This window comes from Pseudomonas sp. Irchel s3f10 (assembly GCF_900187515.1).
Taxonomy (GTDB): domain Bacteria; phylum Pseudomonadota; class Gammaproteobacteria; order Pseudomonadales; family Pseudomonadaceae; genus Aquipseudomonas; species Aquipseudomonas tensinigenes.
In genome coordinates this window covers 1-57,671 of the sequence record NZ_FYDZ01000017.1, presented here as the reverse complement: position 1 = coordinate 57,671, position 57,671 = coordinate 1, and the positions used below count along the sequence as shown (strand labels likewise).

Genomic DNA, 57,671 nt, shown 5'->3' with positions numbered 1-57,671 from the left:
AACGAAACTCGCGCCTCATCGCCAAGGGCTGAGCCTTTCAGCGCCTCGCAAGCCGTCGCAGCCGGTATGGACTTCGCCGAACTTCAGCTCGGCGCCAACGGGCTGTTCTGGAATGAATATCGTCCGGAAGATGCCGCGTGCCGGATCTGGCATTGGCGCGATGGCGTGGCGAAATGTCTGACACCGGATGGTTTCAGTGTGCGCAGTCGGGTGTACGAATATGGCGGTGGCGCGTTTTGTCTGACGCCGGATGGGGTGGTTTTCGTCGCTGAGGCGGATCAGCAGTTGTACCGCCAGAAGCTCGGTGGCGAGCCGGAAGCATTGACCTCGGGCGAGTGCCGTTATGGCGATCTGCATTTTGCTTTCGGCCGAGTGCTGGCGGTCGAAGAACAGCAAGATCAGCATCGGCTCGTCGCCATCGATCTGGCTGACGGAACGCGGCATTTATTGGCTGAAGGCGCGGATTTTTATGCGGCGCCAATCCTTAGTGTGGATGGCCAGCGGTTGGCCTGGATCGAGTGGTGTCGCCCGCATCAGCCGTGGACGTCGACCCGGTTGATGGTGGCTGAGCGTTCGACTGACGGTGCATTTGGTTCGCCGCAATGCGTGGCTGGCGCCGAGTTTGAAGAGTCCATCCAACAACCGCGATTCGATGCCGACAATCGCCTTTATTGCCTGACCGATCGTGGTGGATTCTGGCAGCCGTGGGCTGAGACTTCCGACGGTTTGGAGCCATTACCTGCTGCGCAAGCCGATCACGCGCCAGCACCGTGGCAACTGGGCGGCTGCACTTGGTTGCCTGTTGAAAATTCGGTTTTAGCCAGTTGGAGTGAAGGCGGTTTCGGCCGTCTGACATTAGGTGATGACGACTTCACCGGTGACTACAGCCGCTTCCGGCATTTGGCTTTGGATGCGCAATTTATCTACTGCATCGCCGCCTCGCCGATCAGCCCTTCGGCGGTCATCGCTATTGATCGAACGAGTCGCGAAGTGAAAGTGCTGGCCGGTGGTGTTGCGCCCCTGCCCGCCGAACGCATCAGCCGTCCGCAAACCCTGCGCTACCCAAGCGGTTCGGGCGAAGCACACGGATTCTTTTATCCAGCCATGAGCGGCGAGACAAAACCGCCGCTGGTGGTGTTCATTCACGGCGGCCCGACATCAGCCTGCTACCCGATGCTTGATCCGCGAATCCAGTACTGGACGCAACGCGGCTTCTCCGTCGCCGATCTCAACTATCGCGGCAGCAGCGGTTATGGCCGGGAATATCGACAGGCCTTGTACCTGAGCTGGGGTGAAGTGGACGTCGAGGATGCTTGTGCGGTGGTCGCGTATCTCGCCGAACAAGGCTTGATCGACGGTGAACGCGCATTCATTCGAGGTGGTAGCGCAGGCGGCTACACCACATTATGTGCGCTGGCGTTCAAACAGGTTTTCCGCGCCGGAGCGAGTTTGTACGGCGTTAGCGACCCGGTTGCGTTGGCTCGGGCAACGCACAAATTTGAAGGTGATTATCTGGACTGGCTGATCGGCGATCCCGAGCAAGACGCCGAACGCTACGCCGCACGCACACCGTTGCTGCACGCAAACAAAATACGCGTACCGGTGATCTTCTTTCAGGGAGAACTGGACGCCGTGGTTGTCCCGCAACAAACCCGCGACATGGTCACGGCGCTGGAGCAGAACGGCATCGCGGTCGAAGCGCATTACTACCCCGACGAACGCCACGGCTTCCGTCGCGCCGCCAATCAGGCGCATGCGCTGGAGCAGGAGTGGAAGTTTTATCGCCGCGTGATGGGGTTGGCGGACTGATCAGGGCGCCCCGTTGAAATCGCGCAGCCCCATTCGCGAGCAGGCTCGCTCCCACATTGGATCTGTGTCGTTCACAAATCCCCTGTGGGAGCGAGCCTGCTCGCGAAAGCTATCTACTTGGCGCCGCAGTATTCAGCGCTTGGCGATGATGTAAACCGCATGCACGATCCCCGGAATATACCCGCACAACGTCAGCAGAATGTTCAGCCAGAACGCCCCGCCAAACCCGACCTGCAGAAACACGCCCAGTGGTGGCAACAGAATAGCGATGATGATGCGAATGAAATCCATGGGGCAGCTCCTGTATGGGGGTTGGCTCACTTGAGCCATACAAGCTAATCGACCCGCGCCGCTCGTCAGGGTTCAGTGCTAATCACGGTGTCGGTATCAAACTGATAGCTCAGCAAAGAATTTGCAGTCCGTGCTTCTGCACGATGCTCAGTAACTTCAGCGCCATTCCGCTGGGGTGTTTGTCTCCCGACTCCCATTGTTTGACTGTCGACGCGCTCGTGTTCAAGTAGCGAGCGAATACCGGCTGGCTAACGTTATTGCGTTCGCGCAGAGCCTTGATCTGTTCCGCCGGGATCGCTTCAGGAACCGTTGCCAGACACGACTCATCAAACTCCCGCATTGTTGCCTTGCTGATTGCGCCGACAGCCAGTAGAGCGCTGGCTGATTCGTGTATCGATCCAAAAACTTCACTTTTGAATTTCTTACTCATGAAATATCTCCACAAACTCCTTCATTGCCAACAAATCCCGGATCTGCTCCTCGGTCAGCTGAGCATAGGCTTTGGCTAACTTTCGTAAATCCTTCAATTCAGATGTCGCAGGGACCTCCTAAAAAACCATTCGCACGACGAACTCTCAAGCTCTAAACACCATCTGCAAAACCCGGCCACAAAAAAACGCCCCACGCCAAAAGAATCAGGCGTGGGGCGTGCGTTATACCGCGAGACGGTTCTGGAAATCGGGTAGGAAACTTCAGTTCAGACGGCAATCCCTTTGCGGCATTGCAGTTGTGCGGTGCGCACTCGCGAAAAGGCGCGGCCCAGGCGCAGGAGCATTTCGTCGATGTTGGTTTTGCTCACGGTGAGCGCCGGGGTGAAGCGCAGGCAGTTGGCTTGCGGGGCATTGAGCAGGAGGCCTTCGTGCAGGGCTGCATGGACCACAGCATCGGCGGAATCGTCCGACAGGGTCAGACCATAGAACAGGCCTTGGCCGCGCAATTCGCCGTGGTCGTAGCGGTGTGCCAATCGGGCCAGACCTTCACGCAGGTGCTGACCGTTATCTTTGATCTGCTGGAGGAAGCTGCGGTCGTGCACGCTGTCGAGCACGACCAGACCGGCCGCCGTCATCAATGCATTGCCGTGATGCGTGCCGCCGAGTTCGCCGGCCTCGAAACAGCAGGCCTTGCCCCGCGCCAGCAGCGCCGCCAATGGCACACCGCCGCCAAGCCCTTTGCCGAGCACAACGATATCGGCGCGCACGCCGTAGGATTGTTCGGCGAGCAAGGTGCCGCAGCGACCGATGCCGGTCTGTACTTCGTCGAGAATCAGCAGAATGCCCAATTCGCGGCACAGTCGTTCGACACCTTTGAGGTAATGCTCGGTCGCCGGCACAACTCCTGAGTCGCTCTGGATCGGCTCCAGCATGATCGCCACGGTCTGCGCATCAACCGCCGCGTGCATTGCCGGCAAGTCGTTGAACGGCACCCGATCAAAACCCGGCAGCAGTGGCGCAAAACGGTTGTGCAGGTTGCAGCTGTCCGAGGCGGAAATTGTCGCCAGACTGCGACCGTGACAACCCTGCTTCGCGACAATGATCCGCGAGGCGCCGCCGCGATGCAGTTGGCCCCATTTGCGCGCCAGTTTGATCGCTGCTTCACAGGCTTCGCTGCCGCTGTTGAGCAGGTAGGCCTGATCGCTGGAGGTAGCGGCGCACAGACGCTCGGCAAGGCTGAGCATGCCGCGATTATGCAGATTGAAACCGGGATTGATCAGCGCCTGCGCCTGACTGCTGATGGCTTTGACCAATGCCGAAGGGCTGTGGCCAAGGCTGTTGGCGCCACCGGCCTGGGAAAAATCGAGGTACGCGCGGTCGTTACTGTCCCACAGCCACGACCCCTGCCCCCGGACGAACACCTGCTGCGGTCGTTCGATGCTGGGCATCAGCCTTTCAGCGCTAGGATTTTCGCTGCTTTCAGCAGGATTGGCCTCGAAGGCGAGGTCATCAAGACTCGGCGTCTGACGCCGCAAACTGAACAGATTCATTGAAAAACACCTCGTTTCAGGTGTTTTGAACTGCCTATGCAAACACTGTCGAAGCGAACGCTATTCATCGCGCTTTCTGGCCCTGTAAGCCTTGTGAATGCGGTTAGACTAGGCTCACCGAGGCTTGCGGGCCATTTCGATTTACCAGCATTTTCGATAAGCATTACTTATGGATTTCAAACAACTGCGTTATTTCGTCGCGGTCTACGAAGAAGGCCATGTTGGCCGGGCGGCGGAGCGCCTTTCGATCTCGCAACCGGCACTGTCGCAGCAGATCCGTCAGCTCGAACAGAACCTCGACGTCACCTTGTTCGAACGCAGCAGCAAACGCCTGCTGCCAACTCTCGCCGCGCACACGCTGTACAACCATGCCCTGCCGCTGCTGGATGGTTTGCAACGGGCGCGCGAGGCGTTGGGAAATTTCAAAGGTCAGGCCTTGCGCACGCTGGCGATCGGCGTGCTGCAAACGGTTCACACCAGTCTGGTGCCGCAAATGCTTGAGCGGGTGCGCAAGGCGCAGCCGCACTTGGTGGTGCAGATTTATGAATTGACTGGGCTTGAAATCGAAAGGCGTCTGCTCAACGGTTCATTGGACATCGGCATCAGTTATCTGCCGCCGCGACAACCGGGCCTGCATGGCGTGATGCTGTATGAAGATGAACTGACGCTGGTTATCCCGGCCGATCACCCCTTGCGTGAATTCAAGAAAGTCTCAATGCGCCAGGCTGCCGAGTTGCCGATGCTGCTGTTGGGCGAAGAATTTCAGATCCGCCAGATCTGGCAGGCGCAACTGACCGCGCTGGGACGTCGCCCGCAGGTGCAAGCTGAGCTGAACAATATGGTGGGGATTCTCGACAGTCTGCCGCACACCAAACTGGCGACGGTGCTGCCGGGGCGTTCGCAAAAGGAGTACGACGATCAGGATCTGCTGTGGAAACCGCTGAGCGAACCACGGGTGCCGCTGAAGGTAGGTCTGGTGTGTCGCGATGTGCAACGCCAGCAGGCCTCTTTGGCGTTACTGCGGACCTTGCTCGAAGAAGTGATGGCGCGTGAAGAATTGAAACCGGCGCTGGATCCCTTGGCCTGAGCACTTTTCTGCAGGCAAAAGAAAACCCCGCCGAAGCGGGGCTTTGCAGACTGTTTCCCTGACATCCATTTCACTCCGCCACCCTGGCAGAATCCTACGTGTCCGTGTTGTTGCTTTGCGCTTCCTGCGCGACGTCCATGAAATGTAGATTAGCCGTGGATCCAATCCACGCATATGGGAGAACAGCAGCACGTCATGTAAGCAAATGCTTACATGACGCTATCGCATCAGAATTGCGCTGCATCCAGCAGGAACAGCGACTCGCTACCGGCCTTCACCGACGCACTCAACGAGTGAATACGCGGCAGCAAACGGGCGAAGTAGAAGCGCGCGGTGCCGAGCTTGCTGGCATAGAAATCGTCCTGCGCTTCTTTACCCAACGAGGCTTTGGCCATCAACGCCCACATGTAGGCGTAGGAAACGTATCCAAACGCTTGCAGATATTCGACTGAGGCCGCGCCGATTTCGTTCGGGTTGTTTTTCGCCCGATCCAGCAGCCACGAGGTCAGCTCGTCGAGGGTGTTGACGGCATCGTTCAGCGGTTTGGTGAATTCGCCCAGATCGGCACTCGCGGTGGCGGTGAAGTGGCGGATCTCGTCGGCGAACAGTTTGTAGAACGCGCCACCGCTGCCGACGATCTTGCGACCGACCAGGTCCAGTGCCTGAATGCCGTTGGTGCCTTCGTAGATCTGGGTGATGCGCACGTCGCGCACCAGTTGCTCCTGACCCCACTCGCGGATATAGCCGTGGCCGCCGAAAATCTGCTGGCCGTGCACGGTGGTTTCCAGACCCAGATCGGTGAGGAACGCCTTGGCCACCGGCGTCAACAGTGCAACCAGATCTTCCGCACGTTTGCGGGTGGTGGCGTCTTCGCTGAACTTGGCGGTGTCGAGTTGCATCGCCACGTAGGTGGAGAACGCACGGCCACCTTCGTTCGAGGCTTTCATGGTCAGCAGCATGCGCCGCACGTCCGGGTGGACGATGATCGGGTCTGCGACTTTGTCTTTGTTCTGCGCGCCGGTTGGCGAACGGCTTTGCAGACGGTCACGCGCATATTCAACGGCGTTCTGGTAAGAGCGCTCGCCGGTGGCCAGGCCCTGGATGCCGACGCCCAGACGTTCGTAGTTCATCATGGTGAACATCGCGGCGAGGCCTTTGTTCGGCTCGCCAACCAGATAACCCACGGCTTCATCGAAGTTCATCACGCAAGTCGCGGAGGCCTGGATACCCATTTTGTGTTCGATCGAACCGCAGTTCGCCGGGTTGCGCGCGCCCAGGCTGCCGTCGGCATTGACCATGAACTTCGGCACGAGGAACAGCGAAATGCCTTTCGGACCCGCTGGCGCGTCCGGCAGTTTCGCCAGCACCAGGTGAATGATGTTTTCGGTAAGGTCGTGTTCGCCACCGGTGATGAAGATCTTGGTGCCGCTGACCTTGTAGGAACCGTCGGCCTGAGGCTCGGCCTTGGTGCGAATAATCCCCAGATCGGTACCGGCGTGTGGCTCGGTCAGGCACATCGAACCGGCCCAGACGCCGGCGTACATGTTCGGCAGGTACGCAGCTTTCAGCTCTTCGCTGGCGTGGGCGTTGATCGACAGGCAGGCGCCGGCGGTCAGCATCGGGTACAGACCGAAGGACAGGCTGGCGGAGTTGACCATTTCTTCGACTTGCGCCGACACGGCTTTGGGCATGCCCATGCCGCCGTATTGCGGATCGCCACCGACGCCAACCCAGCCGCCTTCGGCATAAGTCTGATAAGCCTGTGGGAAACCGGCAGGGGTGGTGACGGCGCCGTCGGCCCAATGGCAACCTTCTTCGTCAGCGGCACGGCTCAGTGGCGCGATGCTTTTGCTGGTGACCTTGCCGGCCTCTTCGAGAATGGCTTCAACGGTTTCGGCGTCGACGGTCTCGGCCAGCGCTGGCAGTTCAGCCCAGAGTTTGGCGACTTCGAACACTTCATTGAGGACGAAGCGCATATCGCGCAGCGGCGCTTTGTAGTCAGCCATGGCAAACCTCGCAAGATCTAAACAGGTGATTCGTGGAATGGTGCTTTCGTTGAGCCGGAGTGTACCTCAACAACTTTTGCGACACATAGGGTCAACCGGTGACTGTTTTGTTATTTTTAGTCATCAAAAAAGATCACAGCCTTCGCCAGCACCTACAGGTAAAACACGATCCTATGTAGGGGCTGCCGAAGGCTGCGATCTTTTGATCTTGCTTAAAGCGCAAACATTTCCGCCGGCAACTTCATCAAACAATCACTCCCCGCCTCGATCGCCGCCCGATGCGCTGCCGTACGCGGCAACAAACGCTTGAAGTAAAACTCGCACGTCGCCAACTTCCCGCGCAGGTAATCCGCCTCACCCTCGCCCGCCTCCAGTTGCGCCTGCGCCACCAATGCCATACGCAACCACAGATAACCGAGAATGATGTAACCGCTGTACATCAGGTAATCCACCGACGCCGCGCCCACCTCATCCGGGTTCTTCATCGCCGCCATCCCAACCTTCATGGTCAGGTCGCCCCACTGCTGGTTCAGCTCATAGAGTTGCGCAACGAAACTGCCCAGTTGCGGGTGCTCGGCGTTGGCCGCGCAGAACTTATGGACTATTTTGGTGAAGCCGCGCAGCAACTTGCCCTGACTGCCCAGCACCTTGCGCCCCAGCAGATCCAGCGCCTGAATGCCGTTGGTGCCTTCGTAGATCGGCGCAATCCGACAGTCGCGAACCAACTGCTCCATGCCCCACTCGCGAATAAAACCGTGGCCACCAAACACCTGCATGCCGTGGTTGGTCACTTCCAGCCCGGTGTCGGTCATGAACGCCTTGCAGATCGGCGTGAGGAACGCCAGCAAGTCCTCAGCCTCCTGACGCGCCTCGGCATCGCTGCTCAGATGCGCGACATCAAGCAACTGCGCGGTGAAATAGGTCAGCGCACGATTGCCCTCGTTGAAGGCCTTCATGGTCAGCAACATGCGCCGCACATCCGGGTGAACGATGATCGGATCGGCGGCTTTGTCCGGGGCTTTGGCACCGGTCAGCGAACGCATCTGCAAGCGATCGTTGGCGTATTTGATCGCGCCCTGAAAGCTTGCTTCGCCCAGACACAAACCCTGCATCCCGGTGCCGAGGCGTGCATGGTTCATCATGGTGAACATGCAGTTCAGGCCTTTGTTCGCCTCGCCGATCAGATAGCCCTTGGCGCCGTCGAAGTTCAACACGCACGTGGCCGAAGCCTTGATGCCCATTTTGTGTTCGATCGAACCGCAGGACACGCCATTGCGCTCGCCTGCCTCCCCCGTCGCATCCGGCAAGAATTTCGGCACGATAAACAGCGAAATCCCTTTGGTTCCGGCCGGCGCGTCCGGCAGTTTGGCCAACACCAGATGGATGATGTTGTCGCTCATGTCATGCTCGCCGGCAGAGATGAAAATCTTGCTGCCGGTGACCGCATAACTGCCGTCAGCCTGAGGCACGGCGCGGGTCTTGATGATGCCCAGGTCGGTGCCGCAATGGGCTTCGGTCAGGCACATGGTGCCGGTCCACTGGCCGGCGGTGAGTTTGCTCAGGTAGGTGTCTTTCTGCTCGGCGCTGCCGTGGGCGTGAATCGCCGCCATCGCGCCGTGTGTCAGCCCCGGGTACATGCCCCAGGACGTGTTGCTGGAGCCGACCATTTCGCTGATCACCAGCCCCAGCGAACTTGGTAGGCCTTGGCCGCCGTAGGTCGGGTCTGCGGCCAGACCGTGCCAGCCGCCCTCGACGTATTGTGCGAAGGCTTGCTTGAAGCCTGTAGGCGTTGTCACCACACCATTGTCGAAATGGCAGCCCTCTTCGTCACCGCTGCGATTGAGCGGTGCCAGAATGTTCTCGCAGAACTTCGCGCCCTCTTCGAGGATCGCGTTGATCATGTCCGGGCTGGCGTCGTGGGCGCCGAGAGCGGCGTAATTGGCGTGGAAGTCGAAGACGTGGTCGATCAGAAAGCGCATGTCGCGCAGGGGAGCTTTGTACTCAGGCATGGTGGCTTCTCCGTCAGCAGATTGCCTCAACCTACTGCCGGCCACCACGCCCCACAATCACTGTGCAGACGCTGAATGCGCCGTCATCACTCAACCCGCAGCGGTGTCCATGCGCACTGCGCCACGGCGGTTTTGTCCGTACGCCATCACGCAGTTACGCCCCGCGCCTTTAGCGGCGTAGAGCGCCTCGTCGGCGGACTTCAGCACTTGTTCCGGGTTGCGCTGCTCCACTCGCTCGGCGACGCCGATGCTCACTGTCACCGACACACTGGACGCTCCCGAACCGGCGCGGCGCTGGCGACCTTGCTGATCATCCTGCGGACGGTTTTCCTGATTGCGCAGTTGAATGCTGTAGGACGCAATCGACTCGCGGATCACCTCAAGGTGCGGCATGCACTCTTCAAGGGTTTTGCCTGCGAACACCAGAGCAAATTCCTCACCACCGTAGCGATACGCCCTACCGCCACCGCTGATTTTCGACAGCTTGCTGGCGACCAGACGCAGTACCTGGTCACCGACATCGTGACCGTGGGTGTCGTTGAATTTCTTGAAGTGATCGACGTCGCTCATCGCCAGCACATAATTGCGGCCCAAGCGCTGCATGCGTTCGTTGAGCGCGCGACGTCCCGGCAGACCGGTCAGTTCGTCGCGGAAGGCCATTTGATAAGCCTCGTGCGCAACGGCGGCGGCAATCATCAACATCACCTGACTGCACATGATGTTCAAGGTAAACGGCAGGATGAAGGTTTTCGGCAGCATCCAGAACACGCCGAGCAGGCCAACCAATTGTGCCGCATGCAGTGGACGCGGATTGCGCCAGTACTGCCAGGCCAAGAGCAGGAACGCCGAGATAAATACCGGATAGGAAAGCTGGATCAGACTCATCCATGCGCCATGCAGCGCCGGCCAGCGGATTTCCGACAGCCAGATCAGCAATGCCTGCGGATAACTTTGCTCAAGGCCCAACGCCACACTGCCAAAAGCCAGCAACACGGCGAAGCGCGCAACCATGTCCTGAAACAGATGCGTGCGCTCCTGCCACGCCGCAAACAGCCCAAACAACAACGGCAGCAGCAAACAGACGAGGTGGAACACCACCGCAGCGTCTTCGCGCACCTTGCCGTTATCGCGGTAATAGTCAGTTTGGGTATCAAGCAAGAAGTAGGCGATGTACACCGTGAGCATCAGAAACAGTTCACGCTGACGGCGGTAAACCGCGCAATACGCGCCACCCAACAGCAGCACCAAGGTCGGCAACACATTGAACAGCGAAGTGAAGAACACGCTGAGGTCTTTGACGTACGCAGCCGCCAACCCCGCAAGTAACAACAGCAGTGAAGGTAGGAAATGGCTGAAACGTACAGCGGAAGAACGCGGCAAGGGTAAAGCTCCGACCCGTCATATCAAAGAGATGGCATTGTGCCTGCAAAGTACAGCCAAGCCCACACAATGTGATCCAGATCACACACTGTCTCTTTAACGGCCGGTAGCCCGACTATCTGAACTGTTCACCAACAAAAAAACCGCTACCCCCTAACGGGAGCAGCGGTTTTCAGGAGACTGCGTTAAGGCTTAGTAACCCAGTGCGAAGTCTTCTTCTTTCATGTCCATCAGGTTGTTGGCGCCCGACAGCATAGTGGCCACGTGGGTACGGGTACGCGGCAGGATGCGCTGGAAGTAGAAACGCGCGGTTTGCAGCTTGGCGGTGTAGAACGCAGCGTCGCCGCTGCCTTCTGCCAGCTTTTCAGCAGCCAGACGCGCCATGTCGGCCCAGAAGTAAGCCAGGCAGGCATAACCGGAGTACATCAGGTAGTCCACGGAGGCCGCGCCGACTTCTTCGCGATCTTTCATGGCGGCCATACCGACCTTCATGGTCAGCTCGCCCCATTCCTTGTTGATTGCCGCCAGCGGTGCGACGAATTCTGCAACGGCTTCGTTGCCTTCGTTGTTCTGGCAGAACTTGTGGACGATCTTGGTGAAGCCTTTCAGAGCTTCGCCTTGCGTCATCAGCACTTTACGGCCCAGCAGGTCGAGTGCCTGGATGCCAGTGGTGCCTTCGTACAGCATCGAAATGCGGCTGTCGCGAACGTTCTGCTCCATGCCCCACTCGGCGATGAAGCCGTGGCCGCCATAGATCTGCACGCCGTGGTTAGCGGATTCGAAACCGACTTCGGTCATGAACGCTTTGGCGATCGGGGTCATGAAGGCCAGCAGTGCGTCGGCTTTCTTCTTCTCTTCTTCATCGACGCCGTATTTGACGATGTCGACCTGTTTGGCGGTGAAGTACACCATCGCACGGTTGCCTTCGGAGAACGCCTTCATGGTCAACAGCATGCGGCGTACGTCTGGGTGCACGATGATCGGGTCAGCGGCTTTTTCCGGCGCTTTCGGGCCAGTCAGCGAGCGCATTTGCAGACGATCGCGAGCATATTTCAGGCCGCCCTGGAAACCGATTTCGGCGTGGGCCAGGCCCTGCAGTGCGGTACCCAGACGTGCGGTGTTCATAAAGGTGAACATGCAGTTCAGGCCTTTGTTCGCCGGGCCGATCAGGTAACCGGTGGCGCCGTCGAAGTTCATCACGCAGGTGGCGTTGCCGTGGATGCCCATCTTGTGTTCCAGCGAACCGCAGCTCACTGCGTTGCGCTCACCGACAGTGCCATCGGCATTCGGCATGAACTTTGGAACGATGAACAGCGAGATGCCTTTGGTGCCAGCCGGTGCGTCCGGCAGGCGGGCCAGTACGATGTGGACGATGTTGTCGGCCATGTCGTGTTCGCCGGCCGAGATGAAGATCTTGGTGCCGGAGACTTTGTAAGAACCATCAGCCTGAGGTTCGGCCTTGGTGCGCAACATGCCCAGGTCGGTGCCGCAGTGCGGCTCGGTCAGGCACATGGTGCCGGTCCATTCGCCGGAGACCAGTTTGGTCAGATAGGCTTCTTGCTGCTCCGGGGTGCCGTGCTCGGAGATGGTGTTCATCGCGCCGTGCGACAGGCCTGGGTACATGCCCCACGACCAGTTGGCTTCGCCAACCATTTCGCTCACTGCCAGACCCAGCGACTCCGGCAGGCCTTGGCCGCCGTGCTCAACGTCGTGCGCCAGGCTTGGCCAGCCGCCTTCAACGAATTGCTTGTAGGCCTCTTTGAAGCCCGTCGGGGTTTTCACGCCGGACTCGCTCCAGGTGCAACCTTCGAGGTCGCCCACGCGGTTCAGCGGTGCCAGTACCTGCTCACAAAACTTGGCGCCTTCTTCGAGAATGGCGTCAACCATGTCCGGAGTTGCGTCTGCGCAAGCCGGAAGGCTCTGATAGTGCGCTTCGTAGCCGAGCAGTTCGTCACGAACGAAGCGAATATCACGCAAGGGGGCCTTGTAGTCAGGCATAGCGATAAACCTCTGCTGATGTAACCGGGAATGAACGACCGTGTTGATTTGTTGTGACGGTCAAACAGTTGTTTGAAACATACGTTTACGCCGAAATCTTGTCAAGCGTCGATCTTTTGCCGTTCGTCATCGCACCTTTCAAACGCCCGGGACAGCAAACCGCCATGCGCTCGAACGAGCCAAGGGTGCTGAAAAAAAGATTAGTTGAGAGAGAAGGACTTACAACGAAAAACGCCGCGACAAGGCGCGGCGTTCAGGGATGCGATGGCTAAAAAATCAGGCGAACGTATCGATGATGGTACCGAGCACTTCGTCGGAAGCCTTGGCGACTTTCACGCCCAGCTCTGCCTGGATCTTGCCCTGAGACATCTCGACCATATTGCTGGCCAGATCCGATTGCTGGGCGCGATCGACACCGCGCAGACGATCAATCTGCACTTCAGATGACTGGCTGGTCACCGAGCGCTCGATTGTGTTGTTGGCAATCTGGCTGGCAGCCTGATCGACGCGGTTCTGCCCGCTCTGAATCGAGCTCAGACCTGCATAAAAAGCTGTGTTACCGGAGATTTCCATAACAATTCTCATCCCTGGGAAGGATCAATGGCTGCCATTGAAGCAGAGGCGCCAGAAAAACACCCGTCAAAAACACTAATGGCACAGTGCCTGCCCATAGAGAAAAGCTTAGTCGAGCAGATCCAGTTGCAAATGATCCGCCACCGCCTCTGCACTCAGGGCCTTGAGTTTCGGCACGCGCCCCAGGCACGGCGCCGGAATCCGCTCGGCCAACGTCGCGAGGTTTTCTTCCAGCCGTGAAGTCTTCGGATCGATGATATTCGCCACCCACCCGGCCAGTTGCAGCCCATCACGGGCAATCGCCTCCGCCGTCAGCAAGGCATGACTGATGCACCCCAGCCGCACGCCCACCACCAGAATCACCGGCAACTTCAGCGCAATCGCCAGATCCGACAGATTATCCTGATCGGCCAAAGGCACCCGCCAGCCACCCGCGCCTTCGATCAGAGTGAAATCGGCATTCATCGCCAGAATCTCACGCATCGGCGCCAGCAGCGATTGCACGGTCAAGGCCACACCCGCTTCACGCGCCGCCAGATGCGGAGCAATCGCCGGCTCGAACGCCACCGGATTGACCTGTTGATAAGTCAGCGGCAGCGAACATTCGGCCAATAGCGCCAATGCATCGGAGTTGCGTAAACCCTTGGGCGTCACCTCGCACCCGGACGCCACCGGTTTGCCCGCCGCCGTACTCAGCCCCGCAGAACGCGCCGCGTGCAGCAATCCGGCGGCGACCGTGGTCTTGCCGACATCAGTGTCCGTACCGGTGATGAAATAGGCTGCGCTCATACGGGTTTCTCCAACACGGCGTAGACCACCTGATAAGTCGCCGGCAACCCCGACGCCTGACGGAACTGCTCGTACGCGTCGACCAAACCGAGAATCCGCGCCCGCCCGGTCAAACCGCTCGGCCGCCCCGGGTTCAAATTGTGCGCGCCCAAGGCTTTCAACTCATGGGTCAAACTGCGCACATCCGGGTAATGCAGCACGTGAGGCTGATTCTCCAGGCTCAACGTGCGCAAGCCACTGGCCGCACACAATTGCTCATAACGGGAGAACTCGCGGAAGCGGTTGACGTGCACCAGCCCATCGACCTGCCGCCAGCTGTCGCGCAACTCAAACAGCGTCCCTGCACAAAGACTAGCAAACGCGAAGATCCCACCCGGTTTCAGCACGCGAAAAGCTTCGCTGAGCACTGCATCGAAGTCCGCGCACCACTGCACGGCGAGGCTGGAGAAGATCAGGTCGCAGGTCGAATCCTGCAGCGGCAGGCGCTCGGCATCACCAGCAATAAAATACTCAGCGCCACCCAATGGCCGCGCGTGATTGAGCATGCCCTCGGCGATATCCAGCGCCAGACCGTGGCCCTCGGCAAGCCGCGAAGCCAGCGCGCGAGTGAAATAACCCGTGCCACACCCCAGATCCAGCCAACGCGCCGGCACAAACTCCTGCGGCAAACGCTCAATCAACTGTGTACCGACATCACGTTGCAACTCGGCGACGCTGTCGTAACTGGTCGCCGCACGAGAAAAAGAGGCTGCGACCTGACGCTTGTCAGGCAAGCCGCCAGGCAGCACAAGAGACAATTCAGTCATCACTGCACTCATGTAAAAAAGCCTGGATAGCGCCCGCCAGTCCGTGGGGGTCTTCCAGAAGAAAGGCATGGCTGGCCTGTTCGATCAGACCGATTTCGATATCCGGTAACAGGGCGAACAACGCCCCCGCCGCTTCCGCCGGGACCAAGCCGTCCTGTCCGGCGAACAAATGAAACTGCGGACCGCGAAATGCTTGCAGTGCTTCGCGTGTGTCCAGTTGCGCGAGCAATTCCAGGCCCGCCATCAGCGCCGCCGGCGCGATGTTCGGCGCGCCGCCCAGCATCAACCTCGACAAGCCGCGCGGGTCTTGCGCACCTTGAGCACAGAGCAGCGAGAAGCGTTTGAGAGTTGTGCGCGGATCAGCCTGGCAACCGGCGAGAAACGCATCGAAAGTCTCGCCGGGCATCGCGTTCGGCCACTGCTCATGGGCAACGAAAGAAGGATTGCTCGCCAGCGTCAACAAACCGCAGCAACGCTCGCCACGCCGTGCCGCCAGCTCGGACGCGAGCATGCCGCCCAGCGACCAGCCACCCAGCCACACGTCCTGAGGAATGCTTTCATCAAGATCGTCGAGCCAGTCCTGCAGCTCGCTGGAATCCAGTTCCGGCAGCCGCTCGATTTCCACGTTGAGATGTTCGTCGAGCCCTTGCAATGCGGCGGCCAGAGGCTCCATCGGCGACACGCCGAGGCCCCAACCGGGCAGCAGAATCAGGCGATCACGCATGGCTTGGCTCCGACGACAGTTGGGCAAAGCAATCGGCCAGTCCCTCTAACAATAGCTGCACCTGCGCTTCGCTGTGGGCGGCGGTCAGGGTCACGCGCAAGCGGGCGCTGCCGGCGGGCACGGTCGGTGGGCGGATCGCAGTGACCATCAGCCCACGCTCGCGCAACATCTGCGACAACCGCACCGCGCGCCCGGCATCACCGATCATGATCGGCTGAATCGGCGTAAAGCTGTCCATCAGTTCCAGACCGATCTGCTCGGCACCCTGGCGGAACTGGCGGATCAGCGTTTGCAGATGTTCACGACGCCAGTGTTCAGTGCGCAGCAGCTCCAGACTTTTCAGCGTCGCGCAGGCCAGCGCCGGTGGCTGGCTGGTGGTGTAGATGTACGGACGGGCGAACTGGATCAGGCTTTCGATCAACTCTTCGCTGCCAGCGACAAATGCCCCCGCCGTGCCGAACGCTTTGCCGAGGGTGCCGACCAGTACCGGCACATCCTCCTGACTCAATCCGAAGTGCTCGACGATGCCGCCGCCGTTCGCACCCAACGGCCCGAAACCGTGAGCGTCATCGACCATCAACCACGCGCCTTTGGCCTTGGCTTCACGGGCCAGCGCCGGCAGATCCGCGAGGTCGCCGTCCATGCTGAACACACCGTCGGTGACTACCAGAGTGTTGCCGGTGGCTTTCTCCAGACGTTTGGCCAGGCTCACCGCATCGTTGTGCAAATAACGGTTGAAGCGCGCGCCAGATAACAATCCGGCATCCAGTAACGATGCATGATTGAGGCGATCTTCCAGCACCGTATCGCCCTGCCCGACCAGCGCCGTAACGGCGCCAAGATTGGCCATGTAGCCGGTGGTGAACAGCAGCGCACGCGGGCGGCCAGTGAGGTCAGCCAGTGCCTCTTCCAGAGCGTGGTGCGGGCCGCTGTGGCCGATCACCAGATGCGAGGCGCCACCACCGACGCCCCAGCGTTCAGCACCGGTGCGCCAGGCTTCGATCACTTGCGGGTGATTGGCCAGGCCGAGGTAATCGTTGTTACAGAAGGCAAGCAACGGTTTGCCGTCGACCACCACTTGCGGCCCTTGCGGGGACTCGAGCAGCGGTCGCTGGCGATAGAGGTTTTCGGCACGACGGGCAGCAAGGCGTGCGGCGAGATCGAAAGACATGCAGGCCTCACATCTGAAAAATGACTGTGTAGGAGCTGCCGAAGGCTGCGATCTTTTGATGTTGTTTTTTAAAGACAAGATCAAAAGATCGCAGCCTTCGGCAGCTCCTACATGGAATCCGTATGGCGATCAGACGGCGGCGTTATAGAACTGCTCGCTGCTCTTCTGCTCCACCAGCGCCTGCTCGATCGCGGCCTGGTGAACCTCGTCGGCATGCTCCTCTCGAGCCTCTGGCTGGATGCCCAGACGCGCGAACAGCTGCATGTCCTTGTCCGCCTGCGGGTTGGCGGTGGTCAGCAGTTTGTCGCCGTAGAAAATCGAGTTGGCACCGGCGAAGAATGCGAGGGCCTGCATCTGCTCGTTCATCGCTTCGCGGCCGGCGGACAGGCGCACGTGGGATTGCGGCATGAGGATGCGCGCCACGGCGAGCATGCGGATGAAGTCGAACGGGTCGATGTCTTCGGCGTTTTCCAGTGGCGTGCCGGCAACTTTCACCAGCATGTTGATCGGCACCGACTCCGGATGCTCCGGCAGGTTGGCCAACTGGATCAGCAGGTTGGCGCGGTCATCCAGCGACTCGCCCATGCCGAGGATGCCGCCGGAGCAGATCTTCATCCCCGACTCACGCACGTAAGCCAGGGTCTGCAGACGCTCGCTGTAAGTACGGGTGGTGATGATGCTGCCGTAGAACTCCGGCGACGTGTCGAGGTTGTGGTTGTAGTAATCGAGCCCGGCCTTGGCCAGCGCTTCGGTCTGATCCTGATCGAGACGCCCCAGGGTCATGCAGGTTTCCAGGCCCATGGCTTTCACGCCTTCGACCATTTTCAGCACGTACGGCATGTCTTTCGCCGACGGATGCTTCCACGCCGCGCCCATGCAGAAACGTGTCGAACCGATGGCCTTGGCGCGGGCAGCCTCTTCGAGAACCTTCTGCACTTCCATCAGTTTTTCTTTTTCAAGGCCGGTGTTGTAGTGACCGGACTGCGGGCAGTACTTGCAGTCTTCCGGACAGGCGCCGGTCTTGATCGACAGCAGGGTCGAGACCTGAACGCGGTTGGCGTTGAAATGTGCGCGGTGCACCGTTTGCGCCTGGAACAGCAAGTCGTTGAAGGGCTGTACGAAGAGTGCTCTGACTTCGGCCAGAGACCAGTCGTGACGCAGGGTGGCAGTGGTGCTCGCGCTCATGGGTAGTTCCTTGGTTATGCTTGGCTGGCGGCTGCGGGAACGGAATACCCACAGGCGCTACACGGATGTTCGGCATATTTAAGGAAGAGTCATGCGCTGTCAACCACGATACGAAGGACCGGTTTACATCTGTTTAAATACTGTACAAATCTGCTTGCTTTGCGATGAACCGGCAGACGCAGAAATGCCAATCTGCGTGGCTTGCGAAACCGATCTGCCGTGGCTTGGCGAGCAATGCAGCACCTGCGCTTTGCCTTTGGCCGCGGCGGGTCTGACCTGCGGCGAGTGCCTGCTAGAGCCGCCGGCGTTCGAACAGGTGGTGGTGCCGTGGCAGTATGGCTTCCCCGTAGACAGTTTGATTACGCGCTTTAAACACAACGCAAAATGGCCGTTTGGCCACCTGCTCGCCGACGTTCTCGGGCAATACCTGCAACATCGCTTCGATGAGGGTTTGCCAAGACCCGATGCGTTGTTGCCGGTGCCGCTGGCGGGTAAACGTCTGCGCCAACGGGGGTTCAATCAGGCGGTTATGTTGGCGCGGTGGTTGAGTCAGTCGCTGGATCTGCCGTGCGAAGAACAGGTTCTGCGCCGAATCAAGGAGACCGGTGCCCAGCAGGATCTTGATGCCAAGGCGCGTAAACATAATCTGCGCAATGCCTTCGAGATCATGCCGGATGCGCAGGTACAAGGCCGGCATTTGGCGTTGGTTGATGATGTGCTGACCACTGGCGCGACCGCACAGGCACTGGCCCGGTTGCTGATGAACGCTGGCGCCGCGCGGGTCGATGTCTATTGTCTCGCCCGCACGCCAAAACCCGGAGCCTGAATATTGCGCAATCCCCTGTGGGAGCGAGCCTGCTCGCGAAGGGGGCAGCACATTCAACATTTATGCTGGCTGAAACTCCGCTTTCGCGAGCAGGCTCGCTCCCACAGGAGGACTTGCGTCAGGCTTGACTCTCGCGTCGCTAGCGACCAACTTCCACGTCCCACCGCCACAAAAAAGCATCCATCCATGTCCATGCCCTCCCTGTTGTCCCAGCACATCGTCCGCCGTCCGCAGCGCATCGCTTTGCTGCAACACATCGCCGAACAGGGCTCGATCACCCGCGCCGCGAAAAGCGCAGGCCTGAGCTACAAAGCGGCGTGGGACGCCATCGATGAGCTGAACAACCTGGCGCAGAAACCATTGGTCGAGCGCGCCGTGGGTGGCAAGGGCGGCGGCGGCGCGAAACTCTCCAGCGAAGGCGAGCGCGTTTTACGCCTGTACCAAAAACTCCAGGCCTTGCAAGCGCAGGTGCTGGAAGCGGCGGAAGATGCCAGCGACCTCGATCTGCTCGGTCGCCTGATGCTCAGAACCAGTGCGCGCAATCAGTTGCACGGCAAAGTCGTGGCGATCGAAGCGCAGGGCCGCAATGACCTGATCCGTCTCGAACTGGCCGAAGGGCTGTGCCTCGACGCGCAGATCACCCACGACAGCACCGTGCATCTGGAGCTGCAAAGCGGTACCGAAGTGGTGGCGCTGATCAAGGCTGGCTGGCTGGAATTGCTCGGCACCGAGCAATCTGCAACTTCTGGTCACAATCTTCTCAAAGGCACCATCGAAGCGATTCTCGACGCCGAGGACGGCCCCAGCGAAGTGCGGATCACCCTGCCCAACGGCCATACCCTCTGCGCCCTGGCTGAACCGCTCGATTTGCGCACTCGCGGGCTGACGGTGGAACAACCGGTGCACGTGCAGTTTTCCCCGTCCAATGTGCTGATCGGCACACCGCTGTAATCAGGCGCTGCAACGAAAGCGTCATCGACGCTCATTAAGGTAGCTGCCAAAACCAAGCAGGGAGCCTGATGTGAGCCTATTAGAAGAAAACCAATCCACTGACCTGGAAAAAATGGTCGGCCTCAGCCGTCGCGGTTTCATCGGCGCCGGCGCACTGTGCGGCGCGGCAATGTTCCTCGGCGGCAGTCTGTTGAGCCGCAGCGCGCTGGCCACCGGTGTCAGCGCCGGTAACAGCCGCCTGCTCGGTTTCGAGAGCATTCCCGCTGCGACCACCGATGTCATCACGCTGCCCAAGGGCTACAAGTCTTCGGTGCTGATCAGTTGGGGGCAGCCCCTGCAAAAGAACGGCCCGGCCTTCGACCCGAGCGGCAACGGCACCGCCGCCGCACAGGAAGTGCAGTTCGGCGACAACAACGACGGCATGAGCCTGTTCGCCTTCCCCGACGACCGCAACCGCGCGTTGATGGCGATCAACAACGAGTACACCAACTACCGCTACCTCTACCCGCACGGCGGCATGCCGCAATCGGCCGAAGACGTGCGCAAGGCACTGGCCTGCGAAGGCGTGTCGGTGATTGAAGTGCAGCGCAAGAACGGTCAATGGCAGTTCGTTCAGGGTTCGCGCTACAACCGGCGCATTCACGGCAACTCGCCGCTGCGCATCAGCGGCCCGGCGGCCGGTCATGACCTGATGAAGACCGCTGCCGACAAGCACGGTAAAAAAGTCCTCGGCACGTTCCAGAACTGCGCCAATGGTAAAACGCCGTGGGGCACTTACCTGACCTGCGAAGAAAACTTCACCGACTGCTTCGGCAGCAGCAACGCCCAGCAGCAGTTCGACCCGGCGCAAAAACGCTACGGCGTCTCGGTCGCCAGCCGCGAAATCAACTGGCACCCGTACGACCCGCGCTTCGACATGGCGAAAAACCCCAACGAACTCAACCGTCACGGCTGGGTGGTCGAGATCGATCCGTTCGATCCGCAATCGACCCCGGTCAAACGCACCGCGCTGGGCCGCTTCAAACATGAAAACGCCGCATTGGCCGAGACCGACGACGGTCGCGCCGTGGTGTACATGGGCGACGACGAGCGTGGCGAGTTCATCTACAAATTCGTCAGCCGCGACCGCATCAACCACCGCAACGCCAAGGCTAACCGCGACATCCTCGACCACGGCACCCTGTACGTGGCCAAGTTCGATGCCGGCGACAGCAACCCCGATCATCCGAAAGGCCAGGGCCAGTGGATCGAACTGACCCACGGCAAAAACGGTATCGATGCCAGCAGCGGTTTCGCCGATCAGGCCGAAGTGCTGATCCACGCGCGCCTTGCCGCCAGTGTCGTCGGCGCTACACGCATGGACCGTCCGGAATGGATCGTCGTCAGTCCGAAGGACGGTCAGGTTTATTGCACCCTGACCAACAACGCCAAGCGCGGCGAAGACGGCCAGCCGGTGGGCGGACCGAACCCGCGCGAGAAAAACGTTTACGGGCAGATCCTGCGCTGGCGCACCGACCGCGACGATCACGCTTCGAAGACATTTGCCTGGGATCTGTTTGTGGTCGCCGGCAACCCGGGTGTGCATGCCGGGACACCGAAGGGTGGCTCGAAGAACATCACCCCGCAGAACATGTTCAACAGCCCGGACGGTTTGGGCTTCGACAAGGCTGGGCGCTTGTGGATCCTCACCGACGGTGATTCGAGCAACGCCGGGGACTTTGCCGGAATGGGCAATAACCAAATGCTCTGCGCCGATCCGAAGACCGGTGAGATTCGCCGGTTCATGGTCGGGCCGATTGGTTGTGAAGTGACCGGGATCAGTTTCTCGCCGGATCAGAAAACCCTGTTTGTCGGGATTCAGCATCCGGGTGAGAACGGCGGTTCGACCTTCCCTGAGCATTTGCCGAATGGCAAGCCGCGGTCGTCGGTGATGGCGATTACCCGTGAGGACGGTGGAGTCGTCGGCGCCTGACAGACCCTCATCGCGAGCAGGCTCACTCCTACATTTGGAATGCGTGCGTTCCCCTGTAGGAGTGAGCCTGCTCGCGATGGCTTCAGCGAAGACACCAACCAACTCCCCCGCTGCCATCTGCGCTACCATGCTGGGCCGGACGCGGCAGCCTGCTGCGCGCAGGAGTCAGCATGGCCCACCCGTTTGAAACCCTCACCCCCGACCTCGTCCTTGATGCCGTTGAAAGCATCGGCTTCCTCAGTGATGCGCGCATTCTGGCGCTCAACAGCTACGAAAACCGCGTCTATCAGGTTGGCATCGAAGACTCCGAGCCGCTGATCGCCAAGTTCTACCGCCCGCAACGCTGGACCAACGAAGCCATCCTCGAAGAGCACCAATTCACCTTCGAGCTGGCCAACGTCGACATCCCGGTGGTGGCGCCGCTGATCCACAACGGCGAAACTCTGCACGAGCATGCCGGTTTCCGCTTCACGTTGTTCCCGCGTCGTGGCGGCCGTGCGCCGGAGCCGGGCAATCTCGATCAGCTGTATCGCCTCGGCCAGTTGCTCGGGCGCATTCACGCGGTCGGCGCGACCAAGCCGTTTGAACACCGCGAAGCTCTCGCTGTGCAGAACTTCGGCCACGCCTCGCTGAACACCTTGCTCGAAGGCAATTTCATTCCGAAAAGCCTGCTGCCGGCCTACGAGTCCGTCGCCCGCGACCTGCTCAAACGCGTGGAAGATGCTTACGCCAACACACCGCACCAGAACATCCGCATGCACGGCGACTGCCACCCCGGCAACATGATGTGCCGCGACGAAATGTTCCACATCGTCGACCTCGACGACTGCCGCATGGGTCCGGCGGTGCAGGACATCTGGATGATGCTCGCCGGGGATCGTCAGGAATGCCTCGGGCAGTTGTCGGAATTGATGGATGGCTACAACGAGTTCCACGATTTCGACCCGCGCGAACTGGCACTGATCGAACCGCTGCGCGCCTTGCGCCTGATGCACTACAGCGCCTGGCTCGCGCGGCGCTGGGATGACCCGGCGTTCCCGCACAGCTTTCCGTGGTTCGGCACCGAGCGGTATTGGGGCGATCAGGTGTTGGCGCTGCGTGAGCAACTGTCCGCGCTTAACGAAGAACCGCTGAAACTCTTCTGACCCGCCTCCATCCTCTGTAGGAGTGAGCCTGCTCGCGATAGCGTTTGATCAGTCAACGAAAATGTTGAATGTCAGAGCGCTATCGCGAGCAGGCTCACTCCTACATTTGTTCGGTGTTCACAATTTCCCGACCTATCCGCTAAGGCATTCGTAGACAAACCTCCTTACAATCCCTCCTTTGTTAGCTGCCTAAGCAAGGATTCTGCATGCAAGCCGCCAACCCGCGTCGCGGGTACATTCTGGGCCTGAGTGCCTACATCATCTGGGGCCTGTTCCCGATCTACTTCAAAGCCATCGCCGAAGTGCCGGCGGTCGAGATCATCATCCACCGGGTGTTGTGGTCGGCGTTGTTTGGCGCGCTGTTGCTGATGGTGTGGAAACACCCGGGCTGGTTGCGCGAATTGCTCGACAACCCCAAACGCTTGGCGATTCTGGCCCTGAGCGGCACGTTGATCGCGGCCAACTGGCTGACCTACGTGTGGTCGGTGAATAACGGACGCATGCTGGAAGCGAGCCTCGGTTACTACATCAACCCGTTGGTCAACGTGCTGTTGGGCATGTTGATTCTCGGCGAACGCTTGCGGCGGATGCAGTGGATTGCGGTCGGTCTGGCGGCGGTCGGTGTGGCGCAACAGGTGTGGCAGGTCGGCAGTCTGCCGTGGGTATCGCTGGTGCTCGCGCTGACCTTCGGCTTCTACGGCTTGATTCGCAAACAGGCGCCGGTCAAGGCGTTGCCGGGGCTGGTGGTGGAAACCTGGATGCTGGTGCCGATCGCGATTGCCTGGCTGCTCTTCAATCAGACCGCGACCAGCGCTCAACCGGAGTTCTGGACCACGTCCCAAGCCTGGTGGCTAGTAGCGGCCGGGCCGGTGACGTTGATCCCACTGGTGTGCTTCAACGCCGCCACGCGTCACTTGCCGTACACCACGATCGGCTTCCTGCAATATCTGGCGCCGACCTTGGTGCTGTTGCAAGCGGTGCTGTTGTTCGGTGAGCACTTGTCGTCGAGCACGTTAGTCGCGTTTATCTTCATCTGGGCCGGTCTGGCCGTTTACAGCGTCGATGCGGTGATCAGTTTGCGTCGGCGCAACTGATCAAAAAACGCACAAACCCTCACAGGCCACGGTTCTCGTGGCCTGCATCGTTCCTTCCCAAGGTTATCCACAGCGTGATCCCCGCCGTTTGTGTGCAAGTCACTGAATGTTGGCGGTTTTTTGATCAGTTCCGCGCAAGCCCCGGCCGGCTTGACGCTGCGCCCGGTCTCTACAGGTTATCCACAGGCAGGTGCACGTTTAAACTGGATAACCTGATCGCCCCTTAAACGTCTGTGCGTAACACCAGTTCGACCATCAGATCGTCGGCCAGGGTTTCCAGACGCGACTGCAAGACATCAAGCGACAGGGTCAGCGGTACCGCGAGAATCGCCTCGGCGTGAAACAGCGGCTCACTGCTCATCGGCGCTGGACGCACCTCAGTCACCAGTCGCTCAAGGTTGACGCCCTGCTCGCTCAACAGCCGGGTGATGTCGCGCACAATCCCCGGCCGATCATTGCCCACCAACTCCATGGCGATCGGTTTCCAGGTGCAGGACTGCTCGATACCACTCTCGGCAATCAACACGCGGATGCCGTGCGCTGACAGCGCTTGTAGGGAATCGACTAATTCGTCGTAAGCCTCCGCCGGCACGCCCACCCGAAGAATCCCGGCGAACTGCCCGGCCATCCGCGACATGCGACTTTCCAGCCAGTTACCGCCGTGCTCGGCGATGCATTGGGCGATGCGCTCGACCTGTCCGGGCTTGTCCGGGGCGAAAACAGTGAGTACGAGATGGTCCATGGCGCAGCCCTCTTGTCATGACTTTTGTTATAGAAGGGGAAGTATAGGCAAGGGTCGATTTTGCGTTGAGGCGACCGACGCTTTCGCGAGCAGGCTCGCTCCCACATAAACCGCTGCCATAGCAGCCAAATAGCATTTATGTGTACAACTTTTTATATTTAGCTGGAACAATCCAATGGTTTTTTGAGAACATCCCGTTCCGCGATGTGACCGCAATGCGACATGAGGTCGCAGAACGACGTAATTAGTCTGATTTTCACAAGCGCAACTCATCATGTAGTATGCCGCAGCGCGCACTACATAACGCCGGATCGATGTCTGCCCAAGGCCTGTTCGCAACCCTGAAAGCCCCGTCAGCAAGGCCCCAAGCCTTTGATTGGTCCCAGCCCAGCCGCCCGCAATGGCATGTACTGGTCGGCAGGTTTGTGGTTTAAATGGCCAGAGGCTTCATTGTCAAAATTGAAGAGCTGAAAAGCGAAATAGCTGAGCAGAGTGAGGCAAGCAATGACTGAACACGTTCAAGTCGGTGGCCTGCAGGTCGCCAAAGTCCTGTTCGACTTCGTGAACAACGAAGCCATTCCCGGTACCGGCCTCACCGCCGAAAAATTCTGGGAAGGTGCCGACAAGGTCATTCATGACCTGGCGCCGAAGAACAAAGCCCTACTCGCCAAACGCGATGACTTCCAGGCTCGTATCGATGCCTGGCACCAGGAACGCAACGGTCAGGCGCACGACGCCGTGGCCTATAAAGCCTTCCTGCAAGAAATCGGTTATCTGCTGCCAGAAGCGGCTGATTTCCAGGCAACGACGCAAAACGTCGATGATGAAATCGCCCGTACCGCCGGCCCGCAACTCGTTGTGCCGGTGATGAACGCCCGCTTCGCTCTCAATGCCTCGAACGCCCGCTGGGGTTCGCTGTATGACGCCCTCTACGGCACCGACGCGATCAGCGAAGAAGGTGGCGCGGAAAAAGGCAAAGGCTACAACAAGGTGCGTGGCGACAAAGTCATCGCCTTTGCCCGTGCCTTCCTCGACGAAGCCGCTCCGTTGGCCGCTGGCTCCCACGTCGATTCGACCGGCTACAAAATCGCGAACGGCAAACTGCTGGTCACCCTCAAGGGCGGCAGCAACACTGGCCTGCGCGACGATGCACAACTGATCGGTTTCCAGGGCGACGCCAACGCGCCAATCGCCATCTTGCTGAAACACAACGGTCTGCATTTCGAAATCCAGGTCGATGCCACCACCCCGGTCGGGCAGACCGATGCTGCTGGCGTCAAAGACATCCTGATGGAAGCGGCACTGACCACCATCATGGACTGCGAAGACTCCGTGGCCGCTGTCGATGCCGACGACAAAGTGGTGATCTACCGCAACTGGCTCGGCCTGATGAAGGGCGACCTGGCGGAATCCGTGTCCAAGGGTGGCCAGACCTTCACCCGCACCATGAACCCGGATCGCACCTACACCGCGCCGAATGGCGGTGAAGTGACCCTGCACGGTCGTTCGCTGTTGTTCGTGCGTAACGTTGGCCACCTGATGACCATCGACGCGATCCTCGACAGTCAAGGCAACGAAGTGCCGGAAGGCATCCTCGACGGTCTGGTCACTTGCCTCGCGGCGATGCACAACCTCAATGGCAACACCTCGCGCCGCAACACTCGAACCGGTTCCGTGTACATCGTTAAACCGAAGATGCACGGCCCGGAAGAAGCGGCGTTCACCAACGAGCTGTTCGGTCGCATCGAAGACGTGTTGGGCCTGAAACGCAACACCCTGAAAGTCGGGATCATGGACGAGGAGCGCCGCACAACGGTCAACCTCAAGGCCTGCATCAAGGCGGCCAGTGAGCGCGTGGTGTTCATCAACACCGGTTTCCTCGACCGCACCGGCGACGAAATCCACACTTCCATGGAAGCCGGCCCGGTTGTGCGCAAGGCTGACATGAAGGCTGAGAGGTGGATCGGCGCGTACGAAAACTGGAATGTCGATATCGGTCTGAGCACCGGCCTGCAAGGTCGTGCGCAAATCGGTAAAGGCATGTGGGCGATGCCCGATCTGATGGCGGCGATGCTTGAGCAGAAAATCGCGCACCCGCTGGCCGGCGCCAACACCGCTTGGGTTCCGTCGCCGACTGCAGCTGCACTGCACGCGCTGCATTATCACAAGGTCGACGTGTTCGCCCGCCAGGCCGAATTGGCCAAACGTGCGCGTGCTTCGGTCGACGACATCCTGACCATCCCGCTGGCGGTCAACCCGAACTGGACGCCAGAGCAAATCAAGAACGAACTGGACAACAATTCCCAGGGCATTCTCGGTTACGTGGTGCGTTGGATCGACCAGGGTGTTGGCTGCTCGAAAGTGCCAGACATCAATGACGTCGGCCTGATGGAAGACCGTGCCACGCTGCGTATTTCCAGCCAGCACATCGCCAACTGGCTGCGCCACGGTGTGGTCACCGAAGCGCAAGTGATGGAAAGCCTCAAGCGCATGGCGCCGGTGGTGGATCGTCAGAACGCCAACGACCCGCTGTACCGTCCGCTGGCCCCGAACTTCGACAGCAACATCGCCTTCCAGGCGGCGGTCGAACTGGTGATCGAAGGCACCAAACAGCCGAACGGCTACACCGAGCCGGTATTGCACCGTCGTCGTCGCGAGTTCAAGAAGGCCAACGGCCTGTAACTTGCGCTGAATGCCGGACATGAAAAAGCCCTGATCGAGTGATCAGGGCTTTTTTGTTAGTGCGGTGTGCGCTGGTATTTGTGGAGGGCTTGAGATCGATCCCCCTCACCCCAGCCCTCTCCCCCAAGGGGTAGAGGGGGAAAGGGAGCAGATCTGTATGCTTTTCAAAATCTGAGCTCGGCTCAGGAATTGCCGAGGGTAGAGGGGAAAGGGGGCCGATCTTTGTGTTTTTCAAAACTGGAGTTCGACTGAGGAATTTCAGGTCGGTGTACCTTGCACATTCACCGCGGTCAGTCCCCTCTCCCTCTGGGAGAGGGTTAGGGTGAGGGGCTCTTAAGGTTCTATCCCCAATTCATGTTTCACCAGACCGAGCAACTTGCCCGTATCAATCGGCTTGAGCAGAAAATCCACCACGCTCAAATGCATCGCCGCAATCGCGTCTTTCACATCGGCATCGCCGGACACAATGATGATCGGCATCGCCGCCCGCACCGACTCACGCACTTGCCGAATCAGCTCAAGCCCACCGACATGGCCCATACGCAGATCGGTGATGACCAGGCCGATCGAAGGTTTGTCTTCAAGCATCTTCAGCGCCGTTTCGCCACTGGCCGCGGTCATGCAACGAATGCCGTCCAACGCGAGAATCTCCGACAACAGCTCCCGGGCGTCCTTGTCGTCATCGACGATCAGTACGCGCTGCGGCGGCAAGTCGGGTTCGAGCATTACAGCGCTGAGCGCTTCACGCTCGGCGTCGCTCAAAATATCGTGGTCGGACATGGCATTCTCTACGTTTTCAAATCAATCACCTGGCACAGTCGTCAGACATCGCTAAGCAGAGCTTCAATGTGCACTTCGTCGGATTTTTTTCCAAGGGGGCAAGCAAGGGAATTTCCGACTGTTTGCGTAGGGCATCTCCGAAACTGCGCCAATGGTGGCAAAACCTAGACTTACGTCCAATGGGCACCCTGTCCGTACGGGCCGACCATGGCCGTAACGATCCGACAACAACAATTCGAAAAAGACTGCGGTAATGGTTATGAGTAAAGCGGACGCCTTCACCCAGGCAGGGAAAACCGCGGTATTGCAGAACATTCAGGGCACCCTGCAATTCCTCCAGCGCTTCCCGCCCTTCAATCAGATGGAACACGCCCACCTCGCGTATCTGGTGGAGCAATGTCAGCTGCGTTTTTACGGCCAGGGCGAAAGCATCATCAAACCCGCCGACGGCCCGGTCGAACACTTCCATATCGTCAAACAGGGTCGGGTGATCGGCGAACGTCAGCACATCACCAAACCCGGCACCGAGACCACGTTTGAAATCACCACCGGCGAATGTTTTCCGCTAGCCGCGTTGCTCGGTGAACGCGCGACCCGCACCGAACATCTGGCCGGCGAAGACACCTTCTGCCTGCAACTGAACAAACTGGCGTTCATCAAACTGTTTGCCCTTTCCAACGCCTTTCGCGACTTCGCCTTGCGCGGGGTCAGCAGCCTGCTCGATCAGGTCAATCAGCAAGTGCAGCAGAAAGCCGTGGAAACCCTCGGCACGCAGTACTCGCTGAACACCCGACTGGGCGAACTGGCCATGCGCCACCCGGTCACCTGTACCCCCGACACACCACTGCGCGAAGCGGTGAAATTGATGCACGAGCAACAGGTCGGCAGCATCGTTGCGGTGGACGAGCACAAGGCGCCGCTGGGGATTTTCACCCTGCGCGATTTGCGCCACGTCGTGGCTGAAGGCATCGGTGATTTCAGTGAAGCCATCGAGCGCCACATGACGCCTTCGCCCTTTTATCTTTCGCCGGATCACAGTGCCTTCGATGCAGCGATTGCCATGACCGAACGGCACATCGCGCATGTCTGCCTGGTCAAGGATCAGCGCCTGTGCGGCGTGGTCTCCGAGCGCGATCTGTTCTCGCTGCAACGGGTCGACCTGGTGCATCTGGCCCGGACGATCCGCAGCGCCCAGCGCGTCGAACAACTGGTCAGCCTGCGCGGCGAGATCGGCCAACTGGTCGAACGCATGCTCGCCCACGGCGCGTCTTCGACGCAGATCACCCACATCATCACCTTGCTCAACGACCACACCGTGTGCCGCGTCATCGAACTGACTCTCGCCGAAAAAGGCGATCCCGGCGTGCCGTTCAGTTGGCTGTGTTTCGGCAGCGAAGGCCGGCGCGAGCAGACCCTGCACACCGATCAGGACAACGGCATTCTGTTCGACGCGCGAGACGCGGCGCATGCAGCGGAGATTCGCGGCAAGCTGCTGCCGATTGCCCAGCAGATCAACCAGAGTCTGGCGCTGTGCGGCTTCACCCTGTGCAAGGGCAACATCATGGCCGGCAACCCCGAGCTGTGTCTGTCGCGGGCAGAATGGGCACGGCGCTTTGCGGCTTTTATTCGTGAGGCGACACCGGAGAACCTGTTGGGATCGAGTATCTACTTTGATCTGCGCGTGGTCTGGGGCGATGAAAAAGGTTGCGAACAATTGCGCCAAGGCATTCTCGATCAGGTCGGCGACAACCGCTTGTTCCAGCGCATGATGGCCGAGAACGCCCTGCGCAATCGTCCGCCGGTGAGGCGTTTCCGCGAGTTTGTGCTGGCGCGCAAGAATGGTGAGAAAGCCACGCTGGATCTCAAGGTGCAGGGGCTGACGCCGTTCGTGGATGGCGCGCGACTGCTCGCACTGGCCAACGGCATCGACGCCAACAACACCCTCGAACGCTTTCGCCAGTTGGTCGACAAAGAAGTCATCGAGCGACTGGATGGCGCGGCGTATGAAGAGGCCTATCACTTCATTCAGCAGACGCGCATGCAACAGCATCAACTGCAAACGCGGGAGAATCTGCCCTACTCCAACCGAGTCGACCCCGACAGCCTCAATCATCTCGACCGGCGTATCCTGCGTGAATCGTTGCGACAGGCTCAACGCCTGCAAAGCAGCCTGACGTTGCGGTATCAGCTATGAGCCTGTTTTCGTGGCTGCGCCCGGCGAGTGCGGTGGTGCCGGTGGATTTCCAGCAGCGTCTGGCGCAGCTGCCGGCGATTACCGAACTGCGCGAATGCACGTTGCGCGAACAACGTTGGGTGGTGCTGGATCTGGAAACCACTGGACTGAACCTGAACAAGGATCGCGTGTTGTCGATTGGTGCTGTGGTGATCGAGGATGGCGCGATCGATTTCAGTCAGCAGTTCGAACGCACGTTGCAATGTCGCGAGCTGAAGCTCAGTCCCAGCGTATTGATTCACGGCTTGGGGCCGAATGCGATTGCAGCCGGCAGTGAACCGGCCGAGGCGTTGCTGGAGTTGCTGGAGTTTATTGGCGACAGCCCGGTATTGGCGTTTCATGCGCCGTTCGATCAGCACATGCTCGGGCGCGCGTTGAAGGAACATCTGGGGCACAAGTTGCAGCAGGTGTTTCTCGATGTCGCAGACATTGCACCGCTGGTTTGCCCACAGGCGCAGATTCGTGAGGCCGGGCTGGATGAGTGGATCGACTGGTTCAAGCTTGAGGTGTTCGAGCGGCATAACGCGAGTGCCGATGCGCTGGCGACGGCGGAACTGGCGTTGATTCTGTTCAGCCGGGCGCGGGGGCAGCAGATTCATAGTCCGTTGAATTTGCAGCAGCGGTTGAGTCAGTGGAAGCGTAGGCAGCAGGTGCCTTCGTTTTAAATCAAAAGCCCCTCACCCCAGCCCTCTCCCGGAGGGAGAGGGGGCCGACCGTGGTGTCTGAAGCCTTACATCGACCTGAAAGACCGAGTCGATTGAGGATTCGCTGAAAATCGTTCAGGTCGGTGTACCTCCAGAATATCCCCCGATCGGTCCCCTCTCCCTCTGGGAGAGGGCTAGGGTGAGGGTTTGCCTTCGCCGCCCACCTGACCAGTGGCCAATTGCTAACCATTCCCACCTCTGCCACAATCGCGAACAATTCGCGTTAGTTAACATTTCCCAATCGGTGATGTCCGGTGTCGTCAGTCCCAAGCCCTAACAGTGAGCTCGTCGGTGCGATGTATCGCGACCATCGTGGTTGGCTGTTGGCATGGCTGCGACGCAATGTGGCGTGTCCGCAGCGTGCCGAAGACCTGAGTCAGGACACCTTCGTCCGTCTGCTCGGTCGCGACGAAATGCTGACACCCCGCGAGCCGCGCGCCTTCCTGGTGGCGATTGCCAAAGGCTTGCTGTTCGACTACTTCCGTCGCGCGGCGCTGGAACAGGCCTACCTCACCGAACTGATGCTGATCCCCGAAGGCGAACAACCGTCGGTGGAAGAACAGCAAATGATCCTCGAAGACCTCAAAGCCATCGACCGCTTGCTCGGCAAACTGTCGACCAAGGCCCGCGCCGCTTTCCTTTATAACCGCCTCGATGGCCTCAGCCATGCCGAGATCGCCGACAAGCTCGGCGTCTCGGTACCGCGTGTGCGCCAGTATCTGGCGCAAGGCATTCGCCAGTGCTACATCGCCCTGTACGGTGAGCCGACATGAGCCCGGCCAGTTCCAGACCGGTGCCGGCGCATGTGCTGGATGCGGCGATTGCCTGGCAACTGACCCTCGACTCGAGCAGTCCGCTGGAGCGCGAAGAGTTCGCCAAATGGCATGCGGCCCATGAAGAACACGCCCGTGCGTGGCGGCAACTGGGCATGCTCGATCAGCGTTTCAGCGTGGCCAAAGGGCCGGCGCGCAGTGCGCTGCTGCAATCACGCGAGGGCATTCGCCGGCGGGTGCGCAAACTTGGCAGTGGGCTGACCAGCGTCGTGGTGCTTGTCGGTGTGGGGCTTTTAGCCAGCGAACGGTTTATGCCGCTGGATTACTGGCTCGCCGATCAACGCACTGCTACGGGCGAACAGCGCACCGTGCACCTGGCGGATGGCACTGTGCTGAATCTCAATACCCACAGTGCGGTGGATGTGCGGTTCGATGACAAGCGCCGGCTGATCGTGTTGCAGGAGGGCGAAATTCTCGTCGAGACCGGTCATGGCGATGCGCGCCCGTTCATCGTTGAAACCCGCGAAGGCAGCATGCGCGCCTTGGGTACGCGCTTTCTGGTCAAGCGCGAAGAAGCAGGCACGCGCCTGAGCGTGTTGCAGTCGGCGGTCGCGGCGCACCCGCAATCCAATCCTGAAGAGCAAATCCTCCATGAAGGCCAGCAAGTGCTGCTGCGCAGTGACGGATTGGGTTCGATTGTCGCGCTCAACCCCGGCGCCGACGCCTGGACGCGCGGCATGCTGGTGGTGGATAACGCGCGATTGGGCGATCTGGTGCATGAGCTCGGGCGTTATCGTCGCGGGCATCTGGGCGTGGCGCCGGACGTGGCGGATCTGCGGATTACCGGCAGCTTCCCGCTGCATGACACCGATAAGGCCCTGAGCGCATTGCTGCCGACCCTGCCCGTGCAGATCGAGCGGCATACGCCGTATTGGGTCACAGTCGCGAAGGCCGAGCCCTCCTCCCCTTGACCTGATCGTTCCCACGCTCTGCGTGGGAATGCAGCCCGGGACGCTCTGCGTCCCTGCCGAAGCGGACGCAGAGCGTCCATTGAGGTATTCCCACGCGGAGCGTGGGAACGATCAAGCCCGCAGAAATGTGGCTGTTTTCCAGTTAATCGAAATTATTTTCATCCAGCCCTATCACTTTTTGCTTTTCGTCCGGCACACAGGCAATTGAGAAATATTTCCATTCAGGAGCCGCCGTATGTCCCGTTCGCTAGACACCTTGTTGCGCCCCAGTCTGCTGGCCGTCGCCATCGCGCTCAGCGCGCCGCTGATCAGCAGTCCGTTGCTTGCCGCTGAACAAGCGTCCAGCGTGCGCGCCTACAACTTGCCGGCGGCGCCACTGTCGACCACCCTGAACCAGATCGCCAGCCAGGGCGGCATTGCGTTGTCGCTGAATCCGGCGCTGGCGGCGGGCAAGACCTCGGCACCGGTGAACGGCCAGTACGATGCGGCAGACGCTCTGCGCGCGGCGCTGCGCGGCACCGGTTTGCAACTGGAACAAAGCAGCACCGGCACCTACACCCTCATGGCCGTGCCTGAAGGAACGCTGGCCCTGCCGGAAACTTCGGTCATCGGCGTGGAAAACTTCGAAAGCGCCTGGGGCCCGGTCGAAGGCTATACCGCCACTCGCACCGCTGCTGGCAGCAAGACCGACACCGCGCTGGTCGAAGCACCGCGTTCGATCTCCGTCGCTACCCGCCAGCAAATGGACGACCGCAGCGTGCACAGTCTCGACGACGCTGTGCGCTACATGCCGGGCATCACCGCCAGCAGCTACGGCAGCGACACCCGCGCCGACTGGCTGCGTGTGCGCGGTTTCGAACCGACCCAGTTCCTCGACGGCCTGCCGCTGCCAAAAGGCGTGTACGCCAACCCGAAACAGGAAACCTGGAACCTCGACCGCCTCGCCCTGCTGCGTGGCCCGGCCTCCTCGGTTTACGGCCAGACCCCGCCGGGCGGTTTGCTGGACATGGTCAGCCGTCGTCCAAGCGCTGAAGCCAGCAATGAAATCCAGCTGCAATACGGCAGTGACAACCACCGCCAGATCAACTTCGCCAGCACCGGCAAGATCGATGACGCTGGTCAGTTTCTCTACGGCCTCAGCGGTGTGGTGCGCGACAGTGGCACCCAGGTCGATCACGTCGACAACAAGCGCTACAACATCGCACCGAGCCTGACCTGGAACATCGACGACGACACCAAGCTTACCCTGCTGAGCCAGTTCACCCGCGACGATACCGGCATCACCAGCCAGTTTCTGCCAATTCAGGGCACCAAGATCAAGTCGCCGCTCGGTGATATTTCCCACCACAAGAATCTGGGTGATCCGGACTGGGAATATTACGATCGCACCTACTACGCGCTGGGCTATGCCTTCGAACATCGTCTGAACGATGTCTGGCAGTTCAAGCAGAACCTGCGCTACACCAAGTCGGATCTGTCGTTCCAGTCGCTGACGCCGGGGTCGTACCCATTCACCGAAGTGGATGATCAAGGCAACGTCGGGCGCACCAGTACCAGCGTCGAAGAAGACATCAGCCAGTTCGCCGTGGACAACAACTTCCAGGCTGACTTCGCTACCGGCGATATCCGTCACACCCTGTTGTTGGGTCTGGACCACCAGCGCAGCAACACCAACTACACTTCGATCTTCGGTGATGGCCTGCCTACCAACGTCATCACGCCAATCTACGGTCAGCCGATCGTGCGTCCGGCGCGCTCGACGGCGTTTTACGATTACGACCAGAAGACCTACCAGACCGGCCTGTACGTGCAGGACCAAATGGCCCTCGACCAGTGGCGCCTGACCCTCGGCGGCCGTGAAGACTGGGTGCACACCAGCACCAAATTCATCAACAAGGGCGATGCCACCAACACCCAGCGCGACAAGGCCTTCAGCGGCAACGCCGCGCTCAGCTATGTGTTCGACAACGGTTTCGTGCCGTACCTGTCGTACGCCGAATCCTTCCAGCCGACCACGGGTGCCGACGCTACCTCGACCGGTTCGCTCAAACCGACCGAAGGCAAGCAGTGGGAACTGGGCATCAAGTACCAGCCGCCGGGCAGCAAAACCCTGCTGACCGCCGCCGTGTATGACCTCACCCAGAAGAACGTTTCGGTCAACACCTTCGTCAACAATGTGTCGATCACCAGCCAGACTGGCGAAGTGAAAGTCAAAGGCCTGGAGCTGGAAGCGGTTTCCGATGTGACCGATAACCTCAAAGTCATCGCTGCCTACACCTTGGCCAAATCGGAAGTGCAGAATGGCGTCGACAAGGGCAATCGCCTGCAACTGATGCCGAACCAGCAAGCGTCGCTGTGGACCGATTACACCTGGCACGCCGGCGTCCTCGACGGCTTCGGCATTGGCGGTGGCGTGCGTTACACCGGCAACACCTACGGCGACAAGGCCAACACCTGGCTGGGCAAGGCGGACGCCTACACCGTGTTCGACGCGAGCGTGCATTACGACCTCGGCCGTCTGGACAACAGCCTCAAAGGCGCGTCGCTGGCCGTCAACGCGACCAACCTGTTCGACAAGGAATACATTTCCACCTGCGACAGCTTCTACTGCTACTACGGCGACACGCGCAGTGTCGTCGCCAGCGCCACTTACAAGTGGTAAGCGATTGAGCTGAAACAGGCCCTGTTACCTGGCCGTCCCTCGTGGACGGCTTTGGTGTTTTTGAAGGTCATGAAATGAAAAGTAAAACAATCCGCCGCTGGTCGTTTGTTCATACCTGGACCAGCCTGATCTGCACCGTGTTTTTGCTGATGCTGGCATTGACCGGTCTGCCGTTGATTTTCAGCCATGAAATCGACCATTTGCTGGGCAACGCGCCGGAGCTGCAGGAGATGCCGGCCGACACGCCGCAGCTCAATCTGCAGCAACTGGTGGATGCCGCGCAGAAACATCGACCGGGCGAAGTCATGCAGTACTTCGGCTATGACGATGAAGACCCGAACGCGGCGTTCGCGATCATGGCGAAAACCGCCGGCACCGAACCGAACTCCTCGCACACCTTCATGCTCGACGCACGTACCGGTGAAGCGCTGGAAACTCCGTCGGCCAACGGCGGCTTGATGCTGTTTATCCTGCGCCTGCATGTCGACATGTTTGCCGGGCTGCCGGGCAAGTTGCTGCTGGCGTTCATGGGGCTGCTGTTTGTCGTGGCCATCGTGTCCGGGACGGTGCTGTATTTGCCGTTCATGCGCCGCTTGAAGTTCGGCACGGTGCGTCAGGACAAATCCACAAGGTTGCGCTGGCTCGACCTGCATAACCTGATCGGCGTAGTCACCCTGACCTGGGCGCTGGTGGTCGGCGTGACCGGTGTGATCAGCGCCTGCGCCGACTTGTTGATCGCGGCGTGGCGCAATGAAGCACTGACTGCGCTGATCGAACCGTACCGCGATGCGCCACCGCTGACGCACCTGGCGCCGGCCACGCGTTTGCTCGACATCGCTGCTGAAGTTGCGCCGGAGATGAAACCAGACTTCATTGCCTTTCCCGGAACACGCTTTTCCAGTGAGCACCATTACTCGGTGTTCATGAAGGGCGGTACGCACCTGACTTCGCATCTGCTGACCCCGGTGCTGATCGATGCGACCACGCTGCAGGTCACTGCGGTGGCCGAACGGCCGTGGTACATGGACGCCATGGGCATGTCGCAGCCGCTGCACTTCGGTGACTACGGCGGCATGCCAATGAAAATCCTCTGGGCCACCCTCGATGTGCTGACGATCATCGTGCTCGGCAGCGGCGTGTATCTGTGGGTGGTGCGGCGCAAAGCGGCGAAGCCTGTGCTGGAAACGGCGGAGGCGTCTACATGAAGCCGCGTCAGTCGAATTTCTGGAAGGTGTTCAGCACGCCGATCGTGATTGCGTTGCTCAGTGCGGCAGGGTTGTTTGCGGCGTTGCTGGGGGATGGGATTTGGGATGCGTTGAGCTGGGTTGGGCTGGGTGTTCCGGCATTTTTGGCCATAAGAGGATTGCTGCAGCGAAGCTGAAAAACCTTTGTAGGAGTGAGCCTGCTCGCGATGGCTGCGGGTCAGTCAACATAGTTGTTGAATGTTATTACGCTATCGCGAGCAGGCTCACTCCTACATTTGGATCGGCGCAAGGCTTGAGCTCGTGCACTGACAGGCTATGCTGCCCCCTCACTGTCCTGATCGAGACCCTGCCAATGTCCGCCCCCAGCATGACCCTGTACCACAACACCCTCTCCCCGTTCGTACGCAAAGTGATGGTGTTGCTGCACGAAACCGGCCAGCAGGATCGCGTCGCCTTGCAAGACTGCGTGCTCAGCCCGGTCAGTCCGAGCGCCGAGCTCAATGTCGACAACCCGCTGGGCAAGATTCCCGCCCTGCGTCTGGCCGACGGCAATGTCATCCATGACAGCCGCGTCATTCTCGAATACCTCGATCAACAACACGTTGGCAACCCGCTGATTCCACGCGAAGGCGCGGCGCGCTGGCGGCGTCTGACCCTGGCCTCGATGGCCGACGGGATCATGGATGCGTCGGTGATGGTGCGTTATGAAATGGTCCTGCGTGCTCCGGAAAAACATTGGGAAGAATGGCTCGATGCCCAGCGCGACAAGATCCGCCGCGCCCTCTCTGTGTTGGAAAAAGATGCGATTGCCGAGCTGACCAGCCATTTCGACGTGGCCGCCATCAGCGTCGCGTGTGCGTTGGGTTATCTCGATCTGCGCTTCCCGGACCTGGGTTGGCGTGAGGCCAACCCGCAACTGGCCAACTGGTTTTTTGAAGTGAGTCAGCGACCGTCCATGATCTCCACCATGCCCAAGCCTTAAATCGGCGGAGCCTGTTCCGGCCTCTTCGCGAGCAGGCTCGCTCCCACATTGTTTTTGGGTATGGCAGAAATCTCTGTGCCAACACCCATCCTGTGGGAGCGAGCCTGCTCGCGAATGCACCACCTCGGTTCCACAGGCAAATACCCGATAATCCGCGTCACCAGCTCATCCTTCCAGCACTGATCCTCACGCAATCCCAGCGACCGGCTCATTGCATCGCCCCTACATCAAACTCCAACGGCTTCGCCGGTTTCTGCCCGATCCCGTACCAATCCAGTTTGCGCGTCAGCACCATGAACACACCGAGCAGACCGAACAGCAACAACGAGCCCATCAACAACGCGTAATCCTCAGCGCTCAGCAAGCCATAGAGCAGGCCATACAACGCCGCCAGCCCCGCCGAAAAGCTCAAGCCGTGACGCACACTGCGTAGCACGTGGCAGACATAAAACCCGATCAACAACACACAACCGCTGGCCGACAACAGATACGCCAAGGCAAAACCAATGTGCTCAGAAAGCGACAGCAACAACAGATAAAAGAACGCCAGCGCCACACCCACCAGTGCGTATTGCACCGGGTGCACCGCCAGGCTTTTGAGTACTTCGAAGAGGAAGAAACCAGCGAACGTCAGGACGATGAACAGCAACGCGTATTTGATCGCCCGGTCACTCTTCAAATATTGATCTACCGGATCGATGAAGCTCACGCCAAAGCTGCGGCCGTTGAATGCCTCGCAATCATTGCTGCTGACGCAACGACTCATGGCGTCTTGCAGGTTGGTGGAGAAGAACGTGGTCTGCCAATCGGCGCTGAAACCCTGATCGTTGATCTCACGCTTGGCCGGCAGGAAATTGCCGATGAAACTCGGGTGTGGCCAGTTGGCTGTGAGACTGACGCTGCTGCTCTTGCCCACCGGCAGCACCTGCAATGAACCGGTGCCTTGCAGACGCAGGTCGAAGCCGAAGCTCAGTTCCGTGGTTTTACTGGTGTCGAGCAGCGGCAGCGTTACCCGTACGCCTTCACCGAGCCAGCCGACTTGAGTGCCCGGCACGAAGTCCAGACGCTGACCGTCCAGTTCCAGTTTCAGCGCATTTTCGATGCCGCGAATGTCGCTGATACCGACCGCGAGAAACGGTGCATCTAACTGGTAGTCGCTAAAGTCTTCTTTGATGCCCAGCTGCGCCGGCAACGAGAAATGGCCGTTGACACGGTTATCGGCGTGGAACAGCCGCGCCTCATAAATACCCCGTGCACGCAGCTCGGTTTGCACCTGGCCGTCGAGTTCAAAACGCTCCGGCAGGAAGTACAAGCGGCCGCGCTCTTCGCTCGGCTCGTCGTAGCGCTGGTTGGTCTTGTCGTTGGTTTTCCAGTTGTGAATAACTTTGCGATACGGCACCACCATTACCGGCCCGCTGAGTTGCTGGCTGTAGCTGGAACTGCGGGCAATGTCTTCGAGCACGCCGTCGCGCAGTTGCTGGCGGTCGTCGATGACGCCGTCGATCATCAGCAGCGGGATCAGCAACAGCAGGATCAGCACGGCGATGGCGCCGAGCTTGATGGTCAGATTCTTGTTCATGGGACTCTCCCTATTTGGATGGGCAGAGTCTGCTGGTGCTGTATGAGGGGAATGTGGGGGGAATATGGAGATTGTGTGGGGAATTCACCGGCCCTATCGCGAGCAGGCTCACTCCTACATTTGGAATGCGTTCCCCTGTAGGAGTGAGCCTGCTCGCGATGGCCGCAACTCGGTATCAAGACAAACGCAATGTCACCTCAACACCGTTTTCAACATTACGAATCTGCATCGTCCCACCATGTAACTTGACCACCTCTTCAACGAAGTTAAGCCCCAACCCCGTACTTTTTCGCCCACTGTCCGGGCGCGGCAATGAGTAGAAGCGCTCGGTCAATCGCGGCAAGGCGTAATCGGGAATCGGCGCGGTTTCATTGAACAGACGCAGTTCAATCTGCTCATCCCGACGCTCGGCACTGAACCGCAGAAGCCCCTCAACCGGGGTGAAATCCAGCGCATTCTCCAGCAAATTACCCAACGCCTGACGCAACAGAAACGGCTCGCCAATCAACAGCAGATCCGGCGCAATCGCCTGTTCGATGCGCAACTGTTTGCCTTCAATCCGCGCTGCCTGCCCCTGCAACAACTGATCAACCAGCGCCGCCAACGGCACAGCAACCCGCTCTTCAAGGCCCTGACGTTGTTCCACTTGTGCCAGATTCAACAACCGTTCGATCAACTGCTGCATCCGCGCACTTTCGCTGTCGATGTTGCCGACAAAGCGCAGCCGCTGAACCGGCGGCATGTCGCCTTGCAGCAACTCCGCCGCGCCACGAATCGCCGCCAGCGGACTTTTCAATTCATGGGTCAACGTATGCACGTAGCGCTCAACGTACGCCTTGCCCTCCAGCTGTGTGCGCATCTGCTCAACCGCTGTGGCCAGTTGCTCCAGCTCACCGCCGCGATAGTGCGGCACTTCCACCCGCCGCCCTTCGCTCACGGCCTGGGCATAACCGGTCAAGCGATGCAGCGCGCGGCTCAGCCACCACGACAGCAACGCACCGAACAACAAACCGAGGCCGATCAACCCGGCGCCGTAAAACAGCAAGCGCCGCTCGGTACGATCCACGTAAGGCTGTAAAGAGCTATTGGGTTTGGCCACGGTGACCACGCCGATAATCTGCCCGTTGTCGCGGATCGGCGCGCCAACGTGCATGACTGAAGATGCCGGGTCATCCGGATCGCTGCGACTGGAGCGCGCACCGTACTCGCCACGCAGGGTCAGGTAAACGTCGTTCCAGCGCGAGTAATCCTGACCGATCGCGACACCACTGGAATCGAGCACCACAATGCCCTTGGCGTCAGTCACGTAGATACGGTGGTTGACCTGATTTTTCGGCAAGCCCCAGATCGTCGCTTGCGGCTGACGATCACCATACGCGCGCAGCAATTCAGGCCAGCGGTTCTCGCTAAGGGTGCCGGCCTTGAAATCATCGCGCAGGATTTCCGCCATCAGGTTGGCGGTATCGACCAGGGTTTCTTCGGTGGACTGGCGCACGCCTGGGCGGATTTCTTCCATCACCGTGTTGAGCACGAAATAACCGGTGAGGCCGACAAACAGCACGTACACCAGAAAGATCCGCAGCCCCAGCGACATCAGCTGTGCCCCGGGCTGTAGCTGTAACCGAGGCCGCGATGGGTCTGGATCGGCTCGGCGTCGGCGCGCACCAGACGCAACTTGGCGCGCACGCTTTTGATATGACTGTCGATGCTGCGCTCGTAGCCGGCGTCGGCCGCTACGCCTAGCGCATCAAGCAATTGCTCACGACTGAACACCCGCTCGGGTTGTTCGAGCAGGCATTGCAGCAGGCGGAATTCGTGGCGGGTCAGGGTCAACGTCTGGCCGCGATAAATGATTTGAATCCGCTCCGGATCGATTCTAAATAGCGCTGAAGTGGCTTCAATCGCAGGACGCGGCGCCATGCGTTTAAGGATTGCCTTCACTCGCGCCGCCACCTCTCGAGGGCTGAACGGCTTGACCACGTAGTCGTCGGCACCAATTTCCAGCCCGACCACACGATCGATCTCGGCATCGCGGGCGCTGAGGAACAGCACCGGCACCTCGCTGAAGCGCCGCAGTTGCTTGCAGGTCTCAAAACCGCTGATGTCCGGCAGGCCGATGTCGAGGATGATCAGATCGGCCGGGGTCTGCCGCTGATGCTCCAGCGCCGCCGCGCCGAGGCTCAACCACGTGGTGGTGAAGCCTTCGCCCTGCAAGGCAAAAATCAGCGTGTCGGCAATTGCCGCTTCGTCTTCGACAATCAGGATATGAGGCATGGCGTCCGAGCCCGTGGTTAAGTGCGCGAACGGTGCCCCAAGCCTGACGTTACGTCAATGAGACCACTTGGCTCAGCAGTCCGGCTTGTCGGCCGTGAAGCGCCGCGCCGGGTTCACTGCCGCGCCGAATTCACGCAAGGCCTTGGCACCGATCAACAGCGGGTAGTTGAAGTTGCTGCGGTCGGTCAGGTTGACCTCGACGGTACGCTTGACGTTGCCCAGGCACAGCTCCAGATCGACCACCGGGCGCTTGGCGACTTCGGTGCTTTCGCCCTCGTCCTCTTCGTCCGAGCGGCTCTTGATCTTGCTGATCCGCGCGACCTTGTGTTCGTAGACCTTGTTGCTGGCGTCTTTGGTGCCGAGGCGGAAACGCACCCATTCATCGCCATCGCGGGTGAAGGTTTCAATGTCTTTGGCCGACAGCGAAGCAGTCAGTGCGCCGGTGTCCATCTTGGCCTTGAGCACTTCACCGCCGATTTCCGGCAGCGCAATGTATTCGTAGCGCCCGTACAGGGTCGGCTCGGCGGCCATGACCGGCAGGGCGACGAGGGCAAACAGTGCAAGGAGGGATTTCACGTAAGGGGCTTCCTTGAGAGGTTGGGCAACGGGATTTTAGACCGTTGCGCGCTTGATCGTTCCCACGCTCTGCGTGGGCATGCATCCAGTGACGCTTTGCGTCACAGGGACGCGGAGCGTCCCGGGCGGCGTTACCACGCAGAGCGTGGGAACGATCAGGTTAACGCGACGAAAGTGAAACATTCGTCACCAGCGATTTGGCCTGCCGCGCGAAGCTGCTTATCATGGCGCGCCCATCCGTTTGCAAAGAGTTGCTTATGCGCCGCCTGCTCACCGGCTGTTTCGTCACCCTGCTGCTGTTGCTCAACACCCTGATCCTGATCGGGCCGTTGCTGGTCTTTGCCCTGCTCAAACTGATCGCACCAGGCCGCTGGCGCGATTACGCGTCGGGGGCGGTGATGTGGATTGCCGAGACCTGGGCCGAGATCGACAAGCTGATTTTCCGCCTGTGTATCCCCACCCAATGGGACATTCGCGGTGGCGAAGACTTGCGCGGCGACACCTCGTATCTGGTGGTCAGCAACCACCAGTCGTGGGTGGATATTCCGGCGCTGATCCAGACCCTCAACCGGCGCACGCCGTTCTTCAAATTCTTCCTCAAGAAAGAGCTGATCTGGGTACCGTTTCTGGGGCTGGCGTGGTGGGCGCTGGATTACCCGTTCATGAAGCGCTACACCAAGGCCTTTCTGGCGAAGCACCCGGAGCTGGCGGGCAAGGATCTGGAGATCACCAAAGCGGCCTGCGAGCTGTTCAAGCGTCAGCCGGTGACCGTGGTCAATTATCTGGAAGGCACACGCTACACCGCCGCGAAAAGCGCGCAGCAGCAATCACCGTTCAGCCACTTGCTCAAGCCCAAGGCCGGCGGCGTGGCGTTTGTCTTGGCGGCGATGGGTGAACAGCTGGATGCGATTCTCGATGTGACGGTGGTTTATCCACAGGCGAACATCCCCGGATTCTGGGATCTGATCAGCGGCAACGTGCCGCGCGTGATCATCGACATCAAGACCCGCGAACTCGACCCGGCGCTGTGGCAGGGTGATTACGAGAATGATCCGGCGTTTCGCCAGACGGTCCAGAGCTGGGTCAACCAGCTCTGGAACGAGAAGGATCAGCGCATCGCCGAACTGCGCGGCGAGCGCGGCTGAATCAGCTACCGGTGCCGGCGCCCCAGATGCTGCCCAGGCTGCTCAGCAGCGAACCGCCGACGCCCTGCTGACCGAGGTATTGCAACAGCACAGGGGCAAACTGGCCGATCATGCCGCTGTCCATGCCCAATGCGCTGAAGGCATTGTTCAGGTCATTGGTGTCCTTGACGTTGCCCAGCGCATTCTCAAGCCCGGCGGACTTGCCGGACGAACCGAGCAAAGCCCCCAACGCCGCCAGATTGCCGCTGCCACCGGACAATTTGTCGATGCCCGGCACTTCCTTGGCCAACTGCGAATAATCGGTACTGCTCAACTGATTCTTGGCCAGCCCGAGCATCGCGCTAGTACCGCCAACGGCTTGCTCCGGCGTGACATCCAGCGCACTGAGGGCACTGAGCAAACCGGCGGTTTCCGAGGTCGGCGCTGCAGCGGCCGCTTTGTCACCGCCCTGCATCCCCGAAACCGCACCAGCGACGTCATTAAGACTGAAACCGGCAAACACCGGCCCGGCGGCCAGGGTCAGGAGCGATGCCAAGGCAAAACCGCGTGAAATCTTCATTCAGACATCCTCTTGCGCTGTGAAAACCACCCGCTGAACGGGCAGTGAAACTGCCGGTTTGACCGGGTATCCGCCGGCATGTTCCGGCGCGGCGCATCCATTTTCATCCGGCCTGCGTATATAAAACGTGAAATCCCGGACACCCTCGCGATGAATGGCACAACCGCTATCACTGAACTAGCCTGTGAACAGTCCGAGCCCAGCCCTCGTCGCTCTACCTTTGCCTGGAGAGTCGTCATTTCCATCGCCGACACCGATCAGCTGCGACAGTTGTTGGCCCAGTGTTCACTGGGTGATCGTCGCGCCTTCGAAACGCTCTATCGTAGCGTTGGCCCGCGTCTGCATGGCGTGGCCCTACGTTTTATGGGCCGCACTGATCTGGCCGAGGAAGTGCTGCAGGAAAGTTTCGTGCGCATCTGGAACAACGCCTCGCGCTACGAAGCGCACCTGTCGGCACCGCTGACCTGGATGATCAACATCACCCGCAATCAGGCCATCGATCAGTTGCGCAAACACCGCGACCGACCGCTAACAGACCTCGAACAAGATGCGCTGCCGGACGAAGGACCTTCGGCTCATGATCAGTTGAACAGCGCCCGCGAAGCTCACGCGCTGAACCGCTGCCTTGAAACCCTCGACGGCAGGCAGCGCCAGTCGATCACCGTGGCGTACTTTCAGGGATTGTCGTGCACGGAACTCGCCGAACACCTGGCCACGCCGCTGGGCACGGTGAAATCGTGGATCCGCCGTGGCATGGAACGTCTGCGTCGGTGCCTTGAATCATGAATTACCAGACCCCTGCCCTGCGCCGCGCCCTGGCTGCCGATTACGCTATCGGCCTGATGTCTGCGCCAGCGCGGCGGCGGTTTGAACAATTGCTGCTGGACGACGCTGTGTTGCGAGCTGAAGTGGCGCAATGGCAGGAAGCACTGGTGAATCTCACCGAATCCCTGCCCGACCATCCAGTGCCCGACCGCGTCTGGCAAGGCATCACCGCGCGAATCGAACCGCAGGTGCTGCATGTCCCTGAGAAACGACCATTCTGGAACTGGCTACGACTCACGGCAGCCATCTGTTCCATCGCCGTGCTGGTGTTCCTCGGCTCGCTGTACAACCGTGACGACGCCCGCTACCGCGCCACCCTGCTGACCGCCGATGCGCAACCGGCGCTGAAGGTCGAGGCACATGCGGATTATCTGCAAGTCGAGCCGCTGACATTGGCGGCCGTTGATGCGGATCGCAGCCTGGAATTGTGGGCGATTCCTGCTGACGGCAAACCGATCTCGCTTGGGATCATTCCGGCGGGGGGCAAAGGCAAGGTTGAGTTGAACGAAGCGCAGAAAGCCTTGATCGGTAAACCGATTGCGCTGGCGGTCAGTCTTGAGCCGAAAGGTGGTTCGCCGACCGGGCAGCCAACAGGTCCGGTGCTATATCAAGGGGCCTTGGCGACGCTGTAAAGCAAAGCCCCTCACCCTAGCCCTCTCCCAGAGGGAGAGGGGACTGACCGTGGGATATTGACGTAATACGCCGACGTGAAAGACTTGCGTTGAATCCATAGTCGACTCGATCTTTCAGGTCGATGTACGACGCAAGACACCTCGGTCGGCCCCCTCTCCCTCCGGGAGAGGGCTGGGGTGAGGGTCGCTTTTGACCTTGTCTTCCAACAAAAAACGGCGCCCCTGAGGGAGCCGTTTTATATTGCGCTTAAGCCTTACGCCGCACTGAACAACTTATGCGGATCAATCACGAACTTCTTCGGCACACCCGCTTCGAACTCGCCGTACCCTTCCGGCGCCTGATCGAGGCTGACCTCCCCGCAAGACCTTGTACCCGCGAAGCTACAGAAGGCTGCGGTCTTTTTTAGGTCGTTAATTGCTTGTCATGCAAATCAATATTTCAAAAAGAACTAGACACCTGTCACATCTGACAGGTGTCTAGCGATCCAGGCTGGAATAAGCTGCTGGCGTGTCAATTGTTCGAAGAAAGCGAGGTGCAATTAACGGTCATTCAACGGGAGATACAGTGATGGAGAAGCAACTCAGTCCGCGCGATCAACTGCTCGAATCAGATGTCCCGCCGATCATCTTTTGCATCAGCCCGGACGATCCGATCATCAAACACATCAAAGCGGGGCAGAAGGTTACTTATGACCTTGTGCGGGGCGATAACAGTCAATATTACGCAGTCGATATAAAACTGGCTCAGGACGAGGACTTTCTCAAACATCCTCATTCTTCTGTTGTTTTGTAAATGTTTTCACCAATCAATCGGAACGGGAAGCAAAGACATGGCAGGTAGAGAGAGTGGCACGGTCAAGTGGTTCAACGATGAAAAGGGGTTTGGTTTCATCACGCCGAAGAATGGCGGCGATGACCTCTTCGTTCATTTCAAAGCAATCAAGGCTGATGGGTTCAAGAGTTTGAAGGAAGGACAATCCGTTAGTTACATTGCTGCTAAAGGGCAGAAAGGAATGCAAGCAGAAGAAGTTGAAATTGAGTAAAAGCGGAAGGAAATTCCCGCCCCATGAAAAACGGCGCCTCAATGGCGCCGTTTTCTATTGCGTAAAACCTTACGCCGCACTGAACAACTTATGCGGATCAATCACAAACTTCTTCGGCACGCCCGCATCGAACTCACCGTAACCTTCCGGCGCCTGATCGAGGCTGATCACCTGCACGCCCACCACTTCGGCGATGTTGATGCGATCCCACATGATCGCCTGCATCAGTTGGCGGTTGTACTTCATCACTGGGGTCTGGCCGGTGTGGAAGCTGTGCGACTTGGCCCAACCCAGACCGAAGCGAATGCTCAGGCTGCCCATTTTCGCGGCGGCATCCACGGCGCCCGGATCTTCAGTGACGTACAGGCCCGGAATACCGATCTTGCCGGCGACACGCACCACGCCCATCAGTGAGTTGAGCACGGTGGCGGGAGCTTCGGCTTTCACGCCGTCGTGGCCGTGGCCGCGTGCTTCGAAGCCGACGCAGTCCACCGCGCAATCCACTTCCGGCTCGCCGAGCAGTGCGGCGATCTGTTCGTGCAGCGGGGTGTCCTTGGACAGGTCGACGATTTCAAAACCCTGGGATTTGGCGTGAGCCAGGCGGATGGTGTTGACGTCGCCGATGATCACCACCGCCGCACCGAGTAAACGCGCAGAGGCAGCGGCGGCCAGGCCGACCGGGCCAGCGCCCGCGATGTAAACGGTGCTGCCCGGGCCAACGCCTGCCGTCACGGCACCGTGGTAACCGGTTGGGAGGATGTCGGAGAGGCAGGTCAGGTCGCGGATTTTCTCCATGGCCTTGTCGCGGTCCGGCAGTTTCAGCAGGTTGAAGTCGGCGTACGGCACCAGCACGTATTCGGCTTGGCCACCGGTCCAGTCGCCCATGTCGACGTAGCCGTATGCGCCGCCGGCACGGGCCGGGTTGACGGTCAGGCAGACGCCGGTGTGTTGCTCTTTGCAGGAACGGCAGCGCCCGCAAGCCACGTTGAACGGTACGGAGACCAGGTCACCGATTTTCAGGTTTTCGACGTCGGAGCCTTTTTCGATCACCTCGCCGGTGATCTCGTGACCCAGCACCAGACCGGTCTGCGCCGTGGTACGGCCGCGCACCATGTGCTGGTCGGAGCCGCAGATGTTGGTGGACACCACTTTGAGAATGACCCCGTGCTCGATCTTGCGACCGCGCGGGTCCTGCATTTTCGGATAGTCGATTTTCTGTACTTCGACCTTGCCAGCGCCGAGATACACCACACCACGATTGCCAGACATGCTTTCACCTCGCTGTTGTTTTTATGGAACCGCGTTGCCCAGGCAGGCAGCGCGTTGAATGCTCGGGTAGTGCTTGTTGGTCTTGCGTTGTCAGTTATGGCCCCTTCGCGAGCAGGCTCGCTCCCACAGTTGATCTTTGGTGTGACAGAGACCTGTGTTTCAACACAAATCCCTGTGGGAGCGAGCCTGCTCGCGAAAGCGCTCTAGAGAACGACGGTTCTATTGGCGTTCAAAAACACCCGTCTCTCAATGTGATACCCAACCGCCCGCGCCAAGGTCAGGCCTTCAATATCGCGCCCCTTGGCAATCAGATCCTCGGGGTAATGACTGTGATCCACCGCCTCGACGCCCTGGGCAATGATCGGCCCTTCATCGAGGTCGTTGTTGATGTAATGCGCCGTCGCGCCGACCAGCTTCACGCCTTTGTTGTAAGCCTGGTGATACGGCTTGGCGCCCTTGAAGCCCGGCAGCAGCGAGTGATGAATGTTGATCGCCTTGCCATCGAGCTTGCGGCACAGCTCCGGCGACAGCACCTGCATGTAGCGGGCAAGGATCACCAGTTCGGCGCCGGACTCTTCGATCACCTGCCACACCTGACGCTCCTGCGACGGCTTGTCGTTGGGGTCGAGGGGGAAATGGTAGTAGGGAATCTGGTGCCAGTCGGCCAGCGGTTTCAGATCCGGGTGGTTGGAGACCACCGCCGCGACGTCCATCGACAACTGGCCGATGCGCTGGCGGTAGAGCAAGTCGTTAAGGCAGTGATCGGCCTTGGAGACCATGATCACCACTTTTGGCCGGTAGTTCGGCGCGGTCAGTTCGAAGATCATGCCGAAGGCCTGACCACGTTCGGCTAAACCGGCGCGGAAGGATTGTTCGTCGAAACCGTCGGGTTGGCGGAATTCCACACGAATGAAAAAACGCCCGGAGAGGCGATCATCGAACGAATGGTGCTCGGTGACGTAGCAACCCTGCTCGAACAGGAAACGCGTGACCGCGTCCACCGTGCCGAGGACGCTGGGGCAGTCGGCGGTCAGAATCCATGTGTCTGGGGCGCGGCTCATGGTGCGGTGACTCCTGTTCTTTGTGCGGGGTGTCTGGGGGATTTTGCCCCTCACCCTAGCCCTCTCCCGGAGGTAGAGGGGACTGACCGAGGTGTTGTTTCGAGCTACGCCGACCTGAAATATCGCGGGTGAATATAGATCACAAAAACACCTAAGATCGGCTCCCTTTCCCCCTCTCCCCCCTGGGGGAGAGGGCTGGGGTGAGGGGGTAGCTTTTGATCTTTCAGGCCTGAACGCTCAACCCGTATTCGGCCGATGCATCCTGCAACCACAACCACCAGTAATCCGAAAAGCTACGACGAATCAGCAGTTCCCAAGTGTCTTCAGCGGTATGGCGAATCATCAACTGCGATTTGGCGAACACCGTGCCGACCGCTTTACCCACCGGAAAATTATTCGGGTGCACGTCATAGCTGGTCGACTTCATCAGCACCTGACGCACGTTCGGCCCGCTCAGTTCGAGCACTTGTTGGCCGCCGCTGACGTTGACGATCGCGATGTGCAGATCGCCCAGCGCTTCACGCAGTTTCTGTTCGGCGGCGAATTCTTCACCGCTTGGCACGATCAGCAGCCACTCGTCCGGGCCCATCCATTGCAGGCTGGTTTCGCCTTTGACGATGACGCTCAGAGCGCCAGGCAGTTCAATGCCCAAGGCTTTGTGCACGCCAGCGGCGAACGCGGCATCGTGGCCATCACCGCGAATGGTCAGGTGGCCGAGGAGTTTCTTTTCACGCACGATCACGCCGGCGTTCTTGCGACCCTTGCCGACCAGGCTGGCGAGGTCGGCATGGTGCAGCGACGACTCGGCCTTGGCGCCGGTGGTCGGGCGTTGTTGGTAAACATTGGCTGTGGTCATAAAACACCTTCCTGAATTCTTGATCGTTCCCACGCTCTGCGTGGGAATGCCGCCATGGACGCTCTGCGTCCGCTCTTGGGACGCAGAGCGTCCCGGGATGCATTCCCACGCAGAGCGTGGGAACGATCAGTGTCAGATGTTCTGCCGATCACCCTTCGGATCAAAGAACACCGAAGAAACAATCTCCGCCTCAATCACGCTGCCATCGGCCAGCGGTGCAAACACCCGCTCACCGAGGCGCTTCAGACCGCCCTTGACCACACCCATGGCAAACGAATAACCGAGGGAGTTGTGCGCATAGCTGGAGGTCACGTGGCCGACCATGGTCATCGGAATCGTCTGCTTGGTGTTGAACACCAACTGCGCACCTTCCGGCAGCCAGACATTCGGATCGATCGGCTTCAGACCGACCAGTTGCTTACGCTGATCCTTCACGCAATCTTCACGGTTCATCCCACGCTGGCCGATCCACGAGAACGGTTTGGTGCGACCGACGCACCAGCCCATGTTCAGATCGTCCGGGGTCATCGAGCCGTCAGTGTCCTGGCCAACGATGATGAAGCCCTTCTCGGCACGCAGCACGTGCATGGTTTCAGTGCCGTACGGCGTCAGGTTGTACTGCTTGCCGGCCTCGACGATTTTCTCCAGCACGCCCATCGCGTAGTCGGCCTGGACGTTGACTTCGTACGACAGTTCACCGGTGAACGAGATACGGAACACCCGCGCCGGCACGCCACCGACCTGACCTTCTTTCCAGGTCATGAACGGGAACGCTTCGTTGCTCAGATCAATGTCGGTCACGGCGCTGAGCAGCTTGCGGCTGTTCGGACCGGACAGGGTCATGGTCGCCCAGTGGTCGGTGACGGAAGTGAAGTAAACCTTCATGTCCGGCCATTCGGTCTGGTGGTACAGCTCCAGCCACTGCAGCACGCGAGCCGCGCCGCCGGTGGTGGTGGTCATGACGAAATGGTTGTCGGCCAGACACGCCGTGACACCGTCGTCGAAGACCATGCCGTCTTCTTTGCACATCAGGCCGTAACGGGCCTTGCCCACGTCGAGTTTGGTCCAGGCGTTGGTGTACACGCGGTTGAGGAACTCGCGGGCATCCGGGCCTTGAATGTCGATCTTGCCGAGGGTCGAGGCGTCTAGCAGGCCGACGCTGTCGCGCACGGCTTTGCATTCACGCTTGACGGCGGCATGCAGGTCTTCGCCGTTTTTCGGGAAGTACCAAGGACGTTTCCACTGACCGACGTCTTCAAACTCGGCACCGTTATTCACATGCCAGGCATGCAGCGCGGTATGACGAACCGGTTCGAAGATGTGCCCACAGTGACGGCCGGCGACGGCGCCGAAAGTTACCGGCGTGTAGTTCGGGCGGAACATCGTGGTGCCCATCTGCGGGATGGTCACGTTCAGCGAGCGAGCGGCGATGGCCAGACCGTTGACGTTGCCGAGCTTGCCCTGATCGGTGCCGAAGCCCAGCGCGGTATAGCGTTTGACGTGCTCGACCGACTCGAAACCTTCGCGGGTCGCCAGTTCGATCGCCGCAGCGGTCACGTCGTTTTGCAGGTCGACGAATTGCTTCGGCGCCCGTGCGGTGTTCTTTTCATGCGGCACCTGGAACAGCGCCAGCGTCGGTTCTTCGTGACGGCTCAGGGCTTTCGGCAGCACGCCTTCGACGGTCTGGAAACCGGCTTCAGCGGCAGCACGCACGCCACCTTCGAAGCCGTCAGCCAACGAATCGCCGAGACCGTAGACGCCGTTGATGCCACCGACGCACACGCGTTTCTGCGGTGCTTCGCCCGGCACGAAACCGAGGATGTCCTCACGCCAGGTCGGCTTGCCACCGAGGTGCGAAGCCAGGTGAACGACCGGGCTGTAGCCGCCGGAACTGGCGACCACATCGCAGTCGAGCCACTCACCAGGACTGGTCACGGCGTGCGCTTTGACATCAATCGCAGCAACGCGAGCAGCGGTGACGCGCTTGCTGCCACGGGCTTCAATCACGGCGCTGCCGGTGAGGATGCGGATGCCTTTGGCACGGGCTTCTTCCACCAGTGCACCACGCGGATTGCTGCGCGCATCGGCGATGGCCACCACTTGCAGACTGGCATCGAGCCAATCCAGTGCCACGCGATAGGCATGATCGTTATTGGTCGACAGAACGAGCTTCTTGCCCGGCGCTACGCCGTAGCGACGCACGTAAGTCGACACCGCACCGGCGAGCATGTTGCCCGGCACGTCGTTGTTGCCGTAAACCAGCGGACGCTCGCAAGCACCGGTCGCCAGCACGACACGCTTGGCACGGACACGGTGAATGCGCTGGCGCACCTGACCGATTGGCGCGCGGTCACCGAGGTGATCGGTAAGACGTTCGTGAATGGTCAGGAAGTTGTGGTCGTGGTAACCGTTGACCGTGGCGCGCGGCAACAGCAGCACGTCCGGGGTGTTCTTCAGCTCCGTGATGACGCTGGCGACCCAGTCCATCGCCGGTTTGCCGTCGAGGCTTTCGCGGGAATCGAGCAGGCTGCCGCCGAACTCTTCCTGCTCATCGGCCAGAATCACTCGGGCACCGCTGCGCGCCGCGGCCAGGGCAGCGGCGAGACCGGCCGGGCCAGCGCCGACGATCAGCACGTCGCAATGCTGGTTCATGTAATCGTAGGTGTCCGGATCGACTTCGGTTGGCGAACGGCCCAGACCGGCAGCCTTGCGAATGTACTTCTCGTAGGTCATCCAGAACGATTGCGGGTACATGAAGGTTTTGTAGTAGAAACCCGGCGGCATCAGCTTGCCGCCGACCTTGCCGAGAATGCCCATCATGTCGTTGTTGACGCTCGGCCAGCCGTTGGTGCTGGTCGCGACCAGCCCTTGATACAACGCCTGTTGCGTGGCGCGCACGTTGGGGATCTGCGTAGCTTCGGTGGCACCGATCTGCAGCACCGCGTTCGGCTCTTCGGCACCGGCGGCGAAGATGCCGCGAGGACGCGAATACTTGAAGCTGCGGCCGATGATGTCGACGCCGTTGGCGATCAGCGCGGCGGCCAGCGAGTCACCCTCGAAGCCTTTGTAGCTCTGACCGTTGAAGGTGAAGCTCAGCACTTTGTTGCGGTCGATCCGTCCACCGTTGGACAGGCGATTGGTCTGGCTCATACCTTCTCTCCCAGCGCCGTCGTGGCTGTTTTCGCCGAATCAGCCTTGTCGGTGAATTGCGGCTTGGTGCCGATCTTGTAGGTTTCGAGAATCTCGTAGGTCACGGTGTCGCGGGTGACGTTGAAGTACTGACGGCAACCGGCAACGTGATCCCACAGCTCGTGGTGCAGACCGCGTGGGTTGTCGCGGAAGAACATGTAGTCGCCCCACTCCTCGTCGGTGCAGGCGCCTGGATCCAGTGGACGCGGAATGTGCGCCTGGCCGGATGCGTGGAATTCCTCTTCGGAGCGCAGTTCGCCGCAGTGAGGACAGAAGATATGCAACATGGGGATTTCTCCTGTTAGTGGGCAACCGCAGCAGCGCCGTGTTCATCGATCAACGCACCGTTGTGGAAACGGTCGATGGAGAAAGGTGCGGCCAACGGGTGCATTTCACCCTTGGCCAGACTCGCGGCAAACACGTTGCCCGAGCCAGGAGTTGCCTTGAAGCCACCGGTGCCCCAACCGCAGTTGAAGAACATGTTCGGGACCGGGGTTTTCGAAATGATCGGGCAGGCGTCCGGCGTGGTGTCGACGATGCCGCCCCACTGGCGGTTCATGCGTACGCGCGACAGCACCGGGAACATCTCGACGATGGCCTGAATGGTGTGCTCGATCACCGGATACGAACCACGCTGACCGTAGCCGTTGTAGCCGTCGATACCGGCGCCGATCACCAGGTCGCCCTTGTCGGACTGGCTGATGTAACCGTGTACGGCGTTGGACATGATCACGCTGTCGATAATCGGTTTGATCGGCTCGGACACCAGCGCTTGCAGCGGGTGGGATTCGATCGGCAGACGGAAACCGGCAAGTTTGGCCATGTGCCCGGAGTTACCGGCCGTGACCACACCGACGCGCTTGGCGCCAATGAAACCCTTGTTGGTTTCGACACCGATGCACACGCCGTTTTCCTTACGGAAACCGATCACTTCGGTCTGCTGGATCAAGTCCACGCCGAGGGCGTCGGCGGCACGGGCAAAGCCCCAGGCCACGGCATCGTGACGGGCGACGCCGCCGCGACGCTGAACGGTGGCGCCCAACACTGGGTAGCGGGTGTTTTTCGAGCAGTCGAGGTACGGAATCTCGTCAGCCACTTGCTTGGCGTTGAGCAGTTCGCCATCGACGCCATTGAGGCGGTTGGCGCTGACCCGACGCTCGGAATCGCGAATGTCCTGCAGGGTGTGGCACAGGTTGTAGACGCCACGCTGGGAGAACATCACGTTGTAGTTGAGATCCTGCGACAGGCCTTCCCACAATTTCATCGCGTGTTCGTAGAGGTGCGCCGACTCGTCCCACAGGTAGTTGGAGCGCACGATGGTGGTGTTGCGCGCGGTGTTACCGCCGCCCAGCCAGCCCTTCTCGACCACGGCGACGTTGGTGATGCCGTGTTCTTTGGCCAGATAGTAGGCCGTCGCCAGACCGTGCCCGCCGCCGCCGACGATGACCACGTCGTAGACCTTCTTCGGCGTCGGCGTGCGCCACATGCGCTGCCAGTTTTCGTGGTGGCTGAGGGAGTGTTTGAAGAGGCCGAAGCCCGAATAGCGTTGCATAGTCAGTTACTCCAGAACACTCAGCGATAAACCGGGAAGTCTGCGCACAAGGCCGACACTTGCTGGGCAACATTGGCCTCGACATCGGCATCACCGAGGTTGTCGAGGATGTCGCAGATCCAGCCGGCCAACACTTCGCACTGGGTCACCTTGAAGCCGCGAGTAGTGACCGCAGGGGTGCCGATACGCAGGCCCGAGGTCACGAACGGCGATTGCGGGTCGTTCGGCACGGCGTTCTTGTTGACGGTGATGTGCGCGCGGCCAAGGGCGGCGTCGGCGTCTTTGCCGGTCAGGCCCTGACGGATCAGGCTGACCAGGAACAAGTGGTTGTCGGTGCCGCCGGACACTACATCGTAGCCACGTTTGATAAACACGCTGGCCATCGCCTGAGCGTTGTCGATCACCTGTTGCTGATAAGCCTTGAAGCCCGACTCCAGCGCTTCCTTGAAGCACACGGCTTTACCGGCGATGACGTGCATCAGCGGGCCGCCCTGAGCGCCCGGGAATACCGCGGCGTTGAGCTTTTTCTCGATCTCTTCGTTGGACTTGGCCAGGATCAAGCCGCCACGTGGACCGCGCAGGGTTTTGTGCGTGGTGGTGGTGACCACGTCGGCATAGGGCAGCGGGTTCGGGTACAGACCGGCAGCGACCAGACCGGCAACGTGGGCCATGTCGACAAACAGCAGCGCGCCGACTTTGTCAGCGATCTGACGGAAGCGCGGGAAGTCCAGGGTCTTCGAGTAAGCGGAGAAACCGGCGACGATCATTTTCGGCTTGGATTCAACGGCCAGACGCTCGACTTCGTCATAATCGATCAGCCCGGTGTCGGTGTTGATGCCGTATTGCACGGCGTTGTAGAGCTTGCCCGAGGACGACACTTTGGCGCCGTGGGTCAGGTGACCGCCGTGGGCCAGGCTCATGCCGAGGATGGTGTCGCCCGGCTGGATCAAAGCCAGATAAACGGCGCTGTTGGCCGAAGAACCGGAGTGCGGCTGGACGTTGGCGTAATCGGCGCCGAACAGTTGCTTGGCGCGTTCGATGGCCAGCGCTTCGACTTTATCGACGTGCTCGCAGCCACCGTAGTAGCGCTTGCCCGGATAACCTTCGGCGTATTTGTTGGTCAGGCCGCTGCCTTGCGCTTGCATCACGCGTTTGCTGGTGTAGTTCTCCGACGCGATCAGCTCGATGTGATCTTCCTGACGTTGCTCCTCGGCATTCATCGCCGCCAGCAGTGCATCGTCGTAACCCTGGATCTGGTCTTGCTTGCTGAACATCGCGTCTCTCCCAGCGGCATCTGTGCGCCATTCGTCTCGGTAAGGCACTGGCAATGAAGGCAGTGCCCTTTGATGCCGATGGTATGACCGGCGCAGACAGCTCAAATGCCTGCGCGCGCCACGCAAAGGTGCGTTTACGACATGGCTGGAAATGGCTTGTTGAATCTGCACAGATCCCCTGTAGGAGTGAGCCTGCTCGCGATAGCGGTGGGTCAGCTGAGCAAATGTTGGCTGATACACCGCCATCGCGAGCAGGCTCACTCCTACAGGGGTTATGCGATCAACTGGCGGACGGCGAGCAGCAGGAGAAAATGCGCGGGATAGAGGGCGTAAGCCCAGCGCCGCATTGGCGGTGGCTGAAGATGTCGCGCATGTCGCAACAGGAACATTCCGAGCATGGGCGCAAACAGACAGGTGGCAATGCCAAGAATGGCGACGCTGCTACCGAACCTTGCCGAGTCGTAAAGCACTTGCCACTGATTCGCTGCCAGGCATACCAATCCCGACATCAAGCTGAAGTACCACGGCCGGCGAAACACCAACAGCATCGCCAACGGGAGCAGAACCCCGAAGAAGCCGAACATCAGTCGTTCCGGGAAAACTATCGCCAACACCAGGGCAGCAACACCCAGCAATCGCGACATGATCGTTGGATTCTGCCACCCCCGCGCCACCAACAAACCCAACGCCAACGTCGGCATCACGTTCAACGTATCCGGCTCTGGAATGTACAACCGATACGGAATCTCACTGACCGCGCTGAACAGCAACAACCAGCCCAGATAGCGCCACTCCATCCTCCGCGAACCATCACGCGCCAGATTCGCCGCCATCGCCAGACAAAACCACGGAAACGCCAGCCGCCCCGGCACATACAGCCAATCGGCGGAGAACCCGACATATCGCAGGTGATCGAACAACATGCTCAGCAGCGCCAGCCACTTGAGCAGATCCAGCGCGCCGTCGCGTTTGCTCAAGTGCATAATCGTCCTACAAACTGGTAATTTCCTGAACGTGACATCCCGTGTGCTCCCCGGAAGATCTTCGGTAAAGTGCGCACCCTCATTGACCACGAGCCTTCACAAGAGTCTCGACCACGGAAGCCGGCCATGACCGACAAGAGCCAACAATTCGCCAGCGACAACTACTCCGGTATCTGCCCTGAAGCCTGGGCTGCAATGGAACAGGCCAACCACGGCCACCAGCGCGCGTATGGCGACGATGAATGGACCGCACGCGCGGCCGACCATTTCCGCAACCTGTTCGAAACCGACTGCGAAGTGTTCTTCGCCTTCAACGGCACCGCCGCCAACTCGCTGGCCCTGTCGTCGCTGTGCCAGAGTTACCACAGCGTGATCTGCTCGGAAACCGCCCACGTCGAAACCGATGAATGCGGCGCCCCGGAATTCTTCTCCAACGGCTCGAAACTGCTGATCGCCGGCACTGAAAACGGCAAGATCACCCCGCAATCGATCCGCGAAGTCGCGCTCAAGCGCCAGGACATTCACTACCCGAAACCGCGTGTGGTCACCCTGACCCAAGCCACTGAAGTCGGCAGCGTCTACACCCCGGACGAAGTCCGCGCCATCAGCGCGACTTGCAAAGAGCTGGGCCTGCACCTGCACATGGACGGCGCGCGCTTCTCCAACGCCTGCGCATTCCTCGGCTGCTCGCCGGCGGATCTGACCTGGAAGGCCGGCGTTGATGTGCTGTGCTTCGGCGGCACGAAAAACGGCATGGCCGTGGGTGAAGCGATCCTGTTCTTCAACCACAAACTGGCGGAAGACTTCGATTACCGCTGCAAACAGGCCGGGCAACTGGCGTCGAAAATGCGCTTCCTCTCGGCACCGTGGGTCGGCATCCTCGAAAACGACGCCTGGCTCAAATACGCCCGCCACGCCAACCACTGCGCGCAATTGCTGGCGGAACTGGTCAGCGACATTCCCGGCGTCGAACTGATGTTCCCGGTGCAGGCCAACGGCGTGTTCCTGCAACTGTCGGAACCGGCCATCGCCGCGCTGACCGCGAAAAACTGGCGCTTCTACACCTTCATCGGCAAGGGCGGCGCACGCTTCATGTGCTCCTGGGACACCGAAGAAGAACGCGTCCGCGAACTGGCGCGCGACATCCGCGAAGTCATGTCCGCCTGATCCCCCAGCACTGATCGTTCCCACGCTCCGCGTCACTAGTGTCCGGTAAAAACTGAAGGGGGAGCTTGCTCCCCCTTGCTGTGCCTGCTTCCTGAGCAATAATCAGGTTTTTCAGACTCGATTTTCGACTATGTTCAGCAGCACCCGATTTGCGCA

51 protein-coding genes and 1 pseudogene (2 of these 52 only partly in view) are annotated in these 57,671 nt (G+C 59.9%); 23 read left to right on the top strand and 29 right to left on the bottom strand.

Features of this window, described 5'->3' with window-relative positions:
- Positions 1-32 carry the 3' portion of a pyrroloquinoline quinone biosynthesis protein PqqE gene (gene pqqE, locus CKW17_RS25835; RefSeq protein ID WP_228759287.1) on the top strand. Its footprint begins 1,108 nt before the window's first position, so 32 of the gene's 1,140 nt are visible here — the last part of the coding sequence; the start codon falls outside the window, past its left edge; its stop codon occupies positions 30-32.
- Positions 1-1,809 carry the 3' portion of a S9 family peptidase gene (locus CKW17_RS25830; protein ID WP_095122579.1) on the top strand. It extends 3 nt beyond the left edge of the window, so only the last 1,809 of its 1,812 coding nucleotides appear in the window; its start codon lies beyond the left edge, outside the window; its stop codon occupies positions 1,807-1,809. Before pqqE ends, CKW17_RS25830 begins: the two co-directional genes overlap by 35 nt.
- A gap of 132 nt (positions 1,810-1,941) precedes the next feature.
- Here CKW17_RS25830 and CKW17_RS25825 read toward each other — a convergent pair whose 3' ends face one another.
- The 3 genes from CKW17_RS25825 to CKW17_RS25810 form a co-directional block, all read right to left on the bottom strand.
- Positions 1,942-2,100 (bottom strand): YqaE/Pmp3 family membrane protein, encoded by a 159-nt coding sequence (locus tag CKW17_RS25825; protein ID WP_003228885.1) that lies wholly within the window; start codon positions 2,098-2,100, stop codon positions 1,942-1,944.
- Between the two features lie 109 nt (positions 2,101-2,209).
- Positions 2,210-2,530 carry a DNA-binding transcriptional regulator gene (locus CKW17_RS25820; protein ID WP_095122577.1) on the bottom strand — a complete coding sequence of 107 codons (321 nt, stop codon included), beginning with the start codon at positions 2,528-2,530 and terminating at the stop codon, positions 2,210-2,212.
- 267 nt (positions 2,531-2,797) lie between these two features.
- Positions 2,798-4,081, bottom strand: coding sequence for an aspartate aminotransferase family protein (locus CKW17_RS25810; protein WP_095122575.1), 1,284 nt, complete (start codon positions 4,079-4,081; stop codon positions 2,798-2,800).
- A 169-nt stretch (positions 4,082-4,250) separates the two neighbouring features.
- Here CKW17_RS25810 and CKW17_RS25805 point away from each other — a divergent pair, with 169 nt between their 5' ends.
- A complete protein-coding gene (locus CKW17_RS25805; RefSeq protein WP_095122573.1) occupies positions 4,251-5,168 on the top strand; it encodes a LysR family transcriptional regulator in 918 nt (305 codons plus the stop codon).
- A gap of 227 nt (positions 5,169-5,395) precedes the next feature.
- On the opposite strand, the gene CKW17_RS25800 is transcribed toward CKW17_RS25805, so the two are convergent.
- The 10 genes from CKW17_RS25800 to bioB all read right to left on the bottom strand — a co-directional run bounded on the left by CKW17_RS25800 (position 5,396) and on the right by bioB (position 17,809).
- Positions 5,396-7,174 (bottom strand): acyl-CoA dehydrogenase C-terminal domain-containing protein, encoded by a 1,779-nt coding sequence (locus CKW17_RS25800; protein WP_095122571.1) that lies wholly within the window; start codon positions 7,172-7,174, stop codon positions 5,396-5,398.
- A gap of 212 nt (positions 7,175-7,386) precedes the next feature.
- Positions 7,387-9,183 (bottom strand): acyl-CoA dehydrogenase C-terminal domain-containing protein, encoded by a 1,797-nt coding sequence (locus CKW17_RS25795; protein WP_095122569.1) that lies wholly within the window; start codon positions 9,181-9,183, stop codon positions 7,387-7,389.
- A 90-nt stretch (positions 9,184-9,273) separates the two neighbouring features.
- On the bottom strand, positions 9,274-10,563 hold the full coding sequence (locus CKW17_RS25790) for a GGDEF domain-containing protein (protein ID WP_095122567.1): 1,290 nt from the start codon (positions 10,561-10,563) through the stop codon (positions 9,274-9,276).
- Between the two features lie 192 nt (positions 10,564-10,755).
- The gene (locus tag CKW17_RS25785; protein WP_095122565.1) at positions 10,756-12,561 is read right to left on the bottom strand and encodes a phenylacyl-CoA dehydrogenase; all 1,806 of its coding nucleotides are present in this window, start codon (positions 12,559-12,561) and stop codon (positions 10,756-10,758) included.
- A gap of 276 nt (positions 12,562-12,837) precedes the next feature.
- Entirely contained in the window at positions 12,838-13,134 is a 297-nt protein-coding gene (locus tag CKW17_RS25780) for a pyrroloquinoline quinone biosynthesis protein PqqE (protein WP_095122564.1), read from the bottom strand.
- Positions 13,135-13,242: 108 nt separating this feature from the next.
- The gene (gene bioD, locus CKW17_RS25775; RefSeq protein WP_095122562.1) at positions 13,243-13,923 is read right to left on the bottom strand and encodes a dethiobiotin synthase; all 681 of its coding nucleotides are present in this window, start codon (positions 13,921-13,923) and stop codon (positions 13,243-13,245) included.
- Complete coding sequence (bioC, locus tag CKW17_RS25770) at positions 13,920-14,729, bottom strand: malonyl-ACP O-methyltransferase BioC (protein ID WP_095122560.1); 810 nt, start codon at positions 14,727-14,729, stop codon at positions 13,920-13,922. The genes bioD and bioC overlap by 4 nt, the downstream gene beginning before the upstream one ends.
- On the bottom strand, positions 14,722-15,453 hold the full coding sequence (locus tag CKW17_RS25765; protein ID WP_095122559.1) for an alpha/beta fold hydrolase: 732 nt from the start codon (positions 15,451-15,453) through the stop codon (positions 14,722-14,724). Before CKW17_RS25765 ends, bioC begins: the two co-directional genes overlap by 8 nt.
- On the bottom strand, positions 15,446-16,624 hold the full coding sequence (bioF, locus tag CKW17_RS25760; protein ID WP_095122557.1) for an 8-amino-7-oxononanoate synthase: 1,179 nt from the start codon (positions 16,622-16,624) through the stop codon (positions 15,446-15,448). Before bioF ends, CKW17_RS25765 begins: the two co-directional genes overlap by 8 nt.
- Before the next feature lie 129 nt (positions 16,625-16,753).
- Positions 16,754-17,809, bottom strand: coding sequence for a biotin synthase BioB (bioB, locus tag CKW17_RS25755; protein ID WP_008084274.1), 1,056 nt, complete (start codon positions 17,807-17,809; stop codon positions 16,754-16,756).
- 91 nt (positions 17,810-17,900) lie between these two features.
- Here bioB and CKW17_RS25750 point away from each other — a divergent pair, with 91 nt between their 5' ends.
- From CKW17_RS25750 to rarD, 5 genes are all read left to right on the top strand, one after another.
- On the top strand, positions 17,901-18,635 hold the full coding sequence (locus CKW17_RS25750; RefSeq protein ID WP_095122556.1) for a ComF family protein: 735 nt from the start codon (positions 17,901-17,903) through the stop codon (positions 18,633-18,635).
- Between the two features lie 186 nt (positions 18,636-18,821).
- The gene (locus CKW17_RS25745; protein WP_095122554.1) at positions 18,822-19,586 is read left to right on the top strand and encodes a TOBE domain-containing protein; all 765 of its coding nucleotides are present in this window, start codon (positions 18,822-18,824) and stop codon (positions 19,584-19,586) included.
- Between the two features lie 70 nt (positions 19,587-19,656).
- Positions 19,657-21,558: a PhoX family phosphatase gene (locus tag CKW17_RS25740; RefSeq protein ID WP_095122552.1), complete on the top strand. Its 1,902-nt coding sequence runs from the start codon at positions 19,657-19,659 to the stop codon at positions 21,556-21,558.
- A gap of 170 nt (positions 21,559-21,728) precedes the next feature.
- Positions 21,729-22,703, top strand: coding sequence for a serine/threonine protein kinase (locus tag CKW17_RS25735; RefSeq protein ID WP_093429937.1), 975 nt, complete (start codon positions 21,729-21,731; stop codon positions 22,701-22,703).
- A gap of 206 nt (positions 22,704-22,909) precedes the next feature.
- Entirely contained in the window at positions 22,910-23,797 is an 888-nt protein-coding gene (gene rarD, locus CKW17_RS25730; protein ID WP_095122551.1) for an EamA family transporter RarD, read from the top strand.
- Between the two features lie 223 nt (positions 23,798-24,020).
- Here rarD and CKW17_RS25725 read toward each other — a convergent pair whose 3' ends face one another.
- Positions 24,021-24,539: a glycine cleavage system protein R gene (locus CKW17_RS25725; RefSeq protein ID WP_095122549.1), complete on the bottom strand. Its 519-nt coding sequence runs from the start codon at positions 24,537-24,539 to the stop codon at positions 24,021-24,023.
- A 504-nt stretch (positions 24,540-25,043) separates the two neighbouring features.
- Between CKW17_RS25725 and CKW17_RS25720 the strand changes: the two genes are divergently transcribed.
- The gene (locus CKW17_RS25720; protein ID WP_095122547.1) at positions 25,044-27,221 is read left to right on the top strand and encodes a malate synthase G; all 2,178 of its coding nucleotides are present in this window, start codon (positions 25,044-25,046) and stop codon (positions 27,219-27,221) included.
- A gap of 333 nt (positions 27,222-27,554) precedes the next feature.
- Here the strand turns inward: CKW17_RS25720 and CKW17_RS25715 are convergent, their stop codons facing one another.
- Complete coding sequence (locus CKW17_RS25715) at positions 27,555-28,001, bottom strand: response regulator (protein WP_095122545.1); 447 nt, start codon at positions 27,999-28,001, stop codon at positions 27,555-27,557.
- A 259-nt stretch (positions 28,002-28,260) separates the two neighbouring features.
- Between CKW17_RS25715 and CKW17_RS25710 the strand changes: the two genes are divergently transcribed.
- The 8 genes from CKW17_RS25710 to CKW17_RS25675 all read left to right on the top strand — a co-directional run bounded on the left by CKW17_RS25710 (position 28,261) and on the right by CKW17_RS25675 (position 37,531).
- Positions 28,261-30,195: a DUF294 nucleotidyltransferase-like domain-containing protein gene (locus tag CKW17_RS25710; protein ID WP_305883401.1), complete on the top strand. Its 1,935-nt coding sequence runs from the start codon at positions 28,261-28,263 to the stop codon at positions 30,193-30,195.
- A complete protein-coding gene (locus tag CKW17_RS25705; protein ID WP_095122541.1) occupies positions 30,192-30,899 on the top strand; it encodes a PolC-type DNA polymerase III in 708 nt (235 codons plus the stop codon). Before CKW17_RS25710 ends, CKW17_RS25705 begins: the two co-directional genes overlap by 4 nt.
- 335 nt (positions 30,900-31,234) lie before the next feature.
- Positions 31,235-31,711: an RNA polymerase sigma factor gene (locus CKW17_RS25700; protein WP_189684071.1), complete on the top strand. Its 477-nt coding sequence runs from the start codon at positions 31,235-31,237 to the stop codon at positions 31,709-31,711.
- Complete coding sequence (locus CKW17_RS25695; RefSeq protein WP_095122537.1) at positions 31,708-32,682, top strand: FecR domain-containing protein; 975 nt, start codon at positions 31,708-31,710, stop codon at positions 32,680-32,682. Before CKW17_RS25700 ends, CKW17_RS25695 begins: the two co-directional genes overlap by 4 nt.
- Before the next feature lie 235 nt (positions 32,683-32,917).
- Positions 32,918-35,344: a TonB-dependent siderophore receptor gene (locus tag CKW17_RS25690; protein WP_095122536.1), complete on the top strand. Its 2,427-nt coding sequence runs from the start codon at positions 32,918-32,920 to the stop codon at positions 35,342-35,344.
- A gap of 74 nt (positions 35,345-35,418) precedes the next feature.
- Entirely contained in the window at positions 35,419-36,549 is a 1,131-nt protein-coding gene (locus CKW17_RS25685; protein WP_095122667.1) for a PepSY domain-containing protein, read from the top strand.
- Complete coding sequence (locus tag CKW17_RS25680; RefSeq protein WP_077574808.1) at positions 36,546-36,725, top strand: hypothetical protein; 180 nt, start codon at positions 36,546-36,548, stop codon at positions 36,723-36,725. The genes CKW17_RS25685 and CKW17_RS25680 overlap by 4 nt, the downstream gene beginning before the upstream one ends.
- Positions 36,726-36,901: 176 nt before the next feature.
- Complete coding sequence (locus tag CKW17_RS25675; RefSeq protein WP_095122534.1) at positions 36,902-37,531, top strand: glutathione S-transferase; 630 nt, start codon at positions 36,902-36,904, stop codon at positions 37,529-37,531.
- Positions 37,532-37,739: 208 nt separating this feature from the next.
- On the opposite strand, the gene creD is transcribed toward CKW17_RS25675, so the two are convergent.
- The 4 genes from creD to CKW17_RS25650 all read right to left on the bottom strand — a co-directional run bounded on the left by creD (position 37,740) and on the right by CKW17_RS25650 (position 41,960).
- A complete protein-coding gene (gene creD, locus CKW17_RS25665; RefSeq protein WP_095122531.1) occupies positions 37,740-39,110 on the bottom strand; it encodes a cell envelope integrity protein CreD in 1,371 nt (456 codons plus the stop codon).
- 175 nt (positions 39,111-39,285) lie between these two features.
- The gene (creC, locus tag CKW17_RS25660) at positions 39,286-40,704 is read right to left on the bottom strand and encodes a two-component system sensor histidine kinase CreC (protein ID WP_095122529.1); all 1,419 of its coding nucleotides are present in this window, start codon (positions 40,702-40,704) and stop codon (positions 39,286-39,288) included.
- On the bottom strand, positions 40,704-41,384 hold the full coding sequence (creB, locus tag CKW17_RS25655; RefSeq protein ID WP_095122527.1) for a two-component system response regulator CreB: 681 nt from the start codon (positions 41,382-41,384) through the stop codon (positions 40,704-40,706). The genes creC and creB overlap by 1 nt, the downstream gene beginning before the upstream one ends.
- Before the next feature lie 72 nt (positions 41,385-41,456).
- The gene (locus CKW17_RS25650) at positions 41,457-41,960 is read right to left on the bottom strand and encodes an ATP-dependent zinc protease (protein WP_007909997.1); all 504 of its coding nucleotides are present in this window, start codon (positions 41,958-41,960) and stop codon (positions 41,457-41,459) included.
- 257 nt (positions 41,961-42,217) lie between these two features.
- On the opposite strand from CKW17_RS25650, the gene CKW17_RS25645 reads away from it, so the two are divergent.
- Positions 42,218-43,105, top strand: coding sequence for an acyltransferase (locus CKW17_RS25645; RefSeq protein ID WP_095122525.1), 888 nt, complete (start codon positions 42,218-42,220; stop codon positions 43,103-43,105).
- 1 nt (position 43,106) lies between these two features.
- Here the strand turns inward: CKW17_RS25645 and CKW17_RS25640 are convergent, their stop codons facing one another.
- Positions 43,107-43,664: a DUF2780 domain-containing protein gene (locus CKW17_RS25640; protein WP_095112740.1), complete on the bottom strand. Its 558-nt coding sequence runs from the start codon at positions 43,662-43,664 to the stop codon at positions 43,107-43,109.
- Positions 43,665-43,814: 150 nt separating this feature from the next.
- Here CKW17_RS25640 and CKW17_RS25635 point away from each other — a divergent pair, with 150 nt between their 5' ends.
- Entirely contained in the window at positions 43,815-44,450 is a 636-nt protein-coding gene (locus tag CKW17_RS25635; protein WP_095122523.1) for an RNA polymerase sigma factor, read from the top strand.
- The gene (locus tag CKW17_RS25630) at positions 44,447-45,121 is read left to right on the top strand and encodes an anti-sigma factor domain-containing protein (protein ID WP_095122521.1); all 675 of its coding nucleotides are present in this window, start codon (positions 44,447-44,449) and stop codon (positions 45,119-45,121) included. Before CKW17_RS25635 ends, CKW17_RS25630 begins: the two co-directional genes overlap by 4 nt.
- A gap of 254 nt (positions 45,122-45,375) precedes the next feature.
- On the opposite strand, the pseudogene CKW17_RS30885 reads toward CKW17_RS25630, so the two are convergent.
- Positions 45,376-45,474 (bottom strand): annotated as a pseudogene (locus CKW17_RS30885) (hypothetical protein); the annotation flags it as partial.
- A 215-nt stretch (positions 45,475-45,689) separates the two neighbouring features.
- On the opposite strand from CKW17_RS30885, the gene CKW17_RS25625 reads away from it, so the two are divergent.
- Positions 45,690-45,914, top strand: a complete 225-nt coding sequence (locus CKW17_RS25625) for a hypothetical protein (protein ID WP_095122519.1) — start codon at positions 45,690-45,692, stop codon at positions 45,912-45,914.
- Between the two features lie 37 nt (positions 45,915-45,951).
- On the top strand, positions 45,952-46,164 hold the full coding sequence (locus CKW17_RS25620; protein WP_085646912.1) for a cold-shock protein: 213 nt from the start codon (positions 45,952-45,954) through the stop codon (positions 46,162-46,164).
- Positions 46,165-46,233: 69 nt separating this feature from the next.
- Here the strand turns inward: CKW17_RS25620 and fdhA are convergent, their stop codons facing one another.
- The 8 genes from fdhA to CKW17_RS25580 all read right to left on the bottom strand — a co-directional run bounded on the left by fdhA (position 46,234) and on the right by CKW17_RS25580 (position 56,348).
- Positions 46,234-47,433: a formaldehyde dehydrogenase, glutathione-independent gene (fdhA, locus tag CKW17_RS25615; RefSeq protein ID WP_038363199.1), complete on the bottom strand. Its 1,200-nt coding sequence runs from the start codon at positions 47,431-47,433 to the stop codon at positions 46,234-46,236.
- Between the two features lie 203 nt (positions 47,434-47,636).
- The gene (purU, locus tag CKW17_RS25610) at positions 47,637-48,494 is read right to left on the bottom strand and encodes a formyltetrahydrofolate deformylase (RefSeq protein ID WP_008086918.1); all 858 of its coding nucleotides are present in this window, start codon (positions 48,492-48,494) and stop codon (positions 47,637-47,639) included.
- Positions 48,495-48,717: 223 nt separating this feature from the next.
- On the bottom strand, positions 48,718-49,350 hold the full coding sequence (locus CKW17_RS25605) for a sarcosine oxidase subunit gamma (RefSeq protein WP_008086919.1): 633 nt from the start codon (positions 49,348-49,350) through the stop codon (positions 48,718-48,720).
- A 132-nt stretch (positions 49,351-49,482) separates the two neighbouring features.
- Positions 49,483-52,500, bottom strand: coding sequence for a sarcosine oxidase subunit alpha (locus CKW17_RS25600; RefSeq protein WP_095122517.1), 3,018 nt, complete (start codon positions 52,498-52,500; stop codon positions 49,483-49,485).
- Entirely contained in the window at positions 52,497-52,826 is a 330-nt protein-coding gene (locus tag CKW17_RS25595; protein ID WP_007913119.1) for a sarcosine oxidase subunit delta, read from the bottom strand. The genes CKW17_RS25600 and CKW17_RS25595 overlap by 4 nt, the downstream gene beginning before the upstream one ends.
- Before the next feature lie 14 nt (positions 52,827-52,840).
- On the bottom strand, positions 52,841-54,091 hold the full coding sequence (locus CKW17_RS25590; protein ID WP_034155011.1) for a sarcosine oxidase subunit beta: 1,251 nt from the start codon (positions 54,089-54,091) through the stop codon (positions 52,841-52,843).
- A 20-nt stretch (positions 54,092-54,111) separates the two neighbouring features.
- Positions 54,112-55,365, bottom strand: a complete 1,254-nt coding sequence (locus tag CKW17_RS25585) for a serine hydroxymethyltransferase (RefSeq protein ID WP_095122515.1) — start codon at positions 55,363-55,365, stop codon at positions 54,112-54,114.
- A 272-nt stretch (positions 55,366-55,637) separates the two neighbouring features.
- On the bottom strand, positions 55,638-56,348 hold the full coding sequence (locus CKW17_RS25580) for a TraX family protein (protein WP_095122513.1): 711 nt from the start codon (positions 56,346-56,348) through the stop codon (positions 55,638-55,640).
- Between the two features lie 126 nt (positions 56,349-56,474).
- Here CKW17_RS25580 and CKW17_RS25575 point away from each other — a divergent pair, with 126 nt between their 5' ends.
- Positions 56,475-57,515 carry a low specificity L-threonine aldolase gene (locus tag CKW17_RS25575; protein WP_095122511.1) on the top strand — a complete coding sequence of 347 codons (1,041 nt, stop codon included), beginning with the start codon at positions 56,475-56,477 and terminating at the stop codon, positions 57,513-57,515.
- Positions 57,516-57,671 lie beyond the last annotated feature (156 nt).

Coding starts and splice junctions, on each gene's coding strand:
- CKW17_RS25825 (WP_003228885.1), bottom strand. CDS start 2,100: ATGGATTTCATTCGCATCATCATCGCTATTCTGTTGCCACCACTGGGC.
- CKW17_RS25820 (WP_095122577.1), bottom strand. CDS start 2,530: ATGAGTAAGAAATTCAAAAGTGAAGTTTTTGGATCGATACACGAATCA.
- CKW17_RS25810 (WP_095122575.1), bottom strand. CDS start 4,081: ATGAATCTGTTCAGTTTGCGGCGTCAGACGCCGAGTCTTGATGACCTC.
- CKW17_RS25805 (WP_095122573.1), top strand. CDS start 4,251: ATGGATTTCAAACAACTGCGTTATTTCGTCGCGGTCTACGAAGAAGGC.
- CKW17_RS25800 (WP_095122571.1), bottom strand. CDS start 7,174: ATGGCTGACTACAAAGCGCCGCTGCGCGATATGCGCTTCGTCCTCAAT.
- CKW17_RS25795 (WP_095122569.1), bottom strand. CDS start 9,183: ATGCCTGAGTACAAAGCTCCCCTGCGCGACATGCGCTTTCTGATCGAC.
- CKW17_RS25785 (WP_095122565.1), bottom strand. CDS start 12,561: ATGCCTGACTACAAGGCCCCCTTGCGTGATATTCGCTTCGTTCGTGAC.
- CKW17_RS25780 (WP_095122564.1), bottom strand. CDS start 13,134: ATGGAAATCTCCGGTAACACAGCTTTTTATGCAGGTCTGAGCTCGATT.
- bioD (WP_095122562.1), bottom strand. CDS start 13,923: ATGAGCGCAGCCTATTTCATCACCGGTACGGACACTGATGTCGGCAAG.
- bioC (WP_095122560.1), bottom strand. CDS start 14,729: ATGACTGAATTGTCTCTTGTGCTGCCTGGCGGCTTGCCTGACAAGCGT.
- CKW17_RS25765 (WP_095122559.1), bottom strand. CDS start 15,453: ATGCGTGATCGCCTGATTCTGCTGCCCGGTTGGGGCCTCGGCGTGTCG.
- bioF (WP_095122557.1), bottom strand. CDS start 16,624: ATGTCTTTCGATCTCGCCGCACGCCTTGCTGCCCGTCGTGCCGAAAAC.
- bioB (WP_008084274.1), bottom strand. CDS start 17,809: ATGAGCGCGAGCACCACTGCCACCCTGCGTCACGACTGGTCTCTGGCC.
- CKW17_RS25750 (WP_095122556.1), top strand. CDS start 17,901: ATGCGCTGTCAACCACGATACGAAGGACCGGTTTACATCTGTTTAAAT.
- CKW17_RS25745 (WP_095122554.1), top strand. CDS start 18,822: ATGTCCATGCCCTCCCTGTTGTCCCAGCACATCGTCCGCCGTCCGCAG.
- CKW17_RS25735 (WP_093429937.1), top strand. CDS start 21,729: ATGGCCCACCCGTTTGAAACCCTCACCCCCGACCTCGTCCTTGATGCC.
- rarD (WP_095122551.1), top strand. CDS start 22,910: ATGCAAGCCGCCAACCCGCGTCGCGGGTACATTCTGGGCCTGAGTGCC.
- CKW17_RS25725 (WP_095122549.1), bottom strand. CDS start 24,539: ATGGACCATCTCGTACTCACTGTTTTCGCCCCGGACAAGCCCGGACAG.
- CKW17_RS25720 (WP_095122547.1), top strand. CDS start 25,044: ATGACTGAACACGTTCAAGTCGGTGGCCTGCAGGTCGCCAAAGTCCTG.
- CKW17_RS25715 (WP_095122545.1), bottom strand. CDS start 28,001: ATGTCCGACCACGATATTTTGAGCGACGCCGAGCGTGAAGCGCTCAGC.
- CKW17_RS25710 (WP_305883401.1), top strand. CDS start 28,261: ATGAGTAAAGCGGACGCCTTCACCCAGGCAGGGAAAACCGCGGTATTG.
- CKW17_RS25705 (WP_095122541.1), top strand. CDS start 30,192: ATGAGCCTGTTTTCGTGGCTGCGCCCGGCGAGTGCGGTGGTGCCGGTG.
- CKW17_RS25700 (WP_189684071.1), top strand. CDS start 31,235: ATGTATCGCGACCATCGTGGTTGGCTGTTGGCATGGCTGCGACGCAAT.
- CKW17_RS25695 (WP_095122537.1), top strand. CDS start 31,708: ATGAGCCCGGCCAGTTCCAGACCGGTGCCGGCGCATGTGCTGGATGCG.
- CKW17_RS25690 (WP_095122536.1), top strand. CDS start 32,918: ATGTCCCGTTCGCTAGACACCTTGTTGCGCCCCAGTCTGCTGGCCGTC.
- CKW17_RS25685 (WP_095122667.1), top strand. CDS start 35,419: ATGAAAAGTAAAACAATCCGCCGCTGGTCGTTTGTTCATACCTGGACC.
- CKW17_RS25680 (WP_077574808.1), top strand. CDS start 36,546: ATGAAGCCGCGTCAGTCGAATTTCTGGAAGGTGTTCAGCACGCCGATC.
- CKW17_RS25675 (WP_095122534.1), top strand. CDS start 36,902: ATGTCCGCCCCCAGCATGACCCTGTACCACAACACCCTCTCCCCGTTC.
- creD (WP_095122531.1), bottom strand. CDS start 39,110: ATGAACAAGAATCTGACCATCAAGCTCGGCGCCATCGCCGTGCTGATC.
- creC (WP_095122529.1), bottom strand. CDS start 40,704: ATGTCGCTGGGGCTGCGGATCTTTCTGGTGTACGTGCTGTTTGTCGGC.
- creB (WP_095122527.1), bottom strand. CDS start 41,384: ATGCCTCATATCCTGATTGTCGAAGACGAAGCGGCAATTGCCGACACG.
- CKW17_RS25645 (WP_095122525.1), top strand. CDS start 42,218: ATGCGCCGCCTGCTCACCGGCTGTTTCGTCACCCTGCTGCTGTTGCTC.
- CKW17_RS25640 (WP_095112740.1), bottom strand. CDS start 43,664: ATGAAGATTTCACGCGGTTTTGCCTTGGCATCGCTCCTGACCCTGGCC.
- CKW17_RS25635 (WP_095122523.1), top strand. CDS start 43,815: ATGAATGGCACAACCGCTATCACTGAACTAGCCTGTGAACAGTCCGAG.
- CKW17_RS25630 (WP_095122521.1), top strand. CDS start 44,447: ATGAATTACCAGACCCCTGCCCTGCGCCGCGCCCTGGCTGCCGATTAC.
- CKW17_RS25625 (WP_095122519.1), top strand. CDS start 45,690: ATGGAGAAGCAACTCAGTCCGCGCGATCAACTGCTCGAATCAGATGTC.
- CKW17_RS25620 (WP_085646912.1), top strand. CDS start 45,952: ATGGCAGGTAGAGAGAGTGGCACGGTCAAGTGGTTCAACGATGAAAAG.
- fdhA (WP_038363199.1), bottom strand. CDS start 47,433: ATGTCTGGCAATCGTGGTGTGGTGTATCTCGGCGCTGGCAAGGTCGAA.
- purU (WP_008086918.1), bottom strand. CDS start 48,494: ATGAGCCGCGCCCCAGACACATGGATTCTGACCGCCGACTGCCCCAGC.
- CKW17_RS25605 (WP_008086919.1), bottom strand. CDS start 49,350: ATGACCACAGCCAATGTTTACCAACAACGCCCGACCACCGGCGCCAAG.
- CKW17_RS25600 (WP_095122517.1), bottom strand. CDS start 52,500: ATGAGCCAGACCAATCGCCTGTCCAACGGTGGACGGATCGACCGCAAC.
- CKW17_RS25595 (WP_007913119.1), bottom strand. CDS start 52,826: ATGTTGCATATCTTCTGTCCTCACTGCGGCGAACTGCGCTCCGAAGAG.
- CKW17_RS25590 (WP_034155011.1), bottom strand. CDS start 54,091: ATGCAACGCTATTCGGGCTTCGGCCTCTTCAAACACTCCCTCAGCCAC.
- CKW17_RS25585 (WP_095122515.1), bottom strand. CDS start 55,365: ATGTTCAGCAAGCAAGACCAGATCCAGGGTTACGACGATGCACTGCTG.
- CKW17_RS25580 (WP_095122513.1), bottom strand. CDS start 56,348: ATGCACTTGAGCAAACGCGACGGCGCGCTGGATCTGCTCAAGTGGCTG.
- CKW17_RS25575 (WP_095122511.1), top strand. CDS start 56,475: ATGACCGACAAGAGCCAACAATTCGCCAGCGACAACTACTCCGGTATC.